Here is a 43,995-nt window from a genome sequence, read left to right as displayed (position 1 = left end):
CTCCGGATCCGTCCGGAGGGCCGCTCGCCCATGTCTGCACCGCTTCACTGTTTGCCGACGGCCCCACCGTGGTAGACCGAGGAATGCACTCGACGCACCACGCACCGGACCACTCCCTGCGATCGCGACACGCCCGGCGTTCCATCCTGTCGATCCGCTCGGAAGGATCGGTCCTCTCGATCGGTTCCGCCTACTCCGTCCTCTCGATCGGGAGTGTCGGCTCGGTGCTGTCGATCGGATCCGTCGGATCGTGCGGTTCGGCACTGAGCACCGCGTCGTTCGCCAGCCTCGGATCTGCGCTGTCGGGGCTGTCGCGGTGGTCTCTGCTGTCGTGGAAGGGCTGGCACGACACGCCGCCCGAACACCCTCATCTCACGGTGATCGCCGACGAACCGGACCTCACACGGGACGCGACCGCGCACGTCCAGTCCTGACGTGTCCGGTCACGACGTCCGGCCGGCGCGCGGCCAGGAGTTCCCGTCGTACTTCTCGATCTCGCCGTTGAACTTGGTCAGCAGGCGGCGCAGCTCACTCCGGTCGTGATCACTCCACTCGGCGATGATGCGTTCGACACCGTTCCTGCCGAGCGCCCGGTCCGCGTGAAGCTGCTCGAGCCCCCGGGCAGTGGCCTCGACCTTGCGGGCCATTCCCCCGTCCGGGTCGGGGACCCGTTCGACGAGTCCGCGCTTCAGCAACGCGCCGATCTGCCGGTTGATCGTCGAGATGTCGAGCCGGAATGCCTCGGCGAGCTGCTTCAGGCTGAGCGGATGTTCGAGTTCCAGGCGCCCGAGGAGCAGGTAGGCAGAACGGTCGAGTTGGAATCCCGCCCGCTGCGCGTGGGCGTGGTAGCGCGACAGCAATGTCAATTCGTTCTCGACTTCAGCCGCCACCTCGTCGCGATCGGACACCGACACCTCCCAGAGTCACCGTCATTCTGCCCGAGGCGCGGCAACCGCGTCCGGGGCATCATTGTGCACCATACACATCATGTGTAGCGTGCACATTCCGGTACCCCGAACGCGGATCAGGATCCGTTGACGAACAGCGCGGTGTAGAGAACCGACGCAACGGTGTACACGAAATTGATCAGCAGATCCATGGCAGAACCTCCGGGTTCCAGAGTGACACGAGTGACAACAGGTAATCGGCGTTGCCCCGGGTCGCGTTTCATCGATCCCGCCCACCGGAAAACACCCCACGACCGAACTGAAACGTGTTCTCATTCTTCGAGGCACGCAGACGCGGTGCCGGACGAGAGAAGGGATGCACCATGCCGTGGAGTCGCGCCGAACTCGACGAGGCGTTCGCGCACTACCAGCGCACCATCAGCCGCTGCGTCGAACTCGCAGACTGGAACGGATTCGCCGACCTCTTCACGGAGGACGCCACGTACGTCGAGCACGCGTTCGGACACTTCACCGGACGCGAGGCCATCCGCACCTGGGTCACGCGCACCATGTCGGCCTTCCCCGGAAGCCGGATGACAGAGTTTCCGGCGAACTGGTACGTGATCGACGAGGACCGGGGATGGGTGATCTGCGAGATCGACAACCCCATGGAGGATCCCGGCGACGGCTCCCGGCACGCCGCTGCCAACATCACGATCCTCCACTACGCCGGCGGCAACCTGTGGTCACGCGAAGAAGACGCGTACAACCCGCTGAACTTCCTCGCCTCGGCCAAGAAGTGGTGCCGCGCAGCCGAAGCCGCGGGCAACCTACCCGAAGACGCGCGGGAATGGCTCTCGCGGATGGGCGATCGACCGGCGGCCCGACCGGTCACCACTGCCCGTAATCGGGCTTCAGAATGTCGTTGAGATCGATGCCCACCCCGTCGACGCTGCTCGCGTCGATCTCGTACTGATGCAGGTGCGCCGACGGGTGGACGTACCCCTCGGGTGTGCCCCAGTCGTGCTGCCAGTACCACGACCCGAGCCCGGCGAGTACCGCCAGATCCAGCGTCGTGGAGTTGGCGTAGATGCCGGTGTTGCCCTTGCCGACCACCGACTCCCACCCCGCGAGATACGGGGCGATCATGGTGAGGAAATCGGCGGGCGAGGGATTGTCGTCGATGGACGCGTAGATGGGGCGATCCTCGGGACCGCCTGCGGCAAGGTGCAATTCGAGTCCGCGCTCCGCGTGCCGTTTGCCGGCCTCGAGCCCGCCGCGCCAGTCGGCGGTCGGCCCCTTGCCGAACTGATAGCACGAGACGACCGACAGCCCGGCGTCGAGCAGCGCCTGCGCCTCGTCGGCGAGCATCGGCTTGCCTTCCATCCACTCGGCGCCGGGACGGCGATCCGACACGTAGCGGATGGCGCCGGCGTATCCGGCCTCGAGGATGGCGTCCGCCGAAGGCACGCCGCCCGCGTAGTCGATCAGGATGCCGAGGCTGTCCGCCTTCGCGACGGCGACCGAGGACGTGGTGGACGTGAGCGCCGCGATCCCCGCCACAGCGGATCCCGCTGCCGCGTACCGGAACAGGTCTCTCCGAGAAAATTCCACTGTGGCCCCCATATCCGATCGGTCGCGCTCCGGCGTGTCTCCGACATTCACTCTCGCTCAGTCGGTATGTTGTCCGGCTTGCATTCCACCACACTCACACGGGTCCCGCCAGCCACTTGGACTACATCCGTCACATCGGACACTCGCGGCCCGCCGGAACGGGGTCAGCGGGTCAGCGGGTCAGCGGAAGAACACCGCGGCCTGGTCGGCCAGATCCAGTGCCCCCTGCGGCAGGATTCCGAGCACCACCGTCACCACCACACCCACGGCGATGGCTGCGGCGGTGAACATGCTGGGCACCACGATCGTCGGGGCGTCGCTCTGCGGTTCCGAGAAGAACATCAGGACGATCACCCGAACGTAGAAGAACGCTGCGATCGCGCTGCTGACGACGCCGACGAGAACGAGCGGAACGGCACCGCCCTCGATGGCGGCCTGGAAGACCGCGAACTTGCTGACGAACCCACTCGTCAAGGGGATTCCGGCGAACGCCAGCAGGAACAGGGCGAAGACCCCGCCCACCAGGGGGGATCGCCGACCCAGCCCCGCCCAGCGGGACAGGTCTGTCGCCTCGCCCCGGCTGTCCCGCACGAGGGTGACGACGGCGAACGCGCCGAGCGTGCTGAACCCGTAGGCCAGGAGGTAGAACATGGTGGACGACAGGCCCTCCCGGTTGGCCGCGATCAGACCGGTGAGGATGAATCCGGCGTGCGCGACCGAGGAGTACGCGAGCATCCGCTTGACGTCGTTCTGCGTGACCGCCATGACGGCACCGACCACCATGGTGAGGATGGCGACGCCCCACATCACCGGCCGCCAGTCCGCGCGGAGGTCGGGCAGCGCCACGTAGAAGATGCGCAGCATCGCCCCGACGGCCGCGACCTTGGTGGCCGCCGCCATGAACGCGGTGATCGGTGTCGGCGCACCCTGATAGACGTCGGGGATCCAGGAGTGGAACGGGACGGCGCCGATCTTGAACAGCAGACCCACCGACAGCAGCGCGGTGCCGATCAGCGCGAGCGTCCGGTCCTCGGCCCCCCGGGCCAGCGCGTCGGCGATCCCCGGCAACGCGACGGTGCCCGCGTAGCCGTACAGCAACGCGACCCCGAACAGGAAGAACGCCGACGAGAACGCCCCGAGCAGAAAGTATTTCATCGCGGCCTCCTGAGACAGGAGGCGGCGGCGCCGCGCCAGCCCGCACAGCAGATACAGCGGCAGCGACAGCACTTCCAGCGCCACGAACATGGTGAGGAGGTCGTTCGACGCCGGGAACAGGAGCATCCCGCCGACCGCGAACAAGGTGAGGGGGAAGACCTCGGTGTGCCCCGGGGCGTTCCGGGTGGCCTCCCGCTCGGCGACACTGCCGGGGACGGCGAACGCCTGCGGGGTGAAGGCGTCGGTTCCGCCTTCCGGTTCCGCCCCGCGGACGGCCGTGACCTCCGCGGTCGCCGCGCCCACCCCGCTGTCGACGCTCCGCTCGGCGATGATCAGGATCGCCGGGATCGAGATCAGCAGGATCGTGCCCTGGAGGAACAGCGTCGGACCGTCGACGGCCACCGCTCCCCCGACCACCGAGTCGCGGGTTCCGGCGAGCAGGACGACGGCCACGAACGCCGCGGTGAGTCCGCCGAGCGCGAGAACCAGGTGGCTCGAGTAGCGGCCGCGGCGGGGCAGGAACGCCTCGACGAGCACACCGGCGACAGCGACGCCGAACACGATCAGCATGGGCGCCAGCTGACCGTATTCGATGTCCGGCGCAGGCAACGTCTCGGACTGGGCGAGGACGAATTCGGAGGTACTCATCAGGGTGTGCCTCCCTCTGAATCCTGCCCGGCGACGGTGGGGGCAGGATCGTGCTGACCGACGGTGACGAGGACGTGACTCACCGCGGGGGTGATGACGTCCAGCACCGGCTTGGGGTAGACGCCGAGGACGAGCAGCAGGGCGATCAGCGGTGCCACGACCGCGATCTCACGGCGCACGAGGTCGCGGACGGTCTCGTTGCCCTCCTTCAGCGGTCCCGTCATCATCCGCTGGTAGAGCCACAGCACGTAGATCGCGGCGAGGACGAGCGCGAGAGTCGCGACCACGGCAGCGATCTGATACCGCGAGAACGTCCCGACCAGGACGAGGAACTCACTGATGAAGGGCGCCAGGCCCGGCAGCGACAGCGTGGCCAGCCCCGCCACGAGGAACGTGCCCGCCATCACCGGAGCGACCTTCTGCACCCCGCCGTAGTCGGCGATGAGGCGGGTGCCGCGCCGGGACACCAGGAACCCGGCGATCAGGAACAGCGCCGCGGTCGAGATGCCGTGGTTGACCATGTACAGCGTCGATCCGGCCTGCCCCTGGCTCGTCATCGCGAAGATGCCGAGGATGATGAACCCGAAGTGCGAGATCGACGTGTACGCGATCAGTCGCATCACATCGGTCTGTCCGATCGCCAGCACCGCGCCGTAGATGATGCCGATCACCGCCAGCACCGTGACGAACGGTGCGAAGTACGCGGACGCATCCGGGAACATCTGCAGACAGAACCGCAGCATCCCGAACGTGCCGACCTTGTCGACGACGGCCATCATGAGCACCGCGCTGGCCGGCGTGGCTTCCACCGCCGCGCCCGGCAGCCACGTGTGGAACGGCCACAGCGGGGCCTTGACCGCGAACGCGAACATGAACCCGAGGAACAACGCCTTCAGCACGCCGGGGTCGGCGTCCAGCCCCTCGGCGACGATCACCCGGAAGTCGAAGGTGCCACCGCCGAACGCGTCCTGCCGCGCCGTCACCACGTACAGCCCGATGACGGCCGCCAGCATGATCAGGCCGCCGAACAGGTTGTACAGCAGGAACTTCACCGCGGCATACGACCTCCCCGCCCCGCCGAATCCTCCGATCAGGAAGTACATGGGGATGAGCATCGCCTCGAAGAAGATGTAGAACAGCAGGACGTCGAGGGCGGTGAACGAGACGATCACCATCGCCTCGACCATCAGCGTCAGCGCCACGTACGTGTGCGCCATCCGCCGCCGCTCGTAGTCCGGAGCGGAGTCGCCGTCGTTCCACCCCGCCAGCAGCAGCAGGGGCACCAGCACCGCGGTGAGGAGCACCAGGACGAGCGCGATGCCGTCCAGGCCCAGGATGTACCGGGTGCCGAACGCGGGGATCCAGGCATGCGATTCGACGAACTGGTACTGCTCGCCGGTCGGGTCGAACCGGATCGCCAGCACGACTGCCAGGCACAGGACCACCACGGACACACCGACCGCGACCGATTTCGCGAGCGCGCGCCTGTGGACCGGCACGGCCAGGACCACGCCGGCGCCGACGAGTGGCAGCACCCACAGGAGGGTCAGCCACGGGAAGCCGCTCACCACAGCCTCACCAGCATCGTGGCGACCAGAAGCGCCGCACCCGCGAACATGAACAGGGCGTACGACCGGACGAACCCGGTCTGTAGACGCCGCACCCGCACCGACGTTCCGCCGACGAGCGCGGCGAACCCGTTGACGGCGCCGTCGACGCCCCGGTCGTCGGCGGTCACGAGCGTTCGCGTCAGTTCCTGCCCGGGACGCATCAGCGCCGCCTCGTTGAACGCGTCGCCGTACAGGTCCCTCCGGGCCGCGACGGTGAGCGCGGTGACGTCCTCGGGCGCGACGGCGGGGATCGGCTGCCGGGCGTACTGCCGGTAGGCCACCGCGACCCCGGCCAGTACCACCACCAGCGTGAGTGCGGTGATCGCCCACACGGGGAGTGCGGGCTCGCCGTGGTGGGCGCCGACGACCGGTTCCAGCCAGTGCTGCAGCGAGGAGCCGATCGCGAGGAGGGCTCCCGCGGCAACCGAACCCACCGCGAGCAGGATCATCGGCACCGTCATCACCCCCGGCGATTCGTGTGGGTCTGAATTTGGTGCCCATCGGCGGCGTCCGAAGAAGGTCATCAGCATCACCCTGGTCATGTAGAAGGCGGTGAGTCCCGCACCGAGCAGCGTCACCGTCCCGAGGACGACGCCCTGCACGCCCTCGGCGGCGAACGCCGCTTCGATGATCTTGTCCTTGGAGAAGAAGCCGGAGAACGGTGGAATCCCGATGATGGCCAGGTATCCCAGCCCGAACGTGACGAACGTGACGGGCATGACGGTGCGCAGACCGCCGTAGCGGCGCATGTTCACCTCGTCGTTCATGCCGTGCATCACCGAGCCCGCGCCGAGGAACAGGCCGGCCTTGAAGAAGCCGTGGGTGAGCAGCAGCATGATCGCGAACGCGTACCCGGCCGGTCCCAGACCGGCGGCCAGCACCATGTACCCGATCTGGCTCATCGTCGACGCCGCCAGCGCCTTCTTGATGTCGTCCTTCGCGCAGCCGATGATCGCGCCGAACAGCAGGGTCACCGCGCCGACGATCACGACGCCGAGTTGGGCGTTCGGTGCGAGGTCGAAGATCGCGTTGGAGCGGACGATGAGGTACACACCCGCCGTGACCATGGTCGCGGCGTGGATGAGCGCGGACACCGGTGTCGGGCCCTCCATCGCGTCGCCGAGCCAGGATTGCAGCGGAACCTGCGCCGATTTGCCGCAGGCGGCGAGCAGCAGCGCGAGCCCGATCGCGGTGAGCACGCCCTCGCTCGCGGCGTCGGCGCGCGTGAACACGTCGGCGAATTCGATCGACCCGAACGTCGAGAACATGATCATGATCGCGAGGATCAGCCCCATGTCGCCGACGCGGTTGACGACGAACGCCTTCTTCGCCGCGGCCGCCGCGGACGGCTTGTACTGCCAGAATCCGATGAGCAGGTACGACGCGAGACCGACACCCTCCCACCCGACGTACAGTCCCAGGAAGTTGTCGGCCAGCACCAGCAGCAGCATCGCCGCGAGGAACAGGTTGAGGTAGGCGAAGAACCGCCTGCGCTCCGGGTCGTGCGCCATGTAGCCGACCGAGTAGATGTGGATCAGCGAGCCGACACCGGTGATCAGCAGCACGAAGCACACGGACAGCTGGTCGAGTTGCAGACCGAAGTCCACCTGGAGTTCGCCGACCGGCACCCAGCTGAACAGGATCTGGTGCACCACCCGGTCGGCGGCGTCCCGGCCCAGCATGTCGACGAAGAAGACGAGACCGAGTGCGAACGAGGCCAGCGCCGTCACGCAGCCGAGGAGATGACCCCACGCATCGCTGCGCCTGCCCGCCAGCAGGAGCACGGCGGCGCCGAGGAGCGGCAGAACCGGCAGCAGCCACACGGCCGACGAGAGCGTTCCGCTCATGCCGCACCGCCGATCGGGGTGTCGTCGGGCAAAGTCACCTTCTCGAGGATGTGCGTCATCGGGGACCCGTCAGTTCTTGAGGAGGTTGGCGTCGTCGACGGAAGCCGAACGGCGGGAACGGAAGATGGTCATGATGATCGCCAGACCGACGACGACCTCGGCCGCCGCGACGACCATGGTGAAGAACGCGAAGACCTGCCCGTCGAGGTTGCCGTGCATCCGGGCGAACGTCACGAACGCCAGATTCGAGGCGTTGAGCATCAGTTCGATGCACATGAACACGATGATCGCGTTGCGGCGGATCAGCACCCCGGCGGCACCGATCGTGAACAGCAACGCCGACAGGTACAGGTAGTTCTCGGGGTTCATCGCCCACCCCCGTCTTCGGTCGCGGCGGGTTCGGGGGCCGCGACGTCCGCGGTGCCCAGCGCCCGGGCGGGCATGCTCGGCCGCCGGTCGAGCGACCGGCTGACGGAGAGGTCCGAGAACGTGCCGTCGGGCAGCAGCGCCGGGATGTCGACGGCGTTGTGCCGCGCGTAGACCCCGGGACTGGGGAGCGGCGTGACCCGGGCACCCTCGCGAACACGGTCCTGGGACAGCTCGCGCTGGTCCTTGCGCCGCTCGAACCGTTCGCGGTGGGCCAGCACCATGGCGCCGATCGTGGCGGTGATCAGCAGGGCGCCGGTCAGTTCGAAGGCCCACACGTACCGGACGAAGACGAGTTCGGCCAGCCCTTGGACGTTGCCCGCCGCGTTGGCCTCGTCGAGACCGGTGAACGCGGAGACCGACGCACTTCCGAGGCCGCCGATCAGCAGGAGTCCGAACCCCAGCCCGGCCGCGATCGCGGCCACCCGCTGACCGCGCAGGTTTTCGACGAGCGATTCGGAGGAATCGACGCCGATGAGCATGAGCACGAACAGGAACAGCATCATGACCGCGCCGGTGTAGACCACGATCTGCACGACTCCGAGGAACAGCGCACCCTGGGCGATGTAGAACACGGCCAGGATGATCATGGTCGTGGCGAGGAAGATCGCCGAGTAGACGGCTTTCGTCGCGCTGACCACTCCGAGCGCGCCGATCACCGCCACGGTCGCGAGGACCCAGAACTGCACGCCCTCGCCGGTCGAGGTCTGGGTGAAGGGTTCCGCGACCAGGTGGACCGCGGCCGGCATCGTGTTCGTCACGTCGGCTCTCCTCCCTCGATCACGGCCTGTCCCCCGCCGTGTCGTCCGCCTCGGACTCGTCCTGCGACGCGGGCGCCGCTCCCCCGGTCACCGTGCCGCGGTAGTAGTCCTCGGCTGTGGTTCCCGGGGCCATCGGGTGCGGCGAATCGACCATGCCGGACTCGAGCGGGGCCAGCAGCCGATCCTTCTCGTAGATCAGGCCCGCCCGGTTGTCGTCGGCCATCTCGTATTCGTTGGTCATGGTCAGCGCCCGTGTCGGGCACGCCTCGATGCACAGCCCGCACCCGATGCAGCGCAGGTAGTTGATCTGGTACACCCGGCCGTACCGCTCGCCGGGCGAGAAGCGTTCCTCGTCGGTGTTGTCGGCGCCTTCGACGAAGATGGCGTCGGCGGGGCACGCCCAGGCACACAGTTCGCACCCGATGCACTTCTCCAGCCCGTCCGCGTACCGGTTGAGCTGATGCCTGCCGTGATAGCGGGGTGCCGTCGGCGTCTTCTCCTCCGGGTAGAACTCGGTGTTCGATTTCTTGAACATCGTGGAGAAGGTCACGCCGAATCCCGCTATGGGGCCGAGGAATTTAGTCATCGCTGTTCTCCTGGGTCGATCCGGTGGAGTGCGCGCTGGTGACGGAGACGGGCGTGCGCCGGAACGCGGGCAGCGTCTGCCCCGGCATCGGCGGCACCGGATATCCGCCGGCCATGGGGTCGAACGGTTCGAGTGTCTCGGGGGACGGTTCGGCGCGGTCGCGCGGCTCGACCGGCTTCTCGGGTGCGCGAACGCGGCCCGGGCGCAGGCGCTTCCACAGCAGCGCCACCACGACGAGGGCCACGACGAGGCCCGCGACGACGAGGGTGATCGTCCTCGTGTCGTAACCCTCGTTGCGGAAGGCCCGGACGGTGGCGACGATCATGACCCACACCAGCGAGATCGGGATCAGGATCTTCCAGCCGAGACCCATGAACTGGTCGTACCGGAGCCGGGGCAGCGTGGCCCGCAACCAGACGAACACGAACAGGAAACCCCAGACCTTCAGCGTGAACCACAGCACCGGCCACCAACCGGAGTTCGCGCCGTCCCACAGGCTGAGCGGGAACGGTGCGTGCCAGCCGCCGAGGAACAGGGTGGTGGCGAGCGCCGAGACCGTCACCATGTTCACGTACTCGGCGAGCATGAACATCGCGAAACTCAGCGAGGAGTACTCGGTGTGGAACCCGCCCACCAGTTCACCTTCGGCCTCGGGCAGGTCGAAGGGCGCCCGGTTGGTCTCACCCACCATCGAGGTGACGTAGATGAGGAACGACGGCAGCAGCAGGAAGACGTACCAGGTGTGCTCCTGGGAGGCGACGATGCCCGACGTGGACATCGTTCCGGCGTCCAGGAAGACGGCGGCGAACGACAATGCCATCGCGATCTCGTACGAGATCACCTGCGCCGTCGAGCGCAGACCCCCCAGCAGCGGGTACGTGGAGCCGGACGCCCAGCCGGCGAGCACGATGCCGTAGACGCCGATCGACGTGGCGGCGAGGACGTAGAGCACGGCCACCGGCAGGTCCGTCAGCTGTAGCGGCGTGTAGTGCCCGAAGATCGACACCGCCGGGCCGAACGGGATCACCGCGAACGCCATGAACGCGGGCACCGCGGCGATGATCGGCGCGAGGATGTAGATCGGCTTGTCCACACCCTTCGGGACGATTCCCTCCTTCAAGGCGAGCTTGATGCCGTCGGCGAGGCTCTGCAGCATGCCCCGCGGGCCGACCCGGTTCGGGCCGACGCGCATCTGCATCCAGGCCATGACCTTGCGTTCGGCCAGGATCGTCAGAAGCGGGGTGAGGACGAGGAACACGAAGACGGCCAGCGCCTTGCCCAGAACCAGCCACCACGGGTCGTGCCCGAACAGTGCCGGGTCGGGGTAGACGGCCGCGATCGTCACAGCGCACCTCCCGGGGCGATCCCGTTGATGCCGGGTTGGCGGCGAACGGTCACGATGGTTCCCGCCCCGGCAGCCAGTTGCCGGTAGACCGCGGAGCCGGGCGAGTTGAGCGGCAGCCACACCACCCGATCCGGCATGTCGGTGATCACCAACGGCAACGTCACCTCGCCTCGTTCCGTCGAGACGGTGACCGGATCTCCGTCGCCGGCACCCGTCTCGGCCGCCGACGCCGCGGACATCCGCATGACCGGGGTACGCGCCGTGCCCGCCAGGTGCGGTTCCCCGTCCTGCATCCGCCCCGAGTCGAGCAGCATCCGCCACGTGGCGAGCACCGCCTGCCCCGGACCGGGTTCCCGCCGTGGGGACTGCGGGACGTCGGGCGGATCCGGGAAGTCCCCGTCCCAGGCGCCGAGCCGCTCGAGTTCCCGCCGTGCGGTCGCCGCGTCGGGAAGACCGAGCGCGACCCCCATTTCGCCGGCGATCGCGTGGAGCACCCGCTGATCGGGCATCGCCCCGGTACCGCGGAGGGCGGCGTCGAAATCCCGTGTGCGGCCCTCCCAGTCGAGAAAGGTACCCGGCTTCTCCATGACCGGTGCGATGGGGAACACCACGTCCGCGCGGTCGGTGATCGCACTGTGGCGCAGTTCCAGACTCACGACGAACCCGGCCGCCTCGACGGCCGCCGACGCGGCCTGCGGGTCGGGGAGGTCGTCGATCTCCACACCGCCGATCACCAGCGCCCCCAGCGTCCCCGATTCGGCGGCAGCGAGGATGCCCGCGGTGTCGCGGCCCACGGTGTCCGGTAGATCCGCGACATTCCACACGTGCGCGACCTGCCGACGGGCCTCGGTATCGCCCACCGGCCTGCCACCCGGGAGCAGTCCGGGCAGCGCGCCCGACTCGAGTGCGCCGCGTTCACCGGCCCGTCGCGGCACCCAGGCCAGCCGGGCCCCGGTGGCGTCGGCCAACCGGACCGCGGCGGACAGTGCCCCCGGCACCGCGGCGAGCCGCTCCCCCACCACGACGACCGCACCCGGTCGGCGAAGCAACTCCGTGACCCCCGGATCCACCTCGCCCGTGCGGAGTCCGTCGAGGACCTCCGGTTCCGCATTCGGCGCGGCCCGCAACAGTCTGCCGGACACCTTCTCGAGGCCGCGGGACGTGTACGGGGCGATCGAGTACACCGGAACGGCCTTCGTGCGCGCCGCCTTGCGCAGGCGGAGGAACACGATCGGTGATTCCTCCTCCGGCTCGAACCCGGCGAGGAGGACGACCGGCGCGGCGTCGAGATCGTCGTAGGTGACCGCGAGTCGCTGCCCCGCCACCCGGGCCGCCAGGAAGTCGGCCTCCTCACCGGAGTGCGCGCGACTGCGGAAGTCGATATCGTTGGTGCCGAGCGCCATTCGCGCGAACTTCGCGTACGCGTAGGCGTCCTCCCACGTGGACCGACCGCCGACGAGAACACCCGCGCTGCCCCGTGCAGCGGTCAGTCCCCGCGCCGCGACTGCCAGGGCCTCCGACCACGATGCGGGCGCCAGCGTGCCATCGTCGCCGCGGACCAGTGGAGTGGTGATCCGGTCGCGCTGGGTGGCGTACGCGAACGCCCACCGCCCCTTGTCGCAATTCCATTCCTCGTTGACCTCGGGATCGTCGCCCGCCAGCCGCCGCAACACCGTGCCCCGCCGATGATCGGTGCGCTGGGCGCACCCGCTCGCACAGTGCTCGCACACACTGGGGCTGGAGATCAGATCGAACGGGCGGGCCCGGAACCGGTACGCGGTACCCGTCAGCGCGCCCACCGGGCAGATCTGGACGGTGTTGCCGGAGAAATACGACTCGAACGGTTCCTTCGCATAGATCCCGACCTGCTGCAGCGCACCCCGCTCCATCAGCTCGACGAACGGATCCCCCGCAACCTGCTCGGAGAACCGGGTACACCGCGCGCACAGCACACACCGCTCCCGGTCCAGCAGGACCTCCGTGGACAGCGGAATCGGCTTGGGGAACGTGCGCTTGATCTCCCCGAAACGCGACTCCGCGCGCCCGTTGGACATCGCCTGATTCTGTAACGGGCACTCACCGCCCTTGTCGCACACCGGACAATCCAGGGGATGGTTGATCAGCAACAACTCCATCACCCCCTTCTGCGCCTTGTCCGCCACCGGCGACGTCAGCTGGGTGTGCACCACCATGCCGTCCGTGACAGTCGTGGTACACGACGCGAGCGGCTTCCGCTGCCCCTCCACATCCACGAGGCACTGACGGCACGCGCCCACCGGGTCGAGCAGCGGATGATCACAGAACCGCGGAATCTGGATGCCGATCATCTCCGCCGCACGAATCACCAACGTGCCCTTGGGAACACTCACCTCCACCCCGTCGATAGTGATGCTGACTCCGTCAGGGCTCGCTCCGCTCGCAAGCGCCGGGGCTGAGTCACGGCTCGCTCCGCTCGCGGGCACCGGGGCTTTCACGCGCGCTCTTCCCTCGTCACTCATTCGCTGCGCTCCCTCGCTCCTCGGTCCAGACCGCGCGGCCCCGGCGCCGAGTCACAGCTCGCGCATCGCCCCGCCGCCGAGTCACGGCTCGCGCATCGCCCCGGTGCCACATCATGCGTCCACTCCAGCCATGAGGGTGGACTGATGCGGGTCGAACGGACAGCCGCCCTGCTCGAAGTGCGCGAGGTACTCGTCGCGGAAGTACTTGACGGAGGACATGATCGGGCTCGCCGCACCGTCACCGAGAGCGCAGAACGACTTGCCGAGGATGTTGTCCGCGATGTCGAGCAACTTCTGCAGATCCGCATCGGTCCCCTCCCCCCGCTCGAGCCGCTCCAGGATCTGCACCAGCCAATAGGTGCCCTCCCGGCAGGGCGTGCACTTGCCGCACGACTCGTGCGCGTAGAACTCGGTCCAGCGGAGCACGGCGCGCACCACGCACGTGGTCTCGTCGAAGATCTGCAGGGCCTTGGTGCCCAGCATCGACCCGGCGGCACCGACCCCCTCGTAGTCGAGGGCGACGTCGAGATGCTCGTCCGTGAAGATCGGCGTCGACGAACCGCCCGGTGTCCAGAACTTCAACCGGTGCCCGGCGCGGACGCCGCCCGCATACCCGAGCAACTCCCGCAACGTGATTCCCAGTGGCGCCTCGTACTGTCCGGGTGCGGTCACGTGCCCGGACAGCGAGTAGAGGGTGAACCCGGGCGACTTCTCGCTGCCCATCGAGCGGAACCACTCGATGCCGTTCACGATGATCGGCGGGACGCTCGCGATCGACTCGACGTTGTTGACGACGGTCGGGGACGCGTAGAGACCGGCCACCGCGGGAAACGGCGGACGCAGCCTGGGCTGGCCGCGGCGCCCCTCCAGCGAGTCGAGCAGCGCCGTCTCCTCACCGCAGATGTACGCCCCGGCACCCGCGTGCACGACCAACTCGAGGTCGAAGCCGGTGCCCAGGATGTTCTTGCCGAGGTAGCCCGCCGCGTACGCCTCCGCGACCGCGGCCTGCAGCCGGCGCAGCACCGGCACCACCTCGCCGCGCACGTAGATGAAGGCATGCCCGGCGCGGATCGCGTACGCCGCGATGATGACGCCCTCCACGAGCGCGTGCGGCGTTGCCAGCATGAGGGGCATGTCCTTGCAGGTGCCCGGTTCGGACTCGTCCGCGTTGACCACGAGGTAATGCGGCTTGTCGTCGCCCTGCGGGATGAACGACCACTTCATGCCGGTCGGGAACCCGGCACCGCCGCGGCCGCGCAGTCCGGCCTCCTTGACCGTCGCGATGACCTCGTCCGGGTCCATGCGCAGCGCCTTCTGCAGGCCCTCGTACCCGTCGTGGCGACGGTACGTGTCGAGGGTCCAGGACTCGGGCTCGTCCCAATAGCGGCTCAGGACCGGGGTCAGCGGCATGTCAGTCTCCCTTCCGTCCGGGGTCGGTGGCGGCCGGGTTCGTTTCGGAGGTGGACCGATCCGGAGGCACCGTCGCCGACGGGGCAGGCGCAGGCTCGTCCTTCGTCGACTCCGCCGCCACCGCCTCGGTGTCCCGCGACCGCGGCTCCGGGACGAGGGACGTCTCCGCCGGATCCGGCGCCGTCATCCCTCGTTCCCGCGCAACGCGCAGGCCCGCCAGCGTGGCGTCGCCGGCGGCGCCCTCCTCCAGCACACCGGGACGCTCGTCGGGGAACCCGGCGAGAATGCGGGCGGTCTCCCGGAACGTGCACAGCGTCGCGCCGCGGCTCGGCGACACCCGCTCCCCCGACCGCAGGGAATCGACGAGCGAGCGGGCCGACTCCGGGGTCTGATTGTCGAAGAACTCCCAGTTCACCATCACCACCGGGGCGTAATCGCACGCGGCGTTGCACTCGATGTGCTCCAGCGTCACCTTGCCGTCCGCGGACGTGCCGCCGTGCGGCAGATCGAGATGCTCCTCCAGCGCGGCGAGGATCGCGTCGCCACCCATGACCGCGCACAACGTGTTGGTGCACACCCCCACGTAATAGTCGCCCGTCGGCTCGCGCCGGTACATCGAATAGAACGTCGCCACCGCGGCCACCTCGGCGCCCGTCAACGCCAGCCGGCCGGCACAGAATTCGACCCCCGCCGGCGTGATGCACCCGTCCTCCGCCTGAACCAGATGCAACAGCGGCAGCAGCGCAGAACGCGAATTCGGGTACCGCGCGACGACGACGTCGGCGTCGGCGTCGAGCCGCGCCCGGATCTCCGGCGGATACTCCTCCCGCGCACCCGGCCGCACCAGCCGTCCGTTCTCCTCCGGCCGAGGCCCGAACTCGATGAAAACAGGTGGTTGCGCCGGTGCGGCTCGCTCGGTCATCGATCCACTCCCCCCATGACGGGATCGATGCTCGCGACCGCGGCAATCACATCCGCCACCATGCCGCCCTCACACGTGGCCGCCACCGACTGCAGATTCGTGAACGACGGATCCCGGAAATGCACCCGGAACGGGCGCGTGCCGCCGTCGCTCACCATGTGCACCCCGAGCTCACCCCGCGGCGACTCCACCGCCACATACACCTGGCCCGGCGGCACCCGGAAACCCTCCGTCACCAACTTGAAATGATGGATCAGCGACTCCATCGACGAATCCATGATCTCGCGGACATGCTCCGGCGAATTACCCAGACCGTCGGGGCCCAACGTCAGATCCGCAGGCCACGCGATCTTCTTGTCCTCCGCCATGATCGGCCCCGGCCGCAATCTGTCGAGACACTGCTCGACGATCTTCAGCGACTCCTTCATCTCGTCGACCCGGATCAGGTAGCGGCCGTACGCGTCGCACCCGGTGTCGGTGCTGACCTCGAACTCGTAATTCTCGTACCCGCAATACGGCTGCGACTTCCGCAGATCGTGCGGCAGACCCGTCGCACGCAGCATCGGACCCGTCACCCCCAGCGCCATGCACCCCGTGAGGTCGAGATACCCGATACCCTCGGTGCGGCCCTTCCAGATGCGGTTGTCGTTCAGCAGATTCTCCATGTCCCGCAACCGCTCCGGCAGCAGCGTCAGCAACTCGCGGACCTTCTCCACCGCCCCCTCCGGCAGATCCTGCGACAACCCACCCGGCCGGATATACGCATGATTCATCCGCAACCCCGTGATGAACTCGAACACATCCAGGACCAACTCACGTTCCCGGAAACCGAACAGCATCGCGGTCACCGCACCCAACTCCATCCCGCCCGTGGCCAGCGCCACCAGATGCGAGGAAATGCGGTTCAACTCCATCAACATCACCCGGACGACACTCGCCCGCTCCGGCACCTGCTCCGTGATGTCCAGCAACTTCTCCACACCCAGGCAATACGCCGTCTCGTTGAAAAACGGCGACAGATAATCCATCCGCGTCACAAACGTCACGCCCTGCGTCCAGCTACGAAACTCCAGGTTCTTCTCGATCCCCGTATGCAGATAACCGATACCGCACCGGGCCTCCGTGACCGTCTCCCCCTCGATCTCCAAGATGAGCCGCAACACCCCGTGCGTCGACGGATGCTGCGGACCCATATTCACGACGATGCGCTCCTCGCCGCTCCCCGAACCCGCATCCTCCGACGCCGCCTTCACCGCATCGACAACCTCGTCCCAATCCTGACCGGCAACCGTGAACACCGTGTCCTCACTCATCAGCTGTACCCCCGCCGCTCGTCCGGCGGCGCGATCTCCGCGCCCTTGTACTCGACGGGAATACCGCCGAGCGGATAATCCTTCCGCTGCGGATGACCCGGCCAGTCATCCGGCATCTCGATCCGCGTCAACGACGGATGACCGTCGAACACGATCCCGAAAAAGTCGAACGTCTCCCGCTCGTGCCAATCATTCGTCGGATACACGTCGTACAACGACGGAATATGCGGATCCGCATCCGGCACCGCCACCTCCAGACGGATCCGCCGATTGTGCGTAATCGACAACAACGGATACACCGCATGCAACTCGCGGCCCGCATCCTGCGGGAAATGCACACCATTCACACCCAGACACATCTCGAACCGCAAATCCGGCTCATCCCGCAACGCCCGCGCCACCGGCACCAAGAACTCACGCCGCACACCGAACGTCACCTCACCCCGAAACACCACCACCGACTCCACCGCCACCTCGAAGCCCACCCCCGACTCCGCCAGCGCCGCCCCCAACCCATCCGCCACCTCGTCGAAATACCCGCCGAACGGCCGCGGCGTACTCCCCGGCAACAACACCGGACGCACCAACCGCCCATACCCCGACGTATCCCCACTACCCCGCACCCCGAACAAACCCCTACGCACACCGATCTGCTCTGGGACATGGCTCGCTTCGCTCGCGGGTGCCGGAGCTTGGTCGTGCGGTCTTCCTGTGTTGGTCTGGCTCGCTTCGCTCGCGGGTGCCGGAGCTTGATCGTGCGGTCTTCCCTCGTCACTCACTCGCTACGCTCCCTCGTTCCTCAGTCCAGACCGCACGGCTCCGGCACTTGCTCGGCTCGCTCCGCTCCCTCGCCGCACAGCTCCGGGCCCTCGCCGCACGACCTCGGCCCATGCAGGCCGTCACCGGAGCAGGCCCTTCATCTGGATGGTGGGGGTGGCGGCCAGGGCGGCCTGCTCCGCCGCACGCGCCACCTCCTCGCGGTGAACACCGAGCGGCATCTGCTGGATCTTCTCGTGCAGCGCGAGGATCGCGTTCAGCAGCATCTCGGGCCTCGGCGGGCACCCCGGCAAGTAGATGTCGACAGGGACGATGTGGTCGACACCCTGCACGATCGCGTAATTGTTGAACATCCCACCCGACGACGCGCACACGCCCATCGCCAGCACCCACTTCGGCTCCACCATCTGGTCGTAGATCTGCCGCAGCACCGGCGCCATCTTCTGGCTCACCCGGCCGGCGACGATCATCAGATCGGCCTGCCGGGGTGAGGCCCGGAACGCCTCCATACCGAAGCGGGCGATGTCGAAGCGTCCGCCTGCGGTGGCCATCATCTCGATCGCACAGCACGCGAGCCCGAAACTGGCGGGCCACAGCGAGCCCTTGCGGACGTAACCCGCAAGCCCCTCGACCGTGGTCAGCAGGAAGCCGCTCGGCAGCTTCTCCTCGATGCCCATATCCGACTCTTCTCTTCCGACTTAGCTTTTGGATCGCTGGCAGGACCGATCAGTCCCAACTGAGACCGCCACGCCGCCACTCGTACGCGTAGGCGACGGAGACGTTGAAGATGAACAGGGCCATGGCCCCGAGACCGAAGAAGCCGAGGGCGTCGAAGTGCACAGCCCACGGATAGAGGAACACGATCTCGATGTCGAAGATGATGAACAGCATGGCCGTCAGGTAGTACTTCACCGGGATGCGCCCCGCGCCCAGCGGCGAGGACGTCGGCTCGATCCCGCACTCGTAGGCGTCGAGCTTGGCACGGTTGTACCGTCTCGGACCGACGATCCTCGCCACGATCACGGAGAACACCGCGAACGCGACCGCGATCGCCCCGAGCACGAGGATCGGCACGTAGACATTCATGCCGTCTCAGCTCCCCTCTTCCCGAGCCTGTCCGCCCGATTCCCGGGCGGTCGTTTCCGAAGCTACGCTCTTGTGAGTTATGCCACAGCGTACAAGGGAAGTCGTCGGGCCCGGCCGATTTGACCGAGCGAGTTCCAGGCGATCTGAAAATGCGGAAAACCGCTGCGGGACAGGCGCTCGATGCGCCTTCCGGCGGCCGAATCGGAAGTCAGGAGACCCTAAGCAGAGAGTCGGGTGCGGAGCAGCGCTATGACCGCTTCGGACAACCGGATCGGGTCGAGCGGGTGCGGCACCGCGGCCTCGGCGCGCGACCAGCTGGCGAGCCAGGCGTCGTCGGGACGTCCGGTCAGGACCAGGATCGGCGGGCACTCGTCGATCTCGTCCTTCAACTGCTTGGCGATCCCCATCCCGCCCGCGGGCACCGCCTCGCCGTCCAGGACGGCCAGGTCGATACCGCCGGCATCCATCTCCCGGATCACCACGGGCGCCGTCGCCACCTCGACGTACTCCAGCTCCGGAAGGTCGGGGTGCGGACGCTTCCCCAGCGCCAGAACGACCTTCTGACGGGTGCTCGCGTCGTCGCTGTAGACGAGGACACGCAACCGATCAGGACGGCTGGTGTGGGCGGTCGCGTCGGTCACGGACACGATGCTACCGGTCCCCCGCCTTCCAGACCGGAGGCTCGCGTCGATCGAAAAACGGCGCGTCGACATCGAATTGGTTTGACCGGCGGCCGCGGGGCTGCCCGGCTACAACCTTTCCGCGATGGCGAGCGCCGTGGAACCGAGCTTCGGCAGGCGGAGATCCGCGATGGGCGTCAGCATGTTGCCGAGCCGGTTGGTGACGAACGCGATCGACATGCCGGTGTCGGCGTCGGCGAACGCACCCGACCCGCCCAACCCGTAGTGCCCGAAGGTATTCGACGGCTGCTTGCGGCGCGCCACCATTCCCGCGTGGTAACCGAGCCGCCAGTTCATCGGTATGCCCAGTACGTAGTCGCGGGCCGTGGTCTGCACCTGGCTCAGCTGCGCCACGACGTCGGGTGGGAGGAACTCGACACCGCCGACGGTTCCGCCGTTGGCCAGCGCCCCGTACATGCGCGCCAGGGCGCGGGCACTGAACACGCCGTTCCACCCCGGCATGACGCTGTCGTGGATCGCGGGGTTGCGGACGAGAGCGTCGAAACCGGCGGGCATGCCGGCGTCCGCGACGTTGCGGAGACCGGGCAGCCGCGCCATCGCGAACGACGTCGCACCCCAGGGAACGCCGAACGGGTTGATGTGCGGGAACGTCCTGGCGATCCGGGTCCGCTCGGCGGGGGGCACCTCGTACCAGAATTCCTTCACCCCGAGCGGTTCGGCGACCTCGGTGCGCACCAAATCGGTGAAGTGCGTTCCGGCCGCGCGCGCCGCCACTTCGGCCACCAGCGAACCGAAGGTCACGGCGTGATAGCCGGGGGCCTTCAGCCGCCGCCGATCCGGGGTCGCCGCGGCCAGCGCGGCGCTGACCAGGCCATGGTCCATCAGACTCAGCGGTCCGGGAACGAGCCCGCGCACGCGGTGCAGCCCGGCGCGGTGCGACAGCAGTTCGCGCACCGTGATCTCGTCTTTGCCCGCGGCGGCGAACTCGGGCCAGTACTGCGCCACGGGGACGTCGTAGTCGATGATCCCGCGTCCCGCGAGACGGTGCAGCACGGTCGACGCGACGCCCTTGCCCGTGGAGAACGTGAGGGTGACGGTGTCGTCCTGCCAGAACGTGTCGCGGCTCGCCCACCCGGCCCACACGTCGACGACCGGCTCACCGTGGAGATAGACGGCCAGCGCGCCGCCACCCTGGCCTGCGTCGTGGAAGAGCCGGAAGAACTGGTCGACGAGCACCCCGAATCGACGGTCCGCCAGCATCCCCGCCGGTGGCCGTACGGTGCGGCGCCTCAACGGCCACGGCGATGTGGTCGTCATGTCGACTTCCCTCGGTCGCTCTTCACGTCAGTGACATGTGTATTTAACTTCCTCTTTACACACGGGAGAACGCCGTCGGCACCGCTTCAGAGCCCGCGTGACCGCTTCGTGGCCATACCGCAACGGGAAAGAGTGCCCAGGCCCCGGGGAGGTGACTCGACCATGATCCGGAGAGGTGACTCGACCATCATCATTTCGGCTCGAGGGAGTGGAAGTAATCGGACCTGACCTCGACGTCCTCGACGAGACGCGTGGTGGTCTGGACCCCCAGCGAATGCTCCTTCAACAGGTCGCACAGCCGGTCGCCGTCGATGAGGTCGATCGGCGGGGCACCGTCCCTCTTGGACTCCGTGCGGGCGTCACCGGTGAACGTTCCGGTCGTGATGAGCAGACCCTTCTCGCCGCGACCCGCCATCGCGCCACGGAAATCGCGCACCGCCCCGGCGCCGACACTGCCGCTGTAGCGCTTGCACTGGAAGAACACGGGGAAACTGAGCAGCGACAACTGGTACACGCCGAGGCCCTCGATGTCCCCGTCCCCGCCGCGATCGGTGACGGACGCGCTCGAGAATCCGGCCTCCCGCAGCAACCGCTGGGTCAGCCGCTCGAACGCCGGCGGCGACATCTTCAGAACCGTGTCGAGCAGCAGGTCCTTCCAGTCCGCGTCGTTCTCGGCCTCGGCGATGTTGGCGTCCGGTTCGTCGTTCCTCCGGGATGCGGCCTTCGCCGACTTGCGGGCGGCGTTCTTCTTACGGTTCTCGGCGGAGAATTCGGCGTGCAACGGGCGGATCTCGCTCTCGGCGACCTCGCGGCCCTTCTCCGTCACGCTCCACACCCCGCGACGGCTGTTGGTGAGCAGACCCATCCCCTTGAGGTAGGTGCGGGCCCACGCCAGCCGGTACTCGATCTCGGTGCTCGGACCGTCACCGTGCAGCACGCCCTGCACGTCCGACGAAAGACCTTCTCGCTCAACGACTGCGCTGTCGAGCTCCTCGTTGGACGCCGAACCACCGAGAGCAATGGCAGCCTGAAGCGCTGGCCAGAGGAGGTCGACGTACTGAGGAACGTGAACAGTCATGGCCACAAGCATGCCCGAATCCACCGAACGCTCCGCACACGGACCCGGATCCTCCGGGCACTCGGCACACGGACGCCCACCCGGTCACCCGGGCGAACCCTGGGCGAGCCGAGCCTCCGCCCGGTTCTCGAGCTGCGCGCGGTAGATCGTCTTCCCCGATCGGCGCACGATGAGATAGGAAAGTCCGACGGCGATCATCCCCGGCACCAGCACGCCGATGCTTCCCGTCATCTCCGCGACCATCAGCATGACCGCGAGCGGCGCGCGGGCGATGCTGCCGAAACACGCCATCATGCCGACGATGACGAAGGGCGCCGGATTGTCGGGGACGCCCGGGGCGATCGGCTCCAGCAGTCGCCACACCGCGGCCCCGGTGAACGCCCCGATCACCATGCCCGGGCCGAAGATGCCACCCGATCCGCCCGATCCGATGGAGAGCGACGTCGCGAGGATCTTCGCGAACGGCAGCAGCAGCACCACCCACAAGGGGATGGCCGCGAGGTCGACGCGGGCCATCGACTGCTGGATCCAGCCGTATCCGCTGCCCAGAACCTCGGGCAGCACCAGCGCCATCAGTCCGACGAGCAGCCCGCCGACCGCCGGCTTGACGATCCGGCTGCTCGGCAGGCGGTGCGTGAGGTCGACGGCCGTGTAGAACGTCCCGCTGTAGAGCAATCCGATCAGGCCGCCGAGCACACCGATGAGCGCGAACCACACCAGTTGCGCCGGAGTGTCGAAGACGTAGTCCTGGGCGGCGTACCCGAACAGCGGCCCGAAGCCGAGGACGCTGCCGAACACGGTGTAGCTGACGATCGACGTGACCAGCGCCGGCACGAGCACCTCGAAGTCGAAGTCCTCCCTGTACGGGATCGTGCAGCACAGGACGGCACCACCGAGCGGGGCGCCGAAGATGGCGCCGATCCCGGAGCCGATGCCGATCGCCACGGCGATGCGACCGTCCCGCGGCGACAGGTCCAGCCTGCGGGCGAGGAGCGATCCGAACCCCGCCGAGATCTGCGCGGTGGGGCCCTCACGGCCGCCGGACCCGCCGGATCCGATCGTGATCGCCGACGCGACCAGCTTCACCAGCACGACGCGGACACGGATCATGCGGGGGTCCCGGTGCACGGCCTCGATCGCCGCGTCGGCGCCGTGCCCCTCGGCCTCGGGTGCCAGGGTGAACACGAGGAGGCCCGACACCAGACCGCCCAGGCACACCACGAGCGGAATCGCCCACGGTCTCGTGAACTCCCTGCTGCCTGCCGCGCCGCCGTCCCCGGCCGCGGTCGGCGGGTGGTAGCCGCCGATGTCGACGATGAGCAGTTGCGTCGCCTCCGACAGCGCGATGTAGAACACGATCGCCCCGAGCCCGGCGACGACACCGATGACGACACCGAGGACCAGCCATTTGCGGGTGTAGCCCGCGGTGCGGATCCAGGCCCCGGCGGACGCCCCGATCGACCGCAGAGCCCGCGACCCGGACGCCACCCGGATCACTCCAGCTTTCCGAAGACCGTCCGGCCCTCCAGGATGGTGGCGAGCACCTCGAGGTCCGCGATGTCGTCGGGATCCACCAGAAGCGGGTTGGCCGACAGCACGACGAGATCGGCGTGCAGCCCGGGGACGATCGCCCCGATGGCGTCCTCGCTCCGGAGGTGCCACGCCGAGTTGATCGTCTCCGCGCGCAGGGCGTCCGGGACCGAGATCCGCTCCTCCGGGGCGAGCACCCGTCCCGACCGGGTGCGGCGGGTGACGGCGTCGGCGATGTTGCGCAACGGGTTGGTCGGGGTCACCGGGCCGTCGTTGTGGAACGAGATCCGCTGCCCCGCTGCGATCGCGGAAGCTGCAGCGGCCCAACGTGCTCCGCGCTCAGGACCGAACAGGTCGTCGACGAGCGCGTCACCCCAGTAGTAGAGGTGGTCGACGAAGAGGCTGCACGTGACGCCGAGTGCGGTCGCACGGCGGAACTGCTCCGGGGTCATCGCCCCCACGTGCTCGAGTCGCAGTCGGTGATCGTCACGTGGCGAGTCGGCGAGCATCCGCTCCCACGCGTCGAGGGCCAGGGTGACCGCGGCGTCACCGTTGGCGTGACAGGAGATCTGCCAGCCGTTCTCGAAGTACGGCGTGCTGATCTCGAGAATCTCGTCCGCGGTGTAGTTGGCCTTGCCGCGTGTTCCGGCAAGGCCGAGCGACCGGGTGACGTCCGTGTCGAGGTACGGGAAACTGGTGGCCGCGTTACCCACCCACGGCGAGCCGTCCGACCAGATCTTGATCCCAACCTGGCGCAGCAGGTCGTCGCCCACTCCGGGTGACACGTCCGTGGAGCGCTCCGGGTTCGACATCTCGTACAGCCGCAGCCGGGTGGTGAGCGCCCCGGACCGTGCGATCGCGGTCAGGGCGCTCCGGAAGCGTGGGTCGAATGCCATCTCGCTGGCGGTGGTGATGCCTGCCGCGTTCATCCGCGCGCATTCCGCGGCGAGGAGTTCCGGCAGCCGGGTGGACGCGCCGGCGAGGATGGACGCGGCCACCGCCATCACGGCGGGCGCCTCGAACGCCGAACCGTTCAGTTCCCCCGACTCGTCGCGGCCGAAGCTGCCGCCTTCCGGGTCTGGGGTCTTCTTGGACAATCCGGCGTCCCGGGCGGCGACGTCGTTGAAGTACGCCACGTGACCGGTGTTGTGCAGGATCACCAGAGAGGTGTCGGGAGCAACGGAATTGAGCCATTCCCGGGACGGTTCCGGCAGCCCCTTCTGGAGCAGCGGGTCCCAGCCGTTGAGCACGGCGCCGTCGGGGTGCTCGTCGACGGCACGGCGGACGGCGTCGACCACTTCACCTGCGTCGGCGATGGTCACCGGCCTAATGTCCACGACCGGTTCGCCGAGCAGCACCGCCGAGTTCAGCGGGTGACCGTGTGCCTCGATGAACCCGGGGAGGATGCAGGCCCGGTGCACGTCGACCGCGATCGTTTCCGGTCCGATCAGCGGAAACACCGCGGCGTCGTTGCCGACGGCGGCGATCCGCCCGTCCCGCACCGCGACCGCCCGAGCGCGTGGCGCGGCGTCGTTCATGGTGACCACGTCACCGAACAGCACCAGATCGGCAGGTTTTCCGTCGTTCGTGCCCATCAGTGCACCCTCCCGTCAGACCGGGCGCGGGCGAGTGCCCCTGCGCCGGCAGCGAGTGTCGACTGTGACTTCAGATTACAACTACGCAGCAGGTCGTATGCAGGAATAGTGCGTAACCGCGATCGGTTGCAGACAGGCATGACCGACACACCGCTGCCCGTGGACGGCCTCTTCGAGCCGTTCGCCGTCAAATCCCTCCGACTCCGGAATCGCTTCGCGATGGCACCCATGACCAGGGCTTTCTCCCCCGACGGCATTCCCGGGGAGGACGTGGCGGCGTATTACCGCCGGCGTGCGGCGGGCGGGGTGGGTCTGGTCATCACCGAGGGGACGTACATTCCGGACCCGGCCGCCGGATCGCACACCCGGGTGCCGCTCCTCTACGGACAGGACAGTCTCGCGGGCTGGAAGTCGGTGGTGGACGCGGTGCACGCGGAGGGCGGGCAGATCATTCCGCAGCTGTGGCATCTGGGCGTCGAACGCGGCCCGCAGCCCCGGCTGAACCCCGAGGTGACGACCGCCAGCCCGTCCGGGATCGCCCTGGACGGGACCCGGCTGGGACGCGAATTCACCGGGCCCGATCTCGACACCCTCCGCGAGGCCTGGGTGGCGGCCGCCGTCAACGCACGCGACGTGGGCTTCGACGGCATCGAACTGCACGGCGCCCACGGCTATCTGCTCGACCAGTTCCTGTGGGACCGCACCAACGTCCGCTCCGACGGTTACGGCGGATCCCTCGAGGCACGCACCCGGTTCCCCGTCGAGGTGGTCACAGCGATCCGCGAGGCCGTCGGGAACGACTTCGCGATCGTCTACCGGTTCTCCCAGTGGAAGTCGAATCACTACGATTCGCGCATCGCGCAGACCCCCGGCGAACTCGCGGCCGTGCTCACGCCCCTCATCGCCGCCGGTGTCGACGTGCTGCACCCGTCCACCCGCAGGCACTGGGAACCGGCCTTCGCCGAACTGTCCGGTGAGGACGGGGAACTCGGGCTGGCCGGGTGGACCAAGCGGTTGACGGGACTGCCCACGATCACGGTCGGCTCGGTGGGTCTCGACGACGTGTTCACGACGGCCTTCACGTCGGACGGCGCGTCGAATACCGCCGGCGTGGACCGCTTGCTCCGGCAGTACGAGAACGGCGAGTTCGATCTCGTGGCCGTCGGCCGCGCACTTCTGTCCGATCCGGAGTGGGTGCTCAAGCTCCGCGACGGCAGGACGGCCGAGCACATCCCGTACAGCAACGAGCACCGGGCGGTCCTGCACTGACCGCGCCGGTCAGCTGTCCTCGACGGTGATCTCCACCTGATCGACGTTCACGCCTTCGGGTGGGTTCGCCGTGCCCTCGGTCGAGATGCGGCTCTTGTCGACCCCCTGCGCCTCGAGGGCGTTCGCGACGGCCTGAGCGCGCTGGTCGGCGAGTAGTTGGGCGGCCGCCTCGTCCGAGTTACTCGCGTACGCCTCGACCTCGATCCTGGCGTCGCCCGCCTTCATCGCGGCGGCCACCGCCTTGACGGTCACGTCCGAGAGGGCGTTGAGTTCGGCGGTTCCCGACTCGAATCCGATCGGGACCGCCGCGATGGCCGAGTTGATCGCGTTCTGGGTGGCCTCGCGTGCGGTGTTCACGGCGGACGACGCCGTGGCCTGCACACTGCTGATCGCGCCTTCCACCCGATCGGACGGGGAGGACGTCGTCGTGGTCGCGATCGGAGCCTCGTTCGAGTCGTCGGAACAGCCGGCCACACCGAGCAGCGCGAGGGCCGCGACCGCGATGCCGGTGACGATGGTCTTACGCATGATGGTTTCCCCTATACGTCCGTATGTCCGGAAAGCGCTACACGTCGTGGGACGAGGATAGCCCCGCCCGCGTCCCCCGAAGGCGGGATTCGAACACGGCCCCGTCTCCCACATCGTGAGATGAATCGGGTGGATGTGAATGCGGACACAGGCTTCTCACCTGCCCGGAAACCGTTGATTCGCCTTCCGTTCCAATTCGGTTAAATCTCCGGATTGCGATCTCATTTCAATAACGGTAGGAATGAATCCGGCGCCCGCTCAGCGCCGACATAAATGCCCACAACCGAGCAAGGAGTTAAACGCATGGATCTCGCCTTCCTGTCCGAATTCTTCTCCGCCTTCTCCGACCTCGCCGGCGCCCTGGACTTCTTCTCGGGTTCCGCCGACGCATTGGGCGGTGGCGGAGACGCCGCAACGGCGGCCGCAGCCACGCTTGGCTAGCATTTCCGCTGGCACAAGACTTGAACACCCGCGACGGGGTTCGTGCGCTCGAGCGCATGAGCCCCGTCGCGGTGCTGTCGGCAGGATAACCGTCATTCGATCACGTACCTATCACGATGAAAAATTCGTAACGTGAACATGTTCATTATCCGCGTCACCAGCATTTTCCCCGGAATTGGTCGCTCGACCAATTGAGCCGACATTCGCAAGATCAACTTTTCCGTTTCACCGTTGGTTTATTCGCAAAATAATCGCGTGCGCTGCGCAGTTTCGATGTTTCGCAGCACGCGCCAATCTCAGTGCACATGCGTACACTCAAATCCTGTGACCGGCCCGCAGATCAGACGCCGCTCCGAGGTGCGGGCACTCGCCCGGCTGGCTCTCGACGAAATCGGGGCCGCCGCCGGCGGCATCGGCAGCATCCACCGCGCCGTCTCGGACCGCGTCTTCGCCGGGGTACGCCTCGGCGTCGGCGCCCGTGCGCGGCCCGCCGAAGCGCTTCACGACGAGATCTCCGACGCCGTGTACGCACTCGTCGCCGGTACCGCCCGGCTCGGGGGTTCCCTCGCAGGGCAGTTCCTCGACTTCCCGTCGGCGGAGAACGTCCCGCCGTCCCAGACCCGCAGCGGAGCCCGGGCCATCGCCGCCATCCAGGGACTGATCGGCGACGTACTGGAATCGGAGGGGTCCGTGCTCGCCGAACCCCTGTCGATACGGGTGGGCGGAGTCGCGCTCACCGCGGACGAGTCCACGCTCGCCGATGCCTTCCCCCACGCCCGCAGTCGTATCGTCGTCTTCCTGCACGGACTCGTCGAGACCGAGGACGCGTGGTCGCTGGGCGGCCGCCCGACCTACGGTGAGCGACTCGAGACCGACCTGGGATACACGGCGCTGCACATCCGCTACAACTCCGGCAGGCACATCTCCGACAACGGCAGGAGCCTGTCCGAACTTCTGGATACGGTCACCGAGCACTGGCCGGTGGACGTCGAGTCGATCGCACTCGTCGGGCATTCCATGGGCGGCCTCGTCGCCCGCAGCGCCTGCCGGATCGCCTTCCTCGACGACCGCCCGTGGGTGCGGCGGGTACGGCAGGTCGTGAGCCTCGGCTCACCTCACCTGGGCGCCCCGTTGGAGCAGGCCGTCCACTATGCGAGCGCCGGCCTGGCCGCACTGCCCGAGACGCGCGCGATCTCCGGACTCCTGCGCCGGAGGAGCGCCGGCATCCGGGATCTGAATCAGGGCTCCCTCGTCGACGAGGACTGGCGAGGTCGCGACCCGGACGCCCTCCGTGCCGCGGCCGTCAGCGAGGTCCCCCTCCTCGACGGCGTGACGTACTTCTTCGTCTCCGCGACGATCACGCGAAGCCCGAGACATCCGCTCGGCCGTCTGCTCGGCGACGGCATGGTGCTCGTGCCGTCCGCGTCCGGGCGGAATCGGACGCGGATGGTCGGCTTCCGCGACGAGGACGGCATGCACCTGTCGCCGGCGAACCATTTCACGATGCTCAACCACGAGTCGGTGTACGAGAAGCTGCTCGAGTGGCTGGGCGCCCCGGAGTCCGGCTGAGCCTGCTCAGCCCATGGTCGTGTGCCACACGACGGCGGCGGCGAGCGCGCCCGCACCGTTCAACGACCAGTGCAGCGCGATGGGCGCGATCAGACTGCCGCTGCGGCGTCGGAGCCACGTGAACACGACGCCCGCGGCCGCGGTGGCGACCACCGCCGCGAGGATGCCGAGCACCTGTCCGAGAACACCACCACCGAGAAAGCTCGACAATCCCTTGTTGCCCGACGTCAGTCCCATCGAGGACGCGATGTGCCAGAGACCGAACATCAGCGATCCTGCCGCGAAGACGCCGCGCGCGCCGTACACCCGGTCGAGGGTGCCGTGCAGCACGCCGCGGAACGCCAGTTCCTCGGGGATGACGGTCTGCAGCGGGATGACGATCATCGACGCGATCAGCGCACCGGAGATGGTGGCGTACCGGTCGGCCATGAAGAAGGGGCGGGTGATCGGCAGGGCGGCACCGATCGCGACGACGCCGATCACGAGGCCCATCGCCGCGAGGGCGTAGAGCGACCCCTTGCGCCAGTGCCGGGGCGAGAGCCCCAGCTCGGCCCAGCCGAGGCCGCGGCGCCGGGTGAGCACGAGCAGCACGACGGCCGCGATGGGAACGGTCGCGATGCTGGCCCACGCGGTGGTGAAATGCGCGATCAGGTTCGTGGCCGCGAGGACGACCACCACGATCGCGATGTCGAGGTAGGCGTGCAGTACGGGCCGCTTGGCACGTGCACCGGACTTCTCGTCGTCGACGGCTCCGGCGTCCTGGACCGCAAGGGTCGTTCGGCCGGCCGAGCTGGTTCCGTGTTCAAGCATCCAGTCAAGTGTACGGATTTACTTGTGAGAACTCTGTGAGCCGCGCCACTGCACAGGGGAAAGCATGCCCCCGCGTCACAGGGCCACCGGGTGCCGCGTCTAGCCTGAAGACGAACTTCACACAACCCGCTGTCCAGGAGATAGAATGGCCGACTTCCTCTACGAGGACTTGCTGCCGATCGGTGAGGACCCCACCGAATATCGGCTGCTGACCACCGAGGGGGTGTCGACTGTCGAAGGACCCGGCGGCCGCACCTTCCTGTCCGTCGAGCCCGAGGCGCTGCGCCTGCTCACCGAGACCGCCCTCCACGACATCTCGCACTACCTGCGCAGCGATCACCTGAAGCAGCTCGCGAGCATCCTCGACGATCCCGAGGCGTCGGGCAACGACAAGTTCGTGGCGCTCGATCTGCTCAAGAACGCCAACATCTCCGCCGCCGGTGTCCTGCCGATGTGCCAGGACACCGGCACCGCGATCGTCATGGGCAAGCGCGGCCAGCACGTGCTCACCCCCGGCGACGACGAGAAGGCCGTGGCGCGCGGCGTCTACGACGCCTACACCCGGCTCAACCTGCGGTACTCGCAGAACGCGCCGCTCACGATGTGGGACGAGAAGAACACCGGCAGCAACCTCCCCGCCCAGATCGAGCTCTACGCCGACACGGCGACCGGCCACGAGAACACGTACAAGTTCCTGTACATGGCCAAGGGCGGCGGCAGCGCCAACAAGTCCTACCTGTTCCAGGAGACCAAGGCGATCCTCAACCCGGACGGCATGATGCGGTTCCTCGAGGAGAAGATCCGTGCCCTCGGCACCGCAGCCTGCCCGCCGTACCACCTCGCGATCGTCGTCGGCGGCACGTCCGCGGAGTTCGCGCTGAAGACGGCCAAGTACGCGTCCGCGCACTACCTCGACGAACTTCCCAACGAGGGCGCGATCACCGGTCGCGGCTTCCGCGACCTGGAACTCGAGGAGAAGGTGCTCGAGCTGACCCGCCAGATCGGCATCGGCGCACAGTTCGGCGGCAAGTACTTCTGCCACGACGTCCGCGTCATCCGGCTCCCCCGCCACGGCGCCTCGCTGCCCGTCGCTCTCGCCGTGTCCTGCTCGGCGGACCGCCAGGCCAAGGCGAAGATCACCCCGGAGGGCGTTTTCCTCGAGCAGCTGGAATTCAACCCGGGCCGGTTCCTCCCCGAGGTCACCGACGCCCAGCTCGACGCCGAGACCGACGGCATCTCCGGCACCGGCAAGGGCGCCGCCGTCAAGATCGATCTCACCAAGCCGATGCCCGAGATCCTCGCCGAGCTGTCCAAGCATCCGGTGAAGACCCGGCTGTCGCTCACCGGCCCGCTCGTCGTCGCCCGCGACATCGCCCACGCCAAGATCAAGGAACGGCTCGACGCCGGCGAGGAGATGCCGCAGTACCTCAAGGACCACCCGGTGTACTACGCCGGTCCCGCCAAGACCCCCGACGGCATGGCGTCCGGTTCCTTCGGCCCCACCACGGCCGGTCGGATGGACTCCTACGTGGATCAGTTCCAGGCCGCAGGCGGCTCCATGGTGATGCTCGCGAAGGGCAACCGGTCCAAGCAGGTCACCGACGCCTGCAAGTCCTACGGCGGCTTCTACCTGGGGTCCATCGGCGGCCCCGCGGCGCGTCTCGCGCTCGACTGCATCAAGAAGGTCGAGATCGTCGAGTACGAAGAGCTCGGCATGGAAGCGGTCTGGAAGATCGAGGTCGAGGACTTCCCCGCATTCATCGTCGTCGACGACAAGGGCGAGGACTTCTTCGCCGGTGTCTCCACCCCCACCCTCACCATCGGTAAGCGCCCCGGGCTGTAGGCGGCTCCGCCGCCCGTGAGTGGTTAACGAGTCTCTGGACTCTTTAACCGCTCACGGGCGCGAAGCGCCTACGGCGATCTCGATCACCGGATTCTTCGCCGGATCGAGTCGGCCGAGGAGGGTCGTCAGCGTGTCGCGGTCGGTGGCAACGCACCCTTCGGTGGTGGTGCCGTCCGTGACGTGCAGGAACATCGCCGAGCCGAGGCCGGGGATGCGGGCGGCGTTGTAGCCGATCGCGAGCGCGTAGTCGTAGAGCGGTCCGGCCGAGTAGAGGTTCTCGCTGTTTCCGCCGGGGCTCGAATCCTGCCGGACGTGCGTGTTGTACGTCGGCGAGAGCGGATTCGAATCCCACCAGTCACGCCGATCCGCCTGGAAGTACGGCATCGCCGTCGCCGGTGCGGGCTGCCGGCCGAACGCCTGCGACAGCGGGAAGACACCGGCAGGCGTGCGGGTGGAGAATTCGCTCGCCGCACCGATTCCCTCTGCGCCGACGTCGGCGGGGACGGGACCCGCGAACACCTGCCACGTGCCGTCCGAGCCCCGCTCCCAGGCGGTCAGTTCGGCGCGCACCGACCCCGCCGACGGGGCGTAGACGGTAACCACCTGGTCCGAGTCTCCGGAGAAGACCGCTCGTTCCGGGGCCGCGGAGGCACCGGGGGCGAACACCAGCCCGATCAGAATCACCATCAGCCCCGGCAACCACAGTCGACCCACGCGCAACGTCGTCATGGGGCGAGTGTTCCATTCCCGGGCGCGGGTCGCGAGATTTTCGCTGCGCGCTGCACTACACCCGGCAGAGGATCTCGCTGTGCAGGAGCGCGAACCAGCCGTCGTTCTCCCGCACCCACGCACGCCAGCCGGCCGCGATGCGGTCGAGGTCCGCCTCGGTGGCGAGCCCCAGCGCGAGCGCCCGGTCCGCATAGGCCGATCGCAGCGAGCGGTCGGCCCACGACCCTCCCCACCACTCGCGATCCTCGTCGGACGCGAAACACCACGTGCTCGCCGTGTTCACGACGTCGCCGAGACCGGCCTCGTGCGCCCACGACCGCAGGCGACGACCGGCGTCGGGTTCACCGCCGTTCGCCCGCGCGACGGCCTTGTAGAGCGTCAGCCAGTCGTCGAGTTCGGGTGTCGGCGGATACCACGTGAACGTGCCGTAGTCCGCATCGCGGGCGGCAACGATTCCGCCGGGTCGACACACCCGCTTCATCTCGCGCAGAGCCTGCACCGGATCGCCGACGTGCTGCAGGACCTGATGCGCGTGCACCACGTCGAAGCTGTCGTCGGGGAAGTCGAGTGCGTGGACGTCCGATACGACGGTCTCGATATTCGCGATCCCGCGCTCGGTGAACTCGTTCCGCGCCAGCGAGAGCGCCTCGTCGTTCATCTCGACGGCGGTGACGACTCCGGGCGCGACGAGTTCCGCGAGGTCGGCGGTGATGGTGCCCGGCCCACACCCGACGTCGAGCAGTGTCATGCCTGTTCGCAGGCGCGGGAGTAGGTAGCCGGCGGAGTTCTCGGCGGTGCGCCATCGATGGTTTCGCAGCACCGATTCGTCGTGGCCGTGGGTGTAGACCGTCTCGTCGCCGTCCATGCCTCGACGCTAGCAACTCCGGTCAGATGATGAGATCACTATCCCATTCCTCAGGATTCTGCGATCCACAGCTCTCGCGGGCCGTGAGTGTTACGTTGTTGCACACCAACACGGCAACCGAGGGACCGCCATGACCTTCAGCCTCGCGCTCACCCCGGCGCAGAAGGACCTCGTCGAGCGGACGCACGCTTTCGCGGAGAACGTGATCCGGCCGGTGGCCGCCGAGCACGACCGCGCACAGGAGTTCCCCTGGGACGTCCTCGAGAAGGCCGCGGACGCGGGCTTCTACAGTCCGCTGTTCTATCGCGACCTGATCGGCGACCCGACCGGCCTGTCCCTCCCCCTGTTCATGGAGGAGCTGTTCTGGGGTTGCGCCGGAATCGGGCTTGCCATCGTGATGCCCGCGCTGGCGCTGTCGTCGATCGGGCAGGCCGCGACGCCGGAGCAGATGCTGCGCTGGGCACCCGAGTGCTTCGGCGAGCCCGGCAACCTTAAACTCGCCGCACTGTGCATCTCCGAACCCGAGGGCGGCAGCGACGTCCGCAATCTGCGGACCACCGCGACGCGCGACGGCGACGACTGGGTGATCGAGGGCCACAAGATGTGGATCGGCAACGGGGGCATCGCCGACGTGCACGTCGTGAACGCCACCGTCGACCCGGAGCTGGGGCATCGGGGGCAGGCGCTGTTCGTGGTTCCCGGCGGAAGCCCGGGCATCGAACTCGTCCGCAAGCTCGACAAGCTGGGCTGCCGTGCGTCGCACACGGCGGAGCTGAAGTTCCATCGGGTGCGGGTGCCCGCCGACCATCTGCTCGGCGGCGACGACAAACTGCAGCACCGCATGCGGAAGGCCCGTGAGGTCCAGGAGGAGGTGGCCACCGGCGCGCCGCGGCGGAAGTCGGCCACCCTCGGCACGTTCGAGCAGACCCGTCCGATGGTCGCGGCTCAGGCGCTGGGGATTGCCCGCGCCGCGCTCGAATACGCCACCGAGTACGCGAACCGGAGGGAGGCGTTCGGCGGTCCGATCATCGACAACCAGGGCATCGCGTTTCCGCTGGCCGACCTCGCGACCCAGATCGACGCCGCACGGCTACTGACGTGGCGGGCGTCGTGGATGGCGGCGGCAGGCGTGGAGTTCCGTCACGGCGAGGGCTCGATGGCGAAGCTCGCGGCGTCGGAGGTCGCCGTGAAAACCACCGAGCGGGCGCTGCAGACGATGGGCGGGTGGGGGTACATCAGCGACCATCCCGTCGAGAAGTGGTACCGGGACGCCAAGCTGTACACCATCTTCGAGGGCACCAGCGAGATTCAGCGGATGGTGATCGGGCGCGCACTGGGCGCCGCAGACGGTGCCCCGCCGCTGCACTTCGATCAGCCGACCGAGGGATCCGCGTTCAACCGCCGGTTCGGCAGGGGCACGTCGGTGCGCACGAAGGCCGGCGAGTTCGCGATGTCCGTGAAGGACCGGATGCCCGAGTCCGCGCAGCGGTGGGCGATGAAGATTCTTGCCCCACCGAAGAAGTGAACGAGTGCGAAATCAGGTCCAGAGGGCGGCCACCAGCACGGTGACGATGCCCAGCCCACCGACGACGTGGACGAGGTTCGGGCGTTCCCGCCCTCGCTTCTGCTTGCCCCGGACGATCTCGGCGAGCGCGACCACCACGAGGGAGAGCAGAAGCTTCACGCCGATCTTGACGTGGTTGTAGTCCTTCTCCAGTGCGGCCTCTCCCAGCCCGACCAGGATCAGTCCCGTCACGAACTGGAGCCGCGCACCCCACACCATCACCTCGGAGATCCGCGGCGCCGCGAGCACCGCGAAATAGCCGCCGACGAGGGCGGCCATGCCGAGCAGGTGGCAGACGAACACGAGGTTGTAGACGACGGTCATCTCCGCAGCCTAGCGACCGGCCCGGTCAGCGCGAGACGATTCCGGCCTCGATCGCCGCCTCCCGGTACGACGCGGCGAGGGTGGCGACCGTTTCGTGGGCGTTGAGCCCGCTGGGATTGGGCACCAGCCACAACTCCGCACCCTCGAGGGTGCGGGGCTGTTTGCCCTTCTTCGCTGCACGCTCACCGAATGCCGTGCGATAGGCGGTGATTCCGGCTACGGCGACCACCCGGGGAGCGGTGTCGCGGACGACGGAGCGCAGCCGCTCTGCGCCGACGGCCAGTTCCGCACCGGTCAGCTCGTCGGCCTTGGCCGTGGCGCGTGGCGCCAGGTTGGTGATACCGACGCCCCGCTCGATCAGGTGATCGCGATCCGCGTCCGACATGCCCGCAGTCGGGTCGATCGGTCGCTCGATGATCCCGGCGCCCAGCAGCGCCGGGTAGAAGCGGTTGCCCGGACGCGCGAAATGCGCCCCGGTCGCGGCGGTCCACAGTCCCGGGTTGATGCCGACGAACAGCAGTCGGCAGCCCGGTCCGATGAGGTCCGGCACCTCGGCGTCCCGGAACGACTCCAACTCCGCGCGGGTGAAGCTCACAGCCGGCCCGCCTCCGCACTCACAGTCGGCCCGCCTCCGCACTCACAGTCGGCCCGCCTCCGTATTCACAGTCGGCCCGCCTCCGTCAGCCCGGCGACGGTGTCGGCCAGGGTCTCCGCCGAATCGCGGTACTTCACCCCGAGTTCGGTTTCGCTCGGCCGGTCGTCCGTGTCGGGCATCCGCGTGTAGTACTCCATCGCGGCCTCCGAGATCGGGGTGTCGAAGGGGACGAACCGGTCGATCGCGTCGACCAGTCTGCCCACCAGGCGCAACGCGGAGTCCGGCACCGGGTATACGCCCATCCGTCTGCCGGTGATCGTGGCCAGCATGTCGGCGATCCCGGCGATCGGGATCCGGGGACCTCCGAGCATGAACCGGCGGGCGCCGCTCCCCGACTGGAGGAGGGCGGCGTGCGCCGTGGCCACCTCACGCACGTCGACCATCGTCCATGCGGCGCTTCGCCCGGGCAGACCCCGCAGGTGGACGGCGGCCTCGACTGCCTGGGCGGCCTCGCCGAACTGGTTTCCCGCGGGCGGGCCGACGATCATGCCGGGGTAGGTGATCGCGATGGGTGCGCCGCCGGCCTGCAGGTCGCGCGCGTACTGCTCCACGCGCGCCTTGCTGCGGCCGTAGGCGTCGGAAGGTCCGCACACCGGGAGGCCGGGGGTGAGCAGCCGGGCCCCCGGCTGGAACAGGGCGGCGATGCTCGAGACGTAGACGATCGGATCGAGGCCGAGCTCGACCGCGGTTCCCAGCACGTTCTGCGCGCCGGCCAGGTTGGTCGCCAGCATCTCCTCCGCGCGCCGCGGGTCGACCGCGACCACGGCCGCGGCGTGGATGACGGCGTCGCAGCCGTCCAGCGCTCGGCGCACGGAGGCGGCGTCCGTGATGTCACCGACCACGTGATCGGACGTGTCGAGCCCGAGCGCCGCCGCACTGGTCACGAGGCGAGCAGGATCCCGCACGAGGAAGCGCACCCGGTGACCGGCGTCCACCGCCGCCTTCGCGCTCCACGCTCCGACGAAACCTGTTCCCCCCGTGACCAATACCAGCACGGGGTATTACACCGTCCTGGCGAGACGGTTGGCGAGCATGGTGGTGAACCGGGCCGGATCGTCGAGTTCGCCGCCCTCGGCCAGGAGCGCCATCCCGTAGAGGAGTTCCGCGGTCTCCCCCAGCGCCGGGTCCTCGTTGCGTTCGCCGTGCGCTTCGCGCAGCCCGGTGACGAGGGGGTGAGTGGGGTTCAGTTCGAGGATGCGCTTCGTGGTGGGGACGGGCTGCCCGGATGCCCGGTACATCCGTTCGAGTGCCGGAGACATGCTGAACGCGTCGCCGACGATGCAGGCCGGTGACGTGGTCAGCCGCGTCGACAGCCGCACCTCCTTGACCTGCTCGGTGAGCGCGTCGGCCATCCAGGAGAGCAGGCCGGCGAAGTCCTTCTCTTGCTCCTCCCGCTCCGACTCGTGCGCCTTCTTGTCTTCCTCGGTGTCGAGATCGACCTCACCCTTGGCGATCGACTGGAACGACTTGCCGTCGAATTCCGGAACGGCGCCGACCCACATCTCGTCCACGGGATCGGTAAGCAGCAGCACCTCGAAGCCCTTCGCACGGAAGGCCTCCATGTGCGGGGAGCTCTCGAGCAGCTGCCGGGATTCGCCGGTCGCGTAGAAGATCTGCTCCTGACCGTCCTTCATCCGCGCCACGTAGTCTTCGAGCGAGGTCAGCTCCTCCTCGCTGTGGGTGGACGCGAACGACGAGATACCGAGCAGCGCATCCCGATTGTCGCTGTCCGACATCAGGCCTTCCTTGACCGCGCGGCCGAACTCCGCCCAGAACGTCCGGTAGTCGTCGGGCCGCTCGGCCTTCAGGTCCTTGATCGTGGTGAGGACCTTCTTGGTGAGCCTGCGGCGGATGGCGCGGATCTGCCGGTCCTGCTGCAGGATTTCACGGGAGACGTTGAGGGAGAGATCCTGAGCGTCGACCACACCCTTGACGAAGCGCAGGTACTCCGGCATCAGCTGGTCGCAGTCGTCCATGATGAAGACGCGCTTGACGTACAGCTGCACACCCGTCTTCCCGTCCCGCATGAACAGGTCGAACGGCGCGTGGGACGGAATGAACAGCAGCGCCTGGAACTCGAACGTGCCCTCGGCCTTCATCGGGATGACCTCGAGCGGTTCGTCCCAGGCATGGGCGATGTGCTTGTAGAACTCCTTGTACTCGTCCTCGGAGACGTCGTCCTTCGAGCGGGCCCACAGCGCCTTCATCGAGTTGATCGTCTCGGACGTCGTGGTGACCTCGTCCTCGCCGTCGCCCTCCGCGGGGACCGTGCGCTCGACGTCCATCCGGATCGGCCACGCGATGAAGTCGGAGTACCGCTTGACGAGTTCCTTGATCTTCCGTTCCGACGTGTAGTCGTGCAGGTGATCCTCGGTGTCCTCCGGCTTGAGGTGCAGGGTGACGGAGCTGCCCTGCGGGGCGTCGTCGACGGCCTCGATCGTGTACGTGGCCTCGCCGCTCGACTCCCAGCGCGTGGCCTCGCTCTCGCCGGCCTTACGCGTCAGGAGGGTCACCTTGTCTGCGACCATGAACGTCGAGTAGAAACCGATGCCGAACTGCCCGATCAGTTCCTCGGAGGCGGCGGCGTCCTTCGCTTCCCGCAACTTGCGGCGCAGGTCCGCGGTGCCGGATTTGGCCAGCGTGCCGATGAGGTCGACGACCTCCTCGTGAGACATGCCGATGCCGTTGTCGCGGACCGTGAGCGTGCGCTTGTCCGCGTCCACCTCGATCTCGATGTGCAGATCCGACGTGTCGACGTCGAGGTCCTTGTTGCGGAACGCTTCGAGCCGCAACTTGTCCAGCGCGTCCGAGGCGTTGGAGATGAGCTCCCGCAGGAACGAGTCCTTGTTGGAGTACACCGAGTGGATCATGAGGTCCAGGAGCTGGCGGGTCTCCGCCTGGAACTCCAGTTGTTCGATTTTCGTGCTCACTTCGATTCCCTTCGACAGCAGAACCCTCGACACCAGATTCGTCGGAATGATATCCCGCGGCAAAATTCCGGATTCATCGCGGCGAGCTACCGCCGGTGGCCCGTCAGCCGGCGGCGTCCTCCTTCAGAGTGTGCGCGACCAGCGCGTTGGCATGACCGTGGCCGAGTCCGTGCTCCGACTTCAGCCAGCTCACCAACTCCATGTGCTTGGTCAGCTCGGACGAGCGGATGAGCGTCTGCCACTCACTGATCGGCCGGCCGTACTTCTCCTCGATCGACGGGAAATACGACGCGGGACCCTTCACCGGTTCAGCCATGCGCGACACGCTACCGGCACCCGCCGACACATCCTGTCCGACAAGCATCTTCAGGAAGCGACACTCAGACGGAATGTGCCCATTCGGCGAGCTGCCGCGACACCTCCCGGTAGCCACGCTTCCCGCTCGAAACGGCGATGACCGATTTCGACGCAGAAGCCGCCTCGCAGTTGGCCCGGTATCCGTAGTCTGACCGTATGTACCCGTCACGCGCGAAGAGAATTCCGGCAGGGTGACAAAGTGGCGGAGCTGATTCTGGGACCGCTGCTCAGACATGTCGGCACGGGCGATGCGACGGTGTGGGTCGAGACGTCGGAGGCGTGCACCGTCCGGGTCCTCGGCCACGAGGAACGCACGTGGAACGTGTCGGGTCACCATTACGCGCTCGTCGTCGTGGACGATCTGGAACCGGGATCGACCACTCCGTACGACGTGACCCTCGACGGCCGTCCGGTGTGGCCGCTTCCGAATGCCGTCCCGTCGGTGATCCGCACGCTCCGCGAGGACGACGACACCCTCGTCCTGACGTTCGGATCGTGCCGGTTCGCCACGATGTCCACGACGGAGGACAACCGGCACCTCGGCGCCGACGCCCTCGACGCGTACGCGGTGCGGATGGCCGGACAGTCCCCGGACCGGTGGCCCGACGCCCTGCTGCTGCTCGGGGACCAGGTGTATGCCGACGAACTCTCCCCCGAGACCGAGGCGCGGGTCGCCGAGATCCACGACGTGAAGGAGCCACCCGGCCCGCAGGTGCGCAACTTCGAGGAATACACCTGGCTGTACGCCGAATCGTGGTCTGACCCTCAGGTGCGCTGGCTGATGTCCACGGTGCCCACGTCGATGATCTTCGACGATCACGACGTGCGCGACGACTGGAACACGTCCGAGTCCTGGCGCGACGACGTCGAGGCGACGTCGTGGTGGGAGGAGCGCATCGTGGGCGCGTTGTCGTCGTACTGGGTCTATCAGCACCTGGGGAACCTGTCACCGAGCCTCCTCGCCGAAAACGATCTGTACCAACGTGTTCGGAAGCACGGCGGCGACGTCGAACCGATGCTCCGGGAGTTCGCGTCGGCCGCCGACGAGGAGGCGGACGGCGCGAAGGGCACGCAATGGTCGTATCGACGCGACCTCGGGGTCGCACGGCTGCTCGTCATCGACTCGCGGTGTGGGCGCATCCTCGCCGACGGCCGCCGCGAGATGGTGTCCGACCCGGAGTTCTCCTGGATCGAACGTCAGACCGAGGGCGACTACGACCACCTGCTCGTCGGGACGTCGCTTCCGTGGTTGCTGCCCCGTGCCCTCCACGACCTGGAGTCCTGGAACGAACGCCTCGCCGCCGGATCACGCGGCCCCCGGGTGGCGGCCTGGGCCGAGAAGATCCGGCGCGGGGCGGACCTGGAGCACTGGGCGGCGTTTCGTGACTCGTTCGACCGGCTCGCCCGGCTCCTCGCCGACGTCGGCAAGGGCCACCGGGCCGGGCCGCGTGGCCGCGCGCCGTCCACCATCTCGGTGCTGTCCGGCGACGTCCACCACGCCTACGCCGCGCAGGCGCACTACCCCGAACCGCTGCAGTCACTGGTCTATCAGCTGACGTGCTCACCCCTCCACAACTACGTCCCGGCGGCCATGAACGTGACGTTCCGGATCTCGTGGCGGCGCGCCACCGAGCGGACCGTGCGTTTCATCCTGGGCCGGGTGTCGCGGGTGCCACCGGTTCCCCTCGACTGGTCCAAGGTCGCCGGACCGTTCTTCGGTGATCAGGTGGCGACCCTCCACCTGAAGGGACGGTCGGCCCGCCTCGTGATGGAACAGGCCCGCAACGACAGCGACGGCACACCCCGCTTCAAGACCATGACGGACCTCGAACTGGCGACGGGAAAAGACTACTGACGCTGCTCGGCCGCCGCCTTCAACTGTGCGAGCCCCTTCTCGAAATCCTTACCCACCATCTTGTCCATCGGGAAGACGACTCCCACGATCCTGAAGAAGCGGTTGTTCTTGCCGGTCATCTGCCACCGGACGGTCGTGCCCGCGCCGTTCGGTTCGAGGAGGAACGTCGTGACGTTCTCCGCCTTGAACGGTTTGAGGAAGGTCAGGTCGAGCACGACCTTCGAGCCGGGGACCGACTCGGTGATCACCATTTGTCCCGAACCCGCCTTGCGGTTGCCCTCCCAGGCGTAGGAGGCGCCCACTCCCGAATCCGGGCCGGAGTACGTGCGCTTCAAGTCGGGATCGACGTCCTCCCACGGCGACCACGCCTGCCACTTCCGGAAGTCGTCGAGGAGGGGCTGAACGACGTCGGGGCTCGCATCGATGACGGTGGAACGTTCGACGAGGAACTCGGCCGAAGCCATGCGGTCTCCATTCGGTGTCGGGTGTGGCGGACCGAGGTCGCGACCACCTCTCACGTGGAAGATAACGCCTCGCCACCGGTCGCGCGCGCGGTATCGTCGGGAGCGACCCGTACGACATGGTGGGGGTAGCAGTGACGACCGAGACGGATCTGATCCGCAATATCGCCCTGGTGGGGCATCAGGGCAACGGGAAGACGACTCTCGCGGAGGCGATGCTCTTCCGCGCCGGTGTCGTCACGCGGCCCGGGCGTGTCGAGAGCGGCAACACCGTGCTCGACACCCAGCCGGAGGAACACGACCGCACCCAGTCGCTGACGCTCGGCCTCGCCTCGTTCTCCTGGAACGACTACCGGATCAACCTTCTCGACCCGCCGGGCTACGCCGATTTCGCCGGCGACGCGATGACGGCGCTCCGGGTCGCCGACGTCGCCGTGTTCGTGATCGACGGGGTCAGCGGTCTGCAGGTGAACGACGAACTGCTGTGGCAGGCGGCCACCGAGCGAGCCATCCCGCGCATCCTGTTCGTGAACAAGATGGACAAGGAGCGGGCGTCGTTCGACGTGGTCCTGGCCGGGATCCGCGACCATTTCGGGTCCGGCGTCGAACCGGTCGACCTGCCCGTCGGCGAGGCGTCCGCGTTCACGGGGGTCGCCGACCTCCTCACCGAGCACGTCATCCTCTACGACAGCGGGTCCGCGAACACGAGCGACGAACTGCCCGCCGACATCGCCGACCGCGAACACGAACAGCACGAGCATCTCGTGGAGGACGTGGTCGAGATCGAGGACGACCTGCTCTCGAAGTACCTCGACGGCGAGGACATCTCCGTTCCCGAACTCGAGCACGCGCTCCGCGCGGGTTTCGCCGCGGGTTCGCTGTGGCCGGTGCTGTGCGGGTCGGCCGTCGATGCGATCGCCGTCGACCGGTTGCTCGACTTCGTGTGCCGGATCGCGCCGGCACCGTCGGAGGTCCCGGGCATCGAAGTCCGCGGTGACAGCGACCGGGTCGCCGAGGTGCGGTGCGATCCGTCCGGCGACCCGCTCGCGTACGTCTTCAAGACGCAGACCGACGAATACGTCGGGCAGGTGGCGTTGCTGAAGATCCTCTCCGGCTACGTGCACGCGGACGATGTTCTCGTCAACCAGCGCACCGGCGCGAAGGAGCGCCTGCACAACCTTCTGCGCGTCCTCGGCAGCAAGCACACCCCGATCGACAGCGCGGAGGCCGGCGACATCGTCGGCGCCATCAAACTCACCGACGTCTCGACGGGCGACACCCTCGCGCCGATCGGCTCACCGCTCACCGTGCCCCCGATCGTGCACCGCCGACCCGTCTACGGGATCGCGGTGGCCGCCGAGAGCGCCGGCGACGAGGACAAACTCGCGACTGCCCTGGCCGAACTCGTCAGCGACGACCCGACGTTGGAGGTCACGCGCGACAGCGAAACCCACCAGACGGTGGTCCGGGGTGCCGGCGACGTGCACGTGCAGGTGGCGCTGACCCGGTTGAAGCGGCGGTACGGCATCACCCTCTTGACCGAACCGGTGAAGATCGCGTACCGCGAGACGTTGCTCGGCACCGTGGAGACGGAGGGCCGGCACAAGAAGCAGAGCGGCGGCCACGGCCAGTTCGGGGTGGCGACGGTCCGCTTCGAGCCGCTCCCCCGCGACGAGGGCTACGTGTTCGTCGACGAGACCCGCGGCGGAGTGATACCCAAGTCCCTCATTCCCGCGGTCGGCAAGGGGATCGCCGAATCGATGGGACGCGGAGGCAGGCACGGGTTTCCGCTCGTCGACCTGCGTGCCACCGTCCTCGACGGCAAGCATCACTCCGTCGACTCCGACGATTTCAGCTTCCGGATGGCGGGGGCGCTCGCCCTCCGTGCGGCCATCGACAAGGTGGGCACTCTCGTCCTCGAACCCGTCGACCACGTCGAGGTCACCGTGCCCTCGACGCTGCAGGGTGACGTGATGGCGGATCTCGGCCGGCGACGCGGCCAGATCGAGGGCACCGAACCGGCAGGGGACGGCGAGGTCACCGTCATCGCGTCGGTGCCGACGAGCGAGGTCACCGACTATCCGGTCGCCCTGCGCTCGATGACGCACGGGCGTGGCCGTCTCGCACTGAGTTTCAAGTGCTACCAGGAGCGGCCCGAACCGCGCTGACAGTGCCCTTCCAGCGTGCACGCAGCGTTCTCCCAGCTTCCCGCGGTGTAGTGGTGTCTCACTCACAGAGGAAGGGCATCGATCATGCGTTCACAATTGGTTCGCGGCATCGGTGGAGCGGCGATGGCAGTAGGTCTCGCATGTTCCGTCGTCGCGTGTAGTTCGGGCGAGTCTTCGTCCGGCACTTCGTCGACCGGCACTGCCGGCAGCGCCGTGCAGGGCGGCTCCACCGGCAGCGCCGTGCAGGGCGGCTCCACCGGCAGCGCCGTGCAGGGCGGCTCCGCCCCCGCGGCGATGAGCGACGAACTCCAGGCCTGCCTCGAGGAGAACGGCGTGCCCGCACCGCCCGACCAGGCCGGCGGCGGGGCACCGGGCGGGGTGGCGCCGCCCAGCGGCGAGATGGCATCGCCGGAAGGCGGCGACGGTTCGGCCCCACCCCAGGGCGGCGCGCCGGACGCGTCGAGCGCTCCTCCCGGGGTCGACAGCGCGACGTGGGCGGCGGCGCAGGAAGCGTGTTCTTCACTGGCGACGGGCACGACCGGTTCGTGAGCCGCCGCTAGCTCTCGCGACCGGCCCGCAGC

At 68.0% G+C, this 43,995-nt stretch carries 41 protein-coding genes; 10 read left to right on the top strand and 31 right to left on the bottom strand.

The features are described 5' to 3' along the window. Positions 1–83: 83 nt before the first annotated feature. On the top strand, positions 84–434 hold the full coding sequence (locus tag ACFTZB_RS10085; protein WP_378431380.1) for a hypothetical protein: 351 nt from the start codon (positions 84–86) through the stop codon (positions 432–434). Between the two features lie 9 nt (positions 435–443). Here the strand turns inward: ACFTZB_RS10085 and ACFTZB_RS10080 are convergent, their stop codons facing one another. Then, the gene (locus tag ACFTZB_RS10080; protein ID WP_378431376.1) at positions 444–914 is read right to left on the bottom strand and encodes a MarR family winged helix-turn-helix transcriptional regulator; all 471 of its coding nucleotides are present in this window, start codon (positions 912–914) and stop codon (positions 444–446) included. Positions 915–1,270: 356 nt separating this feature from the next. Here ACFTZB_RS10080 and ACFTZB_RS10075 point away from each other — a divergent pair, with 356 nt between their 5' ends. Next, the gene (locus ACFTZB_RS10075; protein ID WP_378431374.1) at positions 1,271–1,816 is read left to right on the top strand and encodes a nuclear transport factor 2 family protein; all 546 of its coding nucleotides are present in this window, start codon (positions 1,271–1,273) and stop codon (positions 1,814–1,816) included. Here the strand turns inward: ACFTZB_RS10075 and ACFTZB_RS10070 are convergent. The 20 genes from ACFTZB_RS10070 to ACFTZB_RS09975 form a co-directional block, all read right to left on the bottom strand. Then, positions 1,779–2,513 carry a DUF1906 domain-containing protein gene (locus ACFTZB_RS10070; protein WP_378431373.1) on the bottom strand — a complete coding sequence of 245 codons (735 nt, stop codon included), beginning with the start codon at positions 2,511–2,513 and terminating at the stop codon, positions 1,779–1,781. The two genes, ACFTZB_RS10075 and ACFTZB_RS10070, sit on opposite strands and share 38 nt — an antisense overlap. Positions 2,514–2,681: 168 nt before the next feature. After that, a complete protein-coding gene (gene nuoN / locus ACFTZB_RS10065) occupies positions 2,682–4,304 on the bottom strand; it encodes an NADH-quinone oxidoreductase subunit NuoN (protein WP_378431372.1) in 1,623 nt (540 codons plus the stop codon). Then, entirely contained in the window at positions 4,304–5,872 is a 1,569-nt protein-coding gene (locus ACFTZB_RS10060; protein ID WP_378431370.1) for an NADH-quinone oxidoreductase subunit M, read from the bottom strand. Before ACFTZB_RS10060 ends, nuoN begins: the two co-directional genes overlap by 1 nt. Beyond that, the gene (gene nuoL, locus ACFTZB_RS10055) at positions 5,869–7,761 is read right to left on the bottom strand and encodes an NADH-quinone oxidoreductase subunit L (RefSeq protein WP_378431369.1); all 1,893 of its coding nucleotides are present in this window, start codon (positions 7,759–7,761) and stop codon (positions 5,869–5,871) included. The genes ACFTZB_RS10060 and nuoL overlap by 4 nt, the downstream gene beginning before the upstream one ends. Before the next feature lie 69 nt (positions 7,762–7,830). Then, positions 7,831–8,130 carry an NADH-quinone oxidoreductase subunit NuoK gene (gene nuoK / locus ACFTZB_RS10050; RefSeq protein WP_005239116.1) on the bottom strand — a complete coding sequence of 100 codons (300 nt, stop codon included), beginning with the start codon at positions 8,128–8,130 and terminating at the stop codon, positions 7,831–7,833. Further along, on the bottom strand, positions 8,127–8,936 hold the full coding sequence (locus ACFTZB_RS10045; protein WP_378431378.1) for an NADH-quinone oxidoreductase subunit J: 810 nt from the start codon (positions 8,934–8,936) through the stop codon (positions 8,127–8,129). The genes nuoK and ACFTZB_RS10045 overlap by 4 nt, the downstream gene beginning before the upstream one ends. A 31-nt stretch (positions 8,937–8,967) precedes the next feature. Next, positions 8,968–9,534 carry an NADH-quinone oxidoreductase subunit NuoI gene (gene nuoI / locus ACFTZB_RS10040; protein WP_072940556.1) on the bottom strand — a complete coding sequence of 189 codons (567 nt, stop codon included), beginning with the start codon at positions 9,532–9,534 and terminating at the stop codon, positions 8,968–8,970. Next, the gene (nuoH, locus tag ACFTZB_RS10035; RefSeq protein WP_378431368.1) at positions 9,527–10,879 is read right to left on the bottom strand and encodes an NADH-quinone oxidoreductase subunit NuoH; all 1,353 of its coding nucleotides are present in this window, start codon (positions 10,877–10,879) and stop codon (positions 9,527–9,529) included. The genes nuoI and nuoH overlap by 8 nt, the downstream gene beginning before the upstream one ends. Then, on the bottom strand, positions 10,876–13,377 hold the full coding sequence (locus ACFTZB_RS10030; RefSeq protein WP_378431367.1) for an NADH-quinone oxidoreductase subunit G: 2,502 nt from the start codon (positions 13,375–13,377) through the stop codon (positions 10,876–10,878). Before ACFTZB_RS10030 ends, nuoH begins: the two co-directional genes overlap by 4 nt. Positions 13,378–13,488: 111 nt before the next feature. Next, a complete protein-coding gene (nuoF, locus tag ACFTZB_RS10025; RefSeq protein WP_378431366.1) occupies positions 13,489–14,787 on the bottom strand; it encodes an NADH-quinone oxidoreductase subunit NuoF in 1,299 nt (432 codons plus the stop codon). A 1-nt stretch (position 14,788) separates the two neighbouring features. After that, positions 14,789–15,709 (bottom strand): NADH-quinone oxidoreductase subunit NuoE, encoded by a 921-nt coding sequence (gene nuoE, locus ACFTZB_RS10020; RefSeq protein WP_378431365.1) that lies wholly within the window; start codon positions 15,707–15,709, stop codon positions 14,789–14,791. Then, positions 15,706–17,022, bottom strand: coding sequence for an NADH dehydrogenase (quinone) subunit D (nuoD, locus tag ACFTZB_RS10015; RefSeq protein ID WP_378431364.1), 1,317 nt, complete (start codon positions 17,020–17,022; stop codon positions 15,706–15,708). The genes nuoE and nuoD overlap by 4 nt, the downstream gene beginning before the upstream one ends. Beyond that, positions 17,022–17,801, bottom strand: a complete 780-nt coding sequence (locus ACFTZB_RS10010; RefSeq protein ID WP_378431363.1) for an NADH-quinone oxidoreductase subunit C — start codon at positions 17,799–17,801, stop codon at positions 17,022–17,024. The genes nuoD and ACFTZB_RS10010 overlap by 1 nt, the downstream gene beginning before the upstream one ends. A 120-nt stretch (positions 17,802–17,921) precedes the next feature. Continuing rightward, positions 17,922–18,476: an NADH-quinone oxidoreductase subunit B family protein gene (locus ACFTZB_RS10005; protein WP_005574811.1), complete on the bottom strand. Its 555-nt coding sequence runs from the start codon at positions 18,474–18,476 to the stop codon at positions 17,922–17,924. 49 nt (positions 18,477–18,525) lie between these two features. Beyond that, a complete protein-coding gene (locus ACFTZB_RS10000) occupies positions 18,526–18,885 on the bottom strand; it encodes an NADH-quinone oxidoreductase subunit A (protein WP_015889709.1) in 360 nt (119 codons plus the stop codon). A gap of 218 nt (positions 18,886–19,103) precedes the next feature. Then, on the bottom strand, positions 19,104–19,526 hold the full coding sequence (locus ACFTZB_RS09995; protein WP_378431362.1) for a hypothetical protein: 423 nt from the start codon (positions 19,524–19,526) through the stop codon (positions 19,104–19,106). A 108-nt stretch (positions 19,527–19,634) separates the two neighbouring features. Next, entirely contained in the window at positions 19,635–20,843 is a 1,209-nt protein-coding gene (locus tag ACFTZB_RS09990) for a serine hydrolase domain-containing protein (protein ID WP_378431361.1), read from the bottom strand. 190 nt (positions 20,844–21,033) lie between these two features. After that, positions 21,034–21,933, bottom strand: coding sequence for a restriction endonuclease (locus ACFTZB_RS09985; RefSeq protein WP_378431359.1), 900 nt, complete (start codon positions 21,931–21,933; stop codon positions 21,034–21,036). A gap of 72 nt (positions 21,934–22,005) precedes the next feature. Beyond that, complete coding sequence (locus tag ACFTZB_RS09980; RefSeq protein WP_378431357.1) at positions 22,006–23,418, bottom strand: chloride channel protein; 1,413 nt, start codon at positions 23,416–23,418, stop codon at positions 22,006–22,008. Continuing rightward, complete coding sequence (locus ACFTZB_RS09975; RefSeq protein WP_378431356.1) at positions 23,415–25,046, bottom strand: amidohydrolase; 1,632 nt, start codon at positions 25,044–25,046, stop codon at positions 23,415–23,417. Before ACFTZB_RS09975 ends, ACFTZB_RS09980 begins: the two co-directional genes overlap by 4 nt. A 138-nt stretch (positions 25,047–25,184) precedes the next feature. Between ACFTZB_RS09975 and ACFTZB_RS09970 the strand changes: the two genes are divergently transcribed. After that, on the top strand, positions 25,185–26,315 hold the full coding sequence (locus tag ACFTZB_RS09970; RefSeq protein WP_378431355.1) for an NADH:flavin oxidoreductase: 1,131 nt from the start codon (positions 25,185–25,187) through the stop codon (positions 26,313–26,315). Between the two features lie 9 nt (positions 26,316–26,324). Here ACFTZB_RS09970 and ACFTZB_RS09965 read toward each other — a convergent pair whose 3' ends face one another. Next, positions 26,325–26,843, bottom strand: coding sequence for an OmpA family protein (locus ACFTZB_RS09965; protein ID WP_378431354.1), 519 nt, complete (start codon positions 26,841–26,843; stop codon positions 26,325–26,327). Positions 26,844–27,146: 303 nt separating this feature from the next. On the opposite strand from ACFTZB_RS09965, the gene ACFTZB_RS09960 reads away from it, so the two are divergent. After that, complete coding sequence (locus tag ACFTZB_RS09960; RefSeq protein ID WP_378431353.1) at positions 27,147–27,284, top strand: hypothetical protein; 138 nt, start codon at positions 27,147–27,149, stop codon at positions 27,282–27,284. A 324-nt stretch (positions 27,285–27,608) separates the two neighbouring features. Further along, positions 27,609–28,853, top strand: a complete 1,245-nt coding sequence (locus ACFTZB_RS09955; RefSeq protein ID WP_378431352.1) for an esterase/lipase family protein — start codon at positions 27,609–27,611, stop codon at positions 28,851–28,853. A gap of 6 nt (positions 28,854–28,859) precedes the next feature. Here ACFTZB_RS09955 and ACFTZB_RS09950 read toward each other — a convergent pair whose 3' ends face one another. Next, on the bottom strand, positions 28,860–29,663 hold the full coding sequence (locus ACFTZB_RS09950) for a type II CAAX prenyl endopeptidase Rce1 family protein (protein WP_378431351.1): 804 nt from the start codon (positions 29,661–29,663) through the stop codon (positions 28,860–28,862). Positions 29,664–29,808: 145 nt separating this feature from the next. On the opposite strand from ACFTZB_RS09950, the gene ACFTZB_RS09945 reads away from it, so the two are divergent. Then, positions 29,809–31,506: a fumarate hydratase gene (locus ACFTZB_RS09945; protein ID WP_378431349.1), complete on the top strand. Its 1,698-nt coding sequence runs from the start codon at positions 29,809–29,811 to the stop codon at positions 31,504–31,506. Positions 31,507–31,557: 51 nt separating this feature from the next. Here ACFTZB_RS09945 and ACFTZB_RS09940 read toward each other — a convergent pair whose 3' ends face one another. Continuing rightward, positions 31,558–32,235, bottom strand: coding sequence for a L,D-transpeptidase (locus ACFTZB_RS09940; protein ID WP_378431348.1), 678 nt, complete (start codon positions 32,233–32,235; stop codon positions 31,558–31,560). A 55-nt stretch (positions 32,236–32,290) separates the two neighbouring features. Further along, the gene (locus ACFTZB_RS09935) at positions 32,291–33,100 is read right to left on the bottom strand and encodes a class I SAM-dependent methyltransferase (protein WP_378431347.1); all 810 of its coding nucleotides are present in this window, start codon (positions 33,098–33,100) and stop codon (positions 32,291–32,293) included. 130 nt (positions 33,101–33,230) lie between these two features. On the opposite strand from ACFTZB_RS09935, the gene ACFTZB_RS09930 reads away from it, so the two are divergent. Continuing rightward, the gene (locus tag ACFTZB_RS09930) at positions 33,231–34,625 is read left to right on the top strand and encodes an acyl-CoA dehydrogenase family protein (RefSeq protein ID WP_378431346.1); all 1,395 of its coding nucleotides are present in this window, start codon (positions 33,231–33,233) and stop codon (positions 34,623–34,625) included. Positions 34,626–34,637: 12 nt separating this feature from the next. On the opposite strand, the gene ACFTZB_RS09925 is transcribed toward ACFTZB_RS09930, so the two are convergent. The 5 genes from ACFTZB_RS09925 to ACFTZB_RS09905 all read right to left on the bottom strand — a co-directional run bounded on the left by ACFTZB_RS09925 (position 34,638) and on the right by ACFTZB_RS09905 (position 38,889). Beyond that, on the bottom strand, positions 34,638–34,988 hold the full coding sequence (locus ACFTZB_RS09925) for a hypothetical protein (RefSeq protein ID WP_378431345.1): 351 nt from the start codon (positions 34,986–34,988) through the stop codon (positions 34,638–34,640). Between the two features lie 25 nt (positions 34,989–35,013). Beyond that, the gene (locus ACFTZB_RS09920) at positions 35,014–35,583 is read right to left on the bottom strand and encodes a mismatch-specific DNA-glycosylase (RefSeq protein WP_378431344.1); all 570 of its coding nucleotides are present in this window, start codon (positions 35,581–35,583) and stop codon (positions 35,014–35,016) included. A gap of 65 nt (positions 35,584–35,648) precedes the next feature. Further along, positions 35,649–36,638 carry an NAD-dependent epimerase/dehydratase family protein gene (locus ACFTZB_RS09915; protein WP_378431343.1) on the bottom strand — a complete coding sequence of 330 codons (990 nt, stop codon included), beginning with the start codon at positions 36,636–36,638 and terminating at the stop codon, positions 35,649–35,651. A gap of 6 nt (positions 36,639–36,644) precedes the next feature. Then, positions 36,645–38,573 carry a molecular chaperone HtpG gene (htpG, locus tag ACFTZB_RS09910; protein ID WP_378431342.1) on the bottom strand — a complete coding sequence of 643 codons (1,929 nt, stop codon included), beginning with the start codon at positions 38,571–38,573 and terminating at the stop codon, positions 36,645–36,647. Between the two features lie 103 nt (positions 38,574–38,676). Further along, a complete protein-coding gene (locus ACFTZB_RS09905) occupies positions 38,677–38,889 on the bottom strand; it encodes a DUF4287 domain-containing protein (protein ID WP_087556750.1) in 213 nt (70 codons plus the stop codon). A gap of 240 nt (positions 38,890–39,129) precedes the next feature. Between ACFTZB_RS09905 and ACFTZB_RS09900 the strand changes: the two genes are divergently transcribed. Then, positions 39,130–40,785, top strand: a complete 1,656-nt coding sequence (locus ACFTZB_RS09900; protein ID WP_378431341.1) for an alkaline phosphatase D family protein — start codon at positions 39,130–39,132, stop codon at positions 40,783–40,785. On the opposite strand, the gene ACFTZB_RS09895 is transcribed toward ACFTZB_RS09900, so the two are convergent. Beyond that, entirely contained in the window at positions 40,779–41,249 is a 471-nt protein-coding gene (locus tag ACFTZB_RS09895; protein ID WP_378431340.1) for an SRPBCC family protein, read from the bottom strand. The two genes, ACFTZB_RS09900 and ACFTZB_RS09895, sit on opposite strands and share 7 nt — an antisense overlap. Before the next feature lie 131 nt (positions 41,250–41,380). Between ACFTZB_RS09895 and ACFTZB_RS09890 the strand changes: the two genes are divergently transcribed. Continuing rightward, positions 41,381–43,414 (top strand): elongation factor G, encoded by a 2,034-nt coding sequence (locus ACFTZB_RS09890; protein ID WP_378431339.1) that lies wholly within the window; start codon positions 41,381–41,383, stop codon positions 43,412–43,414. A gap of 123 nt (positions 43,415–43,537) precedes the next feature. Further along, complete coding sequence (locus ACFTZB_RS09885) at positions 43,538–43,963, top strand: hypothetical protein (RefSeq protein WP_378431338.1); 426 nt, start codon at positions 43,538–43,540, stop codon at positions 43,961–43,963. Positions 43,964–43,995: the final 32 nt, after the last annotated feature.

Source organism: Rhodococcus sp. NPDC057014 (assembly GCF_042673295.1).
GTDB lineage: Bacteria > Actinomycetota > Actinomycetes > Mycobacteriales > Mycobacteriaceae > Rhodococcus_F.
Note: the sequence above shows the minus strand (reverse complement) of the source record. Positions and strands in the feature narration are given on the sequence as shown.

Coding starts and splice junctions, on each gene's coding strand:
- ACFTZB_RS10085 (WP_378431380.1), top strand. CDS start 84: ATGCACTCGACGCACCACGCACCGGACCACTCCCTGCGATCGCGACAC.
- nuoF (WP_378431366.1), bottom strand. CDS start 14,787: ATGCCGCTGACCCCGGTCCTGAGCCGCTATTGGGACGAGCCCGAGTCC.
- ACFTZB_RS09990 (WP_378431361.1), bottom strand. CDS start 20,843: ATGACGACCACATCGCCGTGGCCGTTGAGGCGCCGCACCGTACGGCCA.
- ACFTZB_RS10030 (WP_378431367.1), bottom strand. CDS start 13,377: ATGAGTGACGAGGGAAGAGCGCGCGTGAAAGCCCCGGTGCCCGCGAGC.
- ACFTZB_RS09985 (WP_378431359.1), bottom strand. CDS start 21,933: ATGCTTGTGGCCATGACTGTTCACGTTCCTCAGTACGTCGACCTCCTC.
- nuoI (WP_072940556.1), bottom strand. CDS start 9,534: ATGACTAAATTCCTCGGCCCCATAGCGGGATTCGGCGTGACCTTCTCC.
- ACFTZB_RS09945 (WP_378431349.1), top strand. CDS start 29,809: ATGGCCGACTTCCTCTACGAGGACTTGCTGCCGATCGGTGAGGACCCC.
- ACFTZB_RS09975 (WP_378431356.1), bottom strand. CDS start 25,046: ATGGGCACGAACGACGGAAAACCTGCCGATCTGGTGCTGTTCGGTGAC.
- ACFTZB_RS09925 (WP_378431345.1), bottom strand. CDS start 34,988: ATGACCGTCGTCTACAACCTCGTGTTCGTCTGCCACCTGCTCGGCATG.
- ACFTZB_RS09930 (WP_378431346.1), top strand. CDS start 33,231: ATGACCTTCAGCCTCGCGCTCACCCCGGCGCAGAAGGACCTCGTCGAG.
- nuoN (WP_378431372.1), bottom strand. CDS start 4,304: ATGAGTACCTCCGAATTCGTCCTCGCCCAGTCCGAGACGTTGCCTGCG.
- ACFTZB_RS09960 (WP_378431353.1), top strand. CDS start 27,147: ATGGATCTCGCCTTCCTGTCCGAATTCTTCTCCGCCTTCTCCGACCTC.
- ACFTZB_RS09940 (WP_378431348.1), bottom strand. CDS start 32,235: ATGACGACGTTGCGCGTGGGTCGACTGTGGTTGCCGGGGCTGATGGTG.
- ACFTZB_RS09885 (WP_378431338.1), top strand. CDS start 43,538: ATGGCAGTAGGTCTCGCATGTTCCGTCGTCGCGTGTAGTTCGGGCGAG.
- ACFTZB_RS10075 (WP_378431374.1), top strand. CDS start 1,271: ATGCCGTGGAGTCGCGCCGAACTCGACGAGGCGTTCGCGCACTACCAG.
- nuoE (WP_378431365.1), bottom strand. CDS start 15,709: ATGACCGAGCGAGCCGCACCGGCGCAACCACCTGTTTTCATCGAGTTC.
- ACFTZB_RS09950 (WP_378431351.1), bottom strand. CDS start 29,663: ATGCTTGAACACGGAACCAGCTCGGCCGGCCGAACGACCCTTGCGGTC.
- ACFTZB_RS10070 (WP_378431373.1), bottom strand. CDS start 2,513: ATGGGGGCCACAGTGGAATTTTCTCGGAGAGACCTGTTCCGGTACGCG.
- ACFTZB_RS10000 (WP_015889709.1), bottom strand. CDS start 18,885: ATGAATGTCTACGTGCCGATCCTCGTGCTCGGGGCGATCGCGGTCGCG.
- nuoK (WP_005239116.1), bottom strand. CDS start 8,130: ATGAACCCCGAGAACTACCTGTACCTGTCGGCGTTGCTGTTCACGATC.
- nuoD (WP_378431364.1), bottom strand. CDS start 17,022: ATGAGTGAGGACACGGTGTTCACGGTTGCCGGTCAGGATTGGGACGAG.
- ACFTZB_RS10005 (WP_005574811.1), bottom strand. CDS start 18,476: ATGGGCATCGAGGAGAAGCTGCCGAGCGGCTTCCTGCTGACCACGGTC.
- ACFTZB_RS09970 (WP_378431355.1), top strand. CDS start 25,185: ATGACCGACACACCGCTGCCCGTGGACGGCCTCTTCGAGCCGTTCGCC.
- nuoL (WP_378431369.1), bottom strand. CDS start 7,761: ATGAGCGGAACGCTCTCGTCGGCCGTGTGGCTGCTGCCGGTTCTGCCG.
- ACFTZB_RS09935 (WP_378431347.1), bottom strand. CDS start 33,100: ATGGACGGCGACGAGACGGTCTACACCCACGGCCACGACGAATCGGTG.
- ACFTZB_RS09965 (WP_378431354.1), bottom strand. CDS start 26,843: ATGCGTAAGACCATCGTCACCGGCATCGCGGTCGCGGCCCTCGCGCTG.
- ACFTZB_RS10045 (WP_378431378.1), bottom strand. CDS start 8,936: ATGCCGGCCGCGGTCCACCTGGTCGCGGAACCCTTCACCCAGACCTCG.
- ACFTZB_RS09895 (WP_378431340.1), bottom strand. CDS start 41,249: ATGGCTTCGGCCGAGTTCCTCGTCGAACGTTCCACCGTCATCGATGCG.
- ACFTZB_RS09905 (WP_087556750.1), bottom strand. CDS start 38,889: ATGGCTGAACCGGTGAAGGGTCCCGCGTCGTATTTCCCGTCGATCGAG.